Origin of the sequence: Streptomyces sp. NPDC093225, assembly GCF_044753805.1 — a bacterium.
GTDB lineage: Bacteria > Actinomycetota > Actinomycetes > Streptomycetales > Streptomycetaceae > Streptomyces.
Map to the genome: position 1 here is coordinate 1 of NZ_JBIVNX010000010.1, position 57,142 is coordinate 57,142.

Genomic DNA, 57,142 nt, shown 5'->3' on the forward strand with positions numbered 1-57,142 from the left:
GCCCCAGGGGTGGGCCTGCCGCAGGGCCTGCAGGCCATGACGGGTCAAGAGGCGAGGGGACCCACACACCACGGGACGGCCCCACGAAGCGAGAGCAAGCCCCGACACCGATCCACCCACGCAGTCCCGGCCCAGCCCCGACCGACCCAGGCCCATCCCCGCCCATCCCCGCCCACCGCGTCGCCCCGCCGCGCCTCCGCACCCCCCGCTATCGTCGCCGGTATGAGACTGTTCGCCGCCGTGCTTCCGCCCCCGGAGGCCGTCGCCGAGCTGGCCCGGGTCGTGGACCCGCTGGCCCGGACCGGCCGCGAGCTGCGCTGGACCCCGCACGAGGGATGGCACTTCACGCTGGCCTTCATGGGCGACGTGGGGGAGCACCTCCTGCCGGAGCTCCACGCCCGCCTCGCCCGCGCGGCCGAGCGGACCGAGGCGTTCCGGATCCGTCTGCACGGCGCCGGACACTTCGGTGGGCACGCCCTGTGGATCGGGGCGGCGGGCGGCATCGACACGATGCGGCTGCTGGCCGACCGGGCCGACGCCGCCGCCCGGCGGTCCGGGATCCCGATGGAGCAGCACCGCCGCTACACCCCGCACCTGACCGTCGCGCGCAGCCGGGGTCGGGCCGACATGCGTCCCTACACCGCCGAGCTTGGCGCGTTCGAGGGGGCGTACTGGCAGGTCGGGGACGTGCACCTGGTGCGCAGCCGGCTTCCGGTGAGTGGTGTCCCCGGCGAGCAGCCCCGCTACGAGACCGTCGCCTCCTGGCCGCTGACGGGGTGAGCCGCGCCTCCGGTTACGCTCGATGGGTGGACCCCAAGACCAGGAACCGTGTCATGGCCGGCGTGCTCGCGCTGATGTTCGTCGTCGTCCTCGTGGCGGCGGCGATGAAGTAGCGGGCGGCCCGGCCCCGTAAAACCGCACCGACCGCCGGGTGGCCGAACGCCGCCCGGCGGTCGCGTCGTACCCGGTGCCGGGTGCTACCAGGCGAAGGCCTCCGGGGACGGGCCCGGGCCGGGGAAGACCTCGTCCAGCCCGGCCAGCACCTCCTCGCCCAGCTCCAGCTCGACGGCCCGCAGCGCGGACTCCAGCTGCTCCACCGTGCGGGGGCCGACGATCGGACCGGTCACGCCGGGCCGGGTGAGCAGCCAGGCGAGCGCGGTCTCCCCCGGCTCCAGGCCGTGCTTGTCGAGCAGGTCCTCGTAGGCCTGGATCTGCGCGCGCACCGAGGTGACGGCGAGCGCGTCGGCGGACCGGCCGGAGGCGCGGCGGCCGCCCTGGACCTCCTTCTTGATGACCCCGCCGAGCAGCCCGCCGTGCAGCGGGGACCACGGGATCACGCCGAGCCCGTACTCCTGGGCGGCCGGGATGACCTCCATCTCGGCCCGCCGCTCGGAGAGGTTGTACAGGCACTGCTCGCTGACCAGTCCGACCATGCCGCGGCGCGCGGCGGCCTCGTTGGCCTGGGCGATCTTGTAGCCGGGGAAGTTGGACGAGCCCGCGTAGAGGATCTTGCCCTGCTGGATCAGGACGTCGACGGCCTGCCAGATCTCCTCGAAGGGGGTCCGGCGGTCGACGTGGTGGAACTGGTAGAGGTCGATGTGGTCGGTCCGGAGCCGCTTCAGGCTGGCCTCGACCGCCCGGCGGATGTTCAGCGCCGAGAGCCGGTCCTCGTTCGGCCAGGTGTCGCCCTCGCGCGACATGGAGCCGTAGACCTTGGTGGCCAGGACCACCTTGTCGCGGCGGCCGCCGCCCTGGGCGAACCAGGTGCCGATGATCTCCTCGGTGCGGCCCTTGTTCTCGCCCCACCCGTATACGTTCGCCGTGTCGTAGAAGTTGAGACCCGAGTCGAGGGCCGCGTCCATGATCGCGTGGCTGTCGGCCTCGTTGGTCTGCGGGCCGAAGTTCATGGTGCCGAGTACGAGTCGGCTGACCTTCAGGCCGGTGCGTCCGAGCTGCGTGTACTTCATGGTCCCCCAGCCAACTGGTTGGAGTCCGCTCCAAGCAAGTCCCCGTGTCCGGCGGGGCTCGTTGACCCTTGATCGCGGCTGGGTTACTTCACAGGGCAGCGCGCGGGTCCGGACTGCGGACCTGGGGGGTGCGTCGGCTCTCGGGAGGCCAGCCGGTGACCAGTAGGCGATTCCGTACGAGGTTCCTTACCGCGGCCACGACCACGGCCATACTGCTGGCCCTCGCCCCGGCGCTGGCCGCGGCCCCGCGTCCGGAGGGCTCCGTCGGGCCGTTCGTGCGCAAGGATCCGGCGAGCGGTCACGCCCGGATGGTCTACGACCCGCAGGGCTGGCTGACCGGGCCCTCCCGGATGCCGGCCGAGCGGATCGTGCTGCAGTACGTGCGCGACCACCGTGCGGAGTTCGGCCTGTCGGAGGAGCAGGCCGGGCAGCTGGTCGTGGCGGCCTCGTACCTCACGAAGCACAACGGCGCCCACCAGGTGACGATCGGTCAGGTCGTCGACGGCATGCGGGTGCACGGCGGTCTGCTGACGGCCACCGTCGACAGCCGGGGCCGGCTGGTCCTGGTCGGCGGACGGGCCGCCACCGGGGCCCCGGCCGGCTCCGTCGAGCTGACGGCGCAGGACGCCCTCGACGAGTCGGCCGGCGCCCACGGCCTGCGGGTCCGGCACGTGCTGCCCGGCGCCGACAACCGGGACAAGGGCAAGCAGCGCTTCAAGAACCGCTACGCCGAGCAGCTGCACAAGCCCAGCGACGTGACGGCCGAACTGGTCTGGTTCCCGTCCCGGGACGGCCGGACGCTGCGCGCGGCCTGGCTCACCGACATCGAGGCCTCGGGCCAGGCCTGGTACCAGACCGTGGTCGACGCGGAGAGCGGCGCGATCCTCAGCCGCGACAACCTCTACCGCAGGTCGGGCCCCCAGGGCACGGTGTTCACGACGCAGCACCCGGACGCGGCGGGCGCCGCCCGTACGGTCACCCCGTTCACCGGCCGGGACGGCTCGTGGGTGGCCGACCGGCTCACCCAGGGCAACAACGTCAACGCCTACCGGGACGAGGACAACGACAACAGCGCCGACGCCGCCAGGCCGCAGTCGCCGGCGTCCGGCGACCCGGCCTTCCAGCACTTCGACTATGCGTTCGGCGACACCTGGCGCACCAACCAGAGCCATACGCAGGCCAACCTGGACGCCGACCTGAACGCCGCGGTCACGCAGCTCTTCTACTACACCAACGTCATGCACGACTACCTGTACGGCCTCGGGTTCGACGAGGCCGCGGGGAACTTCCAGGCGAGCAACTTCGGCCGCGGCGGCGCGCAGAACGACCCGGTGCTGGCGGAGGCGCAGGACGGCTGGGACAACGGCTGCACGGACGACGCCACCCCGCCGAACAGGATCCGCTGCCTGAACAACGCCAACTTCTACACCCCGCCGGACGGCAACAGCCCCCGCATGCAGATGTACATGTGGACGGCGCCCCTCTTCGCCTGGCGCGACGGGGACTTCGACGGCGACGTGATCGCGCACGAGTACGGGCACGGCCTGTCCGCCCGCCTGGTCGGCGGCGGCACCTTCGGCAGCGGCCCCCAGACCGACTCCCTCGGCGAGGGCTGGAGCGACGTGGTCTCTTTCCTGAAGTGGGGCGACGCGGTGGTCGGCGAGTACGACAGCGGCGACGCGACGCGGGGCCTGCGCCACTCCGCGTACGACACGCACCCCTGGACGTACGCCACCTACAGCGCCGCGAACGACGTGCACGACAACGGCGAGATCTGGGCCGCCACCATGTACGACGTCCGCAAGGCGAAGGGCATCGCGTACACGCAGCAGCTCCTGGTCGACGGGCTGAAGAACACGCCGTCCTCGCCGAGCTTCCTCGATGCCCGCGACGCGGTGCTGGCGGCCGACCGGACCAACACGGGCGGCGCGAACCAGTGCCTGCTGTGGCGGGTCTTCGCGGCCCGGGGCATGGGGCAGGGCGCCACGTCCAGCTCGGACCAGATGACGGTGACGACCAGCACGACCGTCCCGGCGCAGTGCCTGCCGACCGCGCGGGCCGGCGGCCCGTACACCACGGCCGAGGGCACCGACGTCCAGCTCGACGGGTCGGCCTCCACGAGGGGCACGGCGGCCTCGGCCGGTGCCCTCGTGTCCTACGCCTGGGACCTCGACGGCGACGGCGACCACGACGACGCCACCGGCGTGCGGCCCACCTTCCGGACCGTCGGGCAGGACGGCGTGTTCCCGATCGGCCTGAAGGTCACCGACGCCGCCGGCAACACCGACACCGACACCTCCAGCGTCACCGTGACGAACGTCGCCCCGACGATGTCCCTCGATCCGGTGGCCGGCGGCCCGGAGAACACCGAGGTCACCCTCACGGGGAAGACCACCGACCCGGGCTGGCTCGACCCGCTGTCCGTCACCGTCGACTGGGGTGACGGCAACGGTCCGCAGTCGGTGTCCGGCACGGAGGAGCACGTCCGCCCCGACGGGACGCTGTCCTTCTCGGAGCCGCACGCGTACGGGGACGACGGCACCTTCCGCATCGAGGTCTGCGGCGGCGACGACGACACCACCACCTGCGCGAGCACCAGCGTGGTGATGGGCAACGTCCGCCCGACGGCGGTCATCGCCCCGGACGGCCGGACGACGTACAACGGCCAGCAGGCGTACGTCGCGCACGCCGGGGTCCCGGTGGCGGTGAAGGCCTCCTCGACCGACCCGGGCAGCGACGACCTGACGCTGACCTGGGCCTGGGGCGACGGCACCTCCGACAGCTTCCTGTCGCTGGTGAACCCGCCTGCCGCCGACCCGCCGCTGAGCCCGTCCGTCCAGCCCCGCAACGTCACGGCGACCCGCTCGCACGCGTACGGGCGGGCCTGCCTGTCCACGCTGACGTTCACCGGCCGCGACGACGACGGGGGCAGTGCCTCCGACACCGCGGCCGTGATCACCACCGGCAACACGAAGCAGGCGCACGACCAGGCGTACTGGATGAACCAGTTCGGCGGGCGGGCGGTCATCGGCCAGCTCCCCCCGGCGCAGCTGGACTGCCTGCTGAGCGTGGCCTCGTTCATGAGCTCCGTGTACGGGCCGCTCACCCGCGCCGAGGCGTACGGGATCCTGAGCAACGGCTCGCCGGACCCACGGCGGACGATGTCGACGCAACTGCTCGCCGCGTGGCTGAACTTCGCGAACGGCTCGTACGACCTGTCCACCCCCGTGGACACCGACGGGAACTGGATCAAGGACTCCACCTTCGGTGCGGCGGTGGCCGACGCCGAGGCGGTCTACCGGAACGCGGCCTCCACCGCGCTCCAGCTGGACCGGCGGACCAAGATGCTCCTCGCGTTCAACGTGCGGGACGGTGGCTGACCGCCGCCTGGCCTGCCTCGCCGCCCTCGCGCTCTTCACCGGGTGCGGGGGCGGCGTGTCGCAGGCCCCGGCCCCGCCGGCCTCGGCGAGCGTGTCCTCGGCGACGGCGACGGCGACGGCGACGGCGACGGCGGCGACGGCGGCGACCGCGGTGCCGTCGGCCCGCGGCCGGGTCCTCACGGCCGCGGACGACGGCTTCACCGGCGCGCTGGCGGTCGGGGAGACCGCACTGCTCCGCCGCGCGCGCGTGGGCCGGCGGCTGCCGGAGCCGAGCGTGCGGGGCGACGCGGTGATCGTGTTCCGGGGCGCGGACGCGACGGGCGCCGGGTACGAGCAATGGGAGGTCCGGGCGGTCCGGCCCGGTACCGCGCAGGTACGCCTACCGCGCGCCGACCGGGACCCGGCGGTGCTCACGTTCGTCGTCCGGTGAGCGCGCACGACCCCCGGAGGGCGCGGGGCCGGCAGGCGCGGACCCGTATGCGGTGCCGCTACGGCATCGCGTACGGCCCGCCGAGGTCCCAGGCCTGGTGCATGGCGTCGGCGAACTCGCCCGCGAGGCGGTGCTCGCCCGAGGCGTTCGGGTGGGTGCCGTCGTAGGTGTCCCGGTGGATGTCGTACGCCTGCGGGCGCGCACCCAGCAGGATCGGCGAGGCGGGGGTGTCCAGGTCGGCCACGGCCTTGGCCAGCAGCTCGTTGAAGCGGGTGCACTGGGCGGCGAACGGCGCGTCGGCCTCGGCCCGGACGTTCGGGATCACCGGCAGCAGGACCATCCGTATGCCCGGCCGGGCCTCGCGGGCGGCGGTGACGAAGCGGTGGACGTTCTCGGCGGTCTGGTCGGCGTCGGTGTAGAAGCCGAGGTCGATCAGGCCGAGCGAGACCAGCAGCACGTCCACCTTGTGCGCGGCCACCGCCCCGCCGATCAGCGGGTGCATGTGCAGCCAGCCCTCGCCCCAGCCCGCGAGGTGGCGGCGGGCGTGCGCGGGGAAGTCCGGGTCGGCGTACTCGTGCGAGACGGGCGCGTCGGCGAACGTGTCGTACACCTCGCTGCGCGGTCCGACGATCTTGTAGGGGCCGCCGAAGGTCGCGTTGAGGTGCTGCCACATCCGGTAGCGCCAGGTGAAGTCGCCCGCGCGTCCGATGGTCATGGAGTCGCCGACGAACATGAAACGCATCCGGTCATCATCGCGGATCACGCCCGCGCCGGTGCTGTGAGCCTGACCACCCCCGCGCGGATGGCAGGCTGGGAGGATGCGCCTCTTCTTGCGTTCCCTCCCGAGCGCCGCCGTGCTGGCGGCGGTGGCCCTGTCCGGGCCGGCGGCCGGGGCCGCCGCGGCCGCCGAGGGGCCGGGCACCGCCTCCTTCACGATCGCCGACCCGCGCATCACCGAGTCCAGCGGTCTGGCCGCCAGCCGCAAGCACCCCGGCGTGTACTGGACCCACAACGACTCCGACGACGGGCCCTACCTGTACGCCGTCGACTCCGCCACCGGCCGCACGGTCGCCCGGATCACGATGACGGGAGTCGGCCGGCCGCGCGACGTGGAGGCGGTCTCGCTCGGGCCGGACGGCCACCTGTACGTCGGGGACATCGGCGACAACATCGGTTCGTGGCGGCACGTGTGGATCTACGAGCTGCCCGAGCCGGACGAACTGGGCGACCGGACGGTCAAGGCCGTGCAGTACACGGTGCGTTACGAGGACGGGCCGCGCAACGCCGAGGCCCTGATGGTGCATCCGGTGACGGGCCGGGTCTACATCGCCAGCAAGAGCGAGGACGCCGGGCACCTCTACGAGGGTCCGCAGCGGCTCAGCGCCTCCGGGACCAACGTGTTCCGGCGGGTCGCGGACGTGCCGTGGGTGACGGACGGGGCGTTCTCCCCGGACGGGAAGCAGCTGGCGCTGCGCGGCTACTTCTTCGCCCGCGCCTATCCGTGGACGGCGGGCCGGCCGGTGGGGGACGGCGAACGGGTCGGCGCGCCGCTGCAGGCGCAGGCGGAGTCGGTGACGTACTCGCCCGACGGGTCCACCCTGATGTTCGGCTCGGAGGGGGCGGGCAGCCGCGTCGTCGCCGTGCCGGTGCCGAAGGAGGGCGCGGACGGCGCCGGACCGGGCACCTCGCCCACGGCCCCGAAGCCGGCCGGCGCCGGGGCCGCGGGCGCCCCGGCGACCGGGGACGACGGGAGCTTCACGGTCGGCGCGGTCGTGCTCGCGGTGGCCACGGCGGTGGTGCTCGGCGCGAAGCGCCTGCTGCGCAAGGGCGGCGGCAGCGGCGGCTGAGCCGGGGGCCGGCACGGGCCCGGCCGGGCCCCGCGTGCACGTGCGCGGCGGGCCGGGGGCGCGTACGACGACGGGGCCCCGGCGACCTGTCCGGTCGCCGGGGCCCCGTCGTGAGCGGTGTCAGGGCGTGGTCAGAGCTTCTCGATCACGTAGTCGATGCACGCCGTCAGGGCCTGCACGTCCGCCGGGTCGATCGCCGGGAACATCGCGACGCGCAGCTGGTTGCGGCCGAGCTTGCGGTACGGCTCGGTGTCCACGATGCCGTTGGCGCGCAGCGCCTTGGCGATCGCGGCCGCGTCGATCTCGTCCGAGAAGTCGATCGTGCCGATGACCGAGGAGCGCTTGGCCGCGTCCGCCACGAACGGGGTGGCGTACTTGGACTCCTCCGCCCAGCCGTACAGGGCGCGGGCGCTGGCCGCGGTGCGCCCGGTGGCCCAGGACAGGCCGCCCTGGCCGTTGATCCACTTCAGCTGCTGGTCGAGCAGGAAGAGGGTCGACAGGGCCGGGGTGTTGTACGTCTGGTTCTTCAGCGAGTTGTCGATCGCGGTCGGCAGCGAGAAGAACTCCGGGATGTGACGACCGGAGGCGTGGACGCGCTGGGCGCGCTCCAGCGCGGCGGGCGAGAAGGCCGCCAGCCACAGGCCGCCCTCGGAGGCGAAGGACTTCTGCGGGGCGAAGTAGTAGACGTCGGTCTCGGTGATGTCGACCGGCAGGCCGCCGGCGCCGGAGGTGGCGTCGACGAGCACCAGCGCGCCCTCGTCCGCACCCGCCACCCGCTCGAGCGGTGCGGCGACACCGGTGGAGGTCTCGTTGTGGGTGAACGCGTACACGTCCACGCCGGCCTCGGCCACCGGCTCCGGGTGGGTGCCCGGCTCGGAGGAGACGACGGTGGGCTCGTCCAGCCACGGGGCGAGCTTGGCGGCCTTGGCGAACTTCGAGGAGAACTCGCCGAAGGTGAGGTGCTGGGACTTGCGCTCGATCAGGCCGTGGGTCGCGACGTCCCAGAAGGCGGTGGAGCCGCCGTTGCCCAGGATCACCTCGTAGCCCTCGGGCAGCGAGAAGAGCGCGCGGATGCCGTCCCGTACCGAGCCGACCAGGTTCTTGACCGGGGCCTGGCGGTGGGAGGTGCCGAGCAGAGAGGTTCCGGTGGCGGCCAGCGCGTCCAGCGCTTCCGTCCGCACCTTGGAGGGGCCCGCGCCGAATCGTCCGTCGGCGGGCTTGATGTCAGCGGGAATCTGGATCTCAGCCACGGGCGGAGCGTATCGGGTCCTGCGCGCCCCGTCCGGCACACGTCCACCCGGTGAGACGATCCGATGGACTCCGGCACGAGGGGTTACCGAGCGGTACGCGACCGCGCGCGGGCCCGGATCCGGCCCCCGCGGCCCGCCCCGGCGGGTCCTCGACCGCGGGCGGGGACTGCCGCGAGGATGGGCCGGGTGACGGATCTTGCGCACGCCCTGCGCCGCGCGGTCCGGGGCGAGGTCGACTTCGGTCCCGCCGCCCGGGCCCTGACCACCATGGACGCCTCCAACTACCGCCGCGTCCCGCTCGGGGTAGTCGCCCCGCGCGACGCCGAGGACACGGCCGAGGCCCTGCGGGTGTGCCGGGAGGCCGGGGTGCCGGTCGTGCCGCGCGGCGGCGGCACCTCCATCGCGGGCCAGGCCACCGGCACCGGCGTCGTGCTCGACCTCACCCGGCACATGAACCGGCTGGTCTCCGTGGACCCCGGGGCCCGGACCGCCGTCGTCCAGCCGGGCCTGGTCCTCGACGCGCTGCGGGCCGCCGTGGCACCGTACGGGCTCACCTTCGGCCCCGACCCCTCCACCCGCAGCCGCTGCACGCTCGGCGGGATGATCGGCAACAACGCGTGCGGGGCCCACTCGGTGGCCTGGGGCACCACCGCCGACAACGTCCGCGCGCTGGAGGTCCGCACGTACGGCGGTACGGCGCACCGGATCGGCACCGGCTGGGAGGGCGCCCCGGCCGGCCTGCGCGAGCTCGTCACCGGGCACCTGTCCGTGCTGCGCACCGGGATGCCCCCGGCCTTCTCGCGCCGGATCTCCGGCTACGCCCTCGACGCGCTGCTGCCCGAGCGCGGACCGGAGCTCGCCCGGGCGTTCTGCGGCGGGGAGGGCACCCTCGGGGTGGTCACCGAGGCCGAGTTGCGGCTGGTCGAGGTGCCCGCGGCGCGGGTGCTGGCCGTGCTGGGGTACGCCGACGAGAGCGCGGCGGCGGAGGCGGCCGCGGGCCTCCTGCCGCACGGTCCGCTGACGGTGGAGGGCATGGCCCGGGACCTGGTGCGCGGGGCGCGGGCGGCGGAGCTGCTGCCACGCGGCGGGGCGTGGCTGTTCGTGGAGGTGGGCGGGGCGGACGCGGGGGCCGCGCAGGCGTCCGCGGGTCGGCTGGTGCGGGCCGCCGACGCCCTCGACGCGACCGTGATCGCCGACCCGGGCGGGCAGCGGGCGCTGTGGCGGATCCGCGAGGACGCGGCCGGCACGGCGACCCGGATGCCCGACGGCAGCGAGGCCTGGCCCGGTTGGGAGGACTGCGCGGTGCCGCCGGAGCGGCTGGGCGGGTACCTGAAGGAGTTCCGGGCCCTGCTCGCCGCGCACGGGCTGCGCGGGACGCCGTACGGGCACTTCGGCGAGGGCTGCATCCACGTCCGCATCGACTTCGACCTGGTCCGACCGGCGGGCGTGGCGCGCTTCCGGGCCTTCTCCGAGGAACTCGCCGACCTGGTGGTCGCGCACGGCGGCTCGCTGTCGGGCGAGCACGGGGACGGGCAGGCCCGCGCCGAGTTGCTGCCGCGCATGTACGGGCCCGAGGTGGTGCGGCTGTTCGGCGCGTACAAGGACGTGTGGGACCCGGCCGGGGGCATGAACCCCGGCATGCTGGTGCGGCCGCTGCCGCTGGACGCCGGGCTGCGGTTCGGCGTGCTGCCGGCCGCCCGGTCGGTGCCGGTGGCCTTCGGGTACCGGGACGACGGCGGGGACTTCGGGGCCGCGGTACGGCGCTGCGTGGGCGTGGCGAAGTGCCGGGCCGACGCGCCCGGGCCGGACGTCATGTGCCCCTCCTACCGGGTGACGGGGGAGGAGCGGCACTCCACGCGCGGCCGGGCCCGGCTGCTGCACGAGATGCTCGCCGGGGAGGTCGTGACGGGCGGCTGGCGCTCGCCCGAGGTGCGCGGGGCGCTGGACCTGTGCCTGGGCTGCAAGGGGTGTCGGAGCGACTGCCCGGTCGGGGTGGACATGGCCACGTACAAGGCCGAGTTCCTGCACCACCACTGGGCCGGCCGGGTGCGGCCGGCCGCGCACTACTCGATGGGCGGGCTGCCGGACTGGCTGCGGCTGGTCTCGCGGGCCGGGCTCGGGCCGCTGGTGAACGCGGTCGGGCGGACGCCGGGGCTGGCGGCGCTGGCCAGGCGGGTGGCCGGGGTGACGCCGGAGCGGGACCTGCCGCGGTTGGCGCGGGTGCCGTTCTCGAAGGGGTTCGGGGAGGCCGGGGACGGGGCCGGCGGGCCCGAAGTCGTGCTGTGGCCCGACACGTTCACCGAGTACCTCGCCCCCGAGGTGGGCACGGCGGCGGTCCGGGTGCTGCGCGACGCGGGGCTGGCGGTGCGGCTGCCCGACGGCCCGGTGTGCTGCGGGCTCACGTACGTCTCCACCGGCCGCCTCGACCGGGCCCGGACGGTGCTGCGCCGCACCCTGGACGTGGTCGGGCCGGTACTGGACTCCGGCGCGCCCGTGGTCGTACTGGAGCCCAGCTGCGCGGCCGCGCTCCGCACCGACCTGCCCGACCTGCTCGGCGACGACCCGCGGGCGGCCCGGCTCGCCGCGGCCGTAAGGACCTTCGCGGGCGCGCTGGAGGAGTGCGCGCCCGGGTGGCGCCCGCCCCGGCTGGACCGGGCCGTGGTCGGGCAGACGCACTGCCACCAGCACGCCGTGCTCGGCGACGCGGCCGAGCGCCGGCTCCGGGAACGGGCCGGACTGGTCGGCGAGTTGAGCGCGGGCTGTTGCGGGCTCGCCGGCAACTTCGGCTTCGAGCGCGGCGCCGGGCGCTACGCGGTCTCGGTGGCCTGCGCCGAGGAGCGGCTGCTGCCGGCCGTCCGGGAGGCGGGGCCGTCGGCGGCGGTGCTGGCGGACGGGTTCTCCTGTCGTACGCAGCTGGCCCAACTGGCCGACCGGGGCGGCCGACCCGGGCTGCACACCGCCCAGTTGCTGGCCGAGGGGCTGGACCGAGCCGCTGCGGAGAGCGGCACCGGACCCGGTTAGGGTGGCCCGGTTCAGCGGACGGGGCGAAAGGGCGCGGGATGAGCAACGGGGTCGGCGGGGACGGCGAGTTCGACGGTGCGGCGTCGAAGTCCGGGGGCGGCGGCGCCGCGGCGGACGGGGCCGGTGCGGCCGCCTCGGGTGCGGCCGCGGCGGGCGGGGGTGTCCCCTCGGCCGAGGGGATCTTCCAGCCGCTGGCGGCGGACGACCCGCGCATGGTCGCGGGGTACCGGCTGGCGGCCCGGCTGGGCGCCGGCGGCATGGGCAAGGTGTACCTCTCGCACACGCCGGGCGGCCGGCCCGTGGCGATCAAGGTGATCCGGCCCGAGTTCGCCGAGGACCCCGAGTTCCGGCGCCGGTTCGCGCAGGAGGTGCAGTCCGCGCAGCGGGTGCAGGGCCTGTTCACCGCGCCGGTGATCGACGCCGACGCCGAGGCGGCCACCCCCTGGCTGGCCACGGCGTACGTGCCCGGCCCGACGGTGGCGGCGGCGGTCGCGGAGCACGGTGCCCTGCCCGCGCACACGGTCCTCATGCTCGTGGCCGGCATCGCCGAGGCGCTCCAGGTGATCCACGGCGCCGGCATCGTGCACCGCGACCTCAAGCCCTCGAACGTGCTGCTGGCCTCCGACGGTCCGCGGGTCATCGACTTCGGCATCGCGCGCGCCGCGGACGGGACGTCCCTCACCGCGAGCGGCGTGGCGGTCGGCACGCCCTCCTTCATGGCGCCCGAGCAGGCGTCCGGGAGCCGGATCGGGCCCGCGACGGACGTCTTCGCGCTCGGCCAGGTGGCCGCGTACGCCGCCCTCGGCGCGCCCGCGTACGGGGAGGGGCCCTCGCACGGCGTGCTCTACCGGATCGTGCACGAGGAGCCGCGGCTGGAGGGCCTCCCGGAGGAGCTGCGGCCGCTGGTCGAGCGCTGCCTGGTGAAGGAGCCGGATGGGCGCGCCACGCTGGCCGAGGTGCTGGAACTGTGCCGGGCCGCCGACGGCGGCACGCAGCTGCGGCGTCCGGAGGACTGGCTGCCCGGCGGGCTCGCGGCGGGCATCACCTCGCGGGTGGCGGTGGTGCCGGGTCCGGTGCCGACGACCGTGGACCCGGGGGGTGCGGCGGGTGCCGGTGGTGCCGCGGCGGCCGCGGGCGGCTACCAGCCGACGGCGCCGGCCCACCCGGCCGGCCCCGCGACCCCGCCGCCGACCGCGCCCGCCACGCCGCCGCCGACCGCGCCGGCGACCCCGACGGGGCCCGCCACGCCGCCCCCGATGCCGGCGGCGGCGCCGGTGGCGGGCACGGGGGCGGTTCCGACGGTGGCGGCGCCGGCCGGTCCGGCGGCTCCCGCGGCCGCTCCGGTGACCCCGGCTCCGCACCCCGCGTACCAGACGCCGTACCCGCCGACCGCGGCGTACGCCCCGCCGGGCGGCGCCCACCCGACCGCGGGCGGCTACGGCTACCCGACCGCGGGCCACCCCACCGGGGGATACCCGACCGGGGGATACCCGACCGCGGGCGGGCCCTACGCGACGCCCGCCCCCGTGCCCCCGCCGGGCGTCCCCGGCCCGGGCGCGGGGGGCGGCGGGAACCGTGCGGGGGTGGTCCTCGCCGCGGTCTTCGGGTCGATCCTGCTGCTGGCCGGCGGCTGCGCCGCGCTCTCGAGCGCCTTCAACGGTGCCTCCGACTCGAAGTCCCACCGGTCCACCGGCAGCACCCGGTCCGGGTCCGGCGGCACGGCCTCCGGCGGCACGGCCTCCGCCGGATCCGGGGGCGGCACGGCCTCGGGCACGGCGCGGCCGCGCACCGACCCCAAGCCGGCGGACTACCCGGGCTTCGAATTCCCGGCCGGCTACCACCTCGAACTCGGGGACGACCCGCTCACCCCGCACGACTCGCCGTTCGCCGACGACCTCAGCCTCCAGTGCCTCAGCAGCGACGGCTGCCGCTTCCGCTCGTACACCACGAAGCTGGTGCTGCTGGACTCCGCCGAGAAGGGCTCCCTGGACACCTGCCGCACGGCCACGCGGTTCACCAACGAGATCCTGGTCGAGACGCTCTCGAAGGGCGCCCAGATCTGCCTGCACACCAAGTCCGGCAACATCGCCCTGGTCACCTACAAGGGGATGTCGGGCCAGAACGACCCCAGCCAGCACACCACCGTCGACGTGACGGTCTGGCGCGGTGCCCTGGAGCCCGAGGAGAGCTGACCTTGTAAGGGAAAACACGCAGGAATACTCCTTACCGCGGCACTATCCTGTTGGAATGACGCATTCCGCCCCTGCCGCCGAGCCCGCCGTGACCGCCACCGCCGCCGCGGGAGCCGTCTCCGGTAGGGCTCCCGCCGCCCCGCGGCGCGGCGGGGGGCGGCTCGCCCGGCGGCTCCCGGGGGCCGCCGGGGGCGGCGGACTCGGCCCGGTCGCGCTGGTGATCGCGGCCGGCGTCTCGGTCCAGTTCGGCGCGGCCCTCGCGGTCACGCTGATGCCGCGCGCGGGCGCCGCCGGCGTGGTCGCGCTGCGCCTGCTGGCCGCCGCCGTCGTGCTGCTGCTGGTCTGCCGGCCCAGGATCCGCGGCTACTCCCGCGCCGACTGGGTCACCGTGACCGCCTTCGGCGTCGCGATGGCGGGCATGAACGGGCTCTTCTACCAGGCCGTGGACCGCATCCCGCTGGGCCCCGCGGTCACGCTGGAGGTGCTCGGCCCGCTCGTGCTGTCGGTGCTCGCCTCCCGGCGGCTGTCCAGCCTGCTGTGGGCGGGCCTGGCGCTCTGCGGCGTCGCCCTGCTGGGCGGGGCCGGCGGGTCGGGGGTGGGGTCGCTGGACCCGGCCGGTGCCGCGTTCGCGCTCGGCGCGGGCGCGATGTGGGCGGCGTACATCGTCTTCAGCGCCCGGACCGGCCGGCGCTTCCCGCAGGCCGACGGGCTCGCCCTGGCCATGGCCATCGGCGCGGTGCTCAGCCTGCCGCTCGGCATCGCCGACGCGGGTGCGAAGCTGCTGGTTCCCAGCACGCTGGCGCTGGGCCTGGGCGTCGCGCTGCTGTCGTCGGTGCTCCCGTACACGCTGGAGCTCCTGGCCCTGCGGCGGCTGCCGGCCCCGACCTTCGCCGTGCTGATGAGCCTGGAACCGGCCATCGCGACCCTGGCCGGCCTGCTGGTCCTGCACCAGGGGCTCTCCCTCACCGACGCCCTCGCGATCGGGCTCGTCATCGCGGCCAGCATGGGCGCCGTCCGCTCGCAGGCCAAGCGGCTTCCCCCGGTCGACGCCCCCTGACGGCGCGGTCGTGGACGAAGGCCCGGATCCACCCGATCCGGGCCTTCGTGCGTTCCCGGCCCGGGTGTGCACCGCCGCACCCGTCCGGGTGAACTCGCCGTCACCCCGGGCGGATTGCCCGTTCCCGACCTGGCCGAAAAATCATGCAAGCATGCTTGATTGTTTTTCCGGCCCCTGCCACGCTTCGGTCTCACGCCGCTGAGTCGCGCCGTCCAGCCGCCGCCGTCGTCGGGAGTCCGCCGTGTCAGATCCGTCCTCGTCGGTACCCGCCGACCTGCTCGCCGATCTCCGTGCCGAGGGGGAGGAGCTCGACGCCCTGGTCGGGGACCTCGACCCGGCCGGGTGGGCCCGACCCACCCCGGCCCCGGGCTGGAGCCTCGCCCACCAGATCGCGCACCTCGAATGGACCGACCGGGCCGCACTGCTCGCCCTGACCGACGCGGACGCGTTCGCGAAGCAGGTCGAGACGGCCCTCGCCGCCCCGGACTCCTTCGTCGACGACGGCGCGGCCGAGGGCGCGGCCCTGCCGCCCGGCGAGCTGCTGGCCCGCTGGCGGGCCGGGCGCAGCGCCCTCGGCGAGGCGCTGGCGGCGGCCGACGCCGGGGAGCGGTTCCCCTGGTACGGGCCGCCGATGAAGGCCGCTTCCATGGCGAGCGCCCGCCTCATGGAGACCTGGGCGCACGGGCAGGACGTGGCCGACGCCCTGGGTGCGACGCGGACGCCGACCGCCCGCCTGCGGCACGTGGCGCGCATCGGCGTGCGGGCCCGGAACTACGCGTTCGCGGTACGGGGTCTGCCCGCGCCGGAGGCGGAGTTCCGCGTGGAGCTGGTGGCCCCCGACGGCGTCGAGGTGTGGGCGTACGGGCCCGCGGACGCCGCCCAGCGGGTGACCGGCCCGGCCCTCGACTTCTGCCTGCTGGTGACCCAGCGGGCGCACCGCACCGACCTGGCCCTCGTCGCCACCGGCGCCGACGCCGACCGCTGGCTGGACATCGCCCAGGCCTTCGCGGGCCCGGCGGGGCAGGGCCGGGAGCCGCGCGATGCGTGACCGGCTCCTCATCGGCAACGCGTCGGGCTTCTACGGCGACCGGTTCTCCGCCCTCCGCGAGATGCTCACCGGCGGCCCGCTGGACGTCCTCACCGGCGACTACCTGGCCGAGCTGACCATGCTCATCCTCGGCAAGGACCGCCTGAAGGACCCCGGCCTCGGCTACGCGAAGACCTACCTGCGCCAGTTGGAGGAGGGCCTCGGCCTGGCCCACGAGCGCGGGGTGCGGCTGGTCGCGAACGCGGGCGGCCTCAACCCCGCCGGCCTCGCGGACGCCATCCGCAAGCTGGCGGCCCGGCTCGGGGTGCCGGTGTCGGTGGCGCACGTCGAGGGCGACGACCTGATGCCGTACGCCCCGGTGCCGGACGCCCTGACCGCCAACGCCTACCTGGGCGGCTGGGGCATCACCGCGTGCCTGCGGGCCGGCGCGGACGTGGTCGTCACAGGGCGGGTGACGGACGCGGCGCTGGTGAGCGGGCCGGCGGCGTGGTTCTTCGACTGGGCGCCGGACGACTACGACGCGCTGGCCGGGGCGGTGGTGGCCGGCCACGTCCTGGAGTGCGGCACCCAGTCCACCGGCGGCAACTACGCCTTCTTCACCCGGCACGACGTACGCCGGCCGGGCTTCCCGCTCGCGGAGATCGCCCGCGACGGCAGCGCGGTGATCACCAAGCACCCCGGCACGGGCGGAGTGGTCGACACCGGCACGGTCACCGCCCAACTCCTCTACGAGACCCAGGGCGCCCGGTACGAGGGCCCGGACGCGGTGGCCCGCCTCGACACGGTGCGGCTGGCCGACGCGGGCCCGGACCGGGTCGCGATCTCGGGCGTGCGGGGCGAGGCACCGCCCCCGTCCCTCAAAGCGGGCCTGACGCGCATCGGCGGCTGGCGCAACGAGGTGGTCTTCGTCCTGACCGGCCTCGACATCGAGGCCAAGGCGGCCCTGGTGCGGGACCAACTCGCCGACACCCTCGCCGGCATCGCCTCCGTCCGCTGGGAGCTCTCCCGCACGGACCACGCCGACGCGCCGACGGAGGAGACCGCCAGCGCCCTGCTCCGCCTGGTCGTCCGGGACCCGGCTCCGGACCCGGTCGGCCGCCCGGTGACCTCCCGCGCCATCGAACTGGCCCTGGCGAGCTACCCCGGCTTCCACGTCACCGCCCCACCCGCCGCCCCCACCCCCTACGGCGTCTTCTCCGCCACCCCCGTCCCCGCCACGACCGTCCCCCACACCGCCGTCCTCCCGGACGGCACCCGCCTCCCGATCCCGGCCGGGCCACCGCCCGCCGCCGCGGCGCCGGCCCCGCCGGCCGCCCCCACCGAGCCGGACGTCGCGCCGGCAGCCCGGGCGGACGCCACCGGGCCCGGCGGAGCCACCCGCAGGGTGCCGCTGGGCCGGATCGCCGGAGCCCGCAGCGGCGACAAGGGCGGCGACGCGAACATCGGCGTCTGGGTCGAGACCGCCCCCGCCTGGACCTGGCTCCGCGACACCCTCACCGTGGACGCCCTCAAGCGCCTGCTCCCGGAGACGGCACCGCTCCCCGTCACCCGGCACGAACTGCCCGACCTCCGCGCCCTGAACTTCGTCGTGACGGGCCTCCTGGGCGAGGGCGTGGCCGCCCAGCACCGCTTCGACCCGCAGGCCAAGGCCCTCGGGGAGTGGCTCCGCTCCCGCCACGTCGACGTACCGGCGCACCTGCTCGACGCCGCACCCCCGGCCGCAGCCACCACCCCCGGACCGACGGCGCCGTAGCCCGCACCGGACCCTGCCGCGTCCCCGGGACCCCACCCGCACCAGCCCCGCCCGCGCCCCGCCCGCTCCGGACCCTCCCAGGAGGCCCACGCAGTGACCCGGCTCCGCAGCACACTCGACCCCCTCGCCTCCGCGTACGCCGCCAACCGCGACGCCATGCTGGACAAGCTCGCCGCGCTCGACGCCGAGCACGCGAAGGCCCTGGCCGGCGGCGGCCCGAAGTACACCGAGCGGCACCGCGAACGCGGCAAGCTCCTCGCCCGCGAGCGCATCGAGCTGCTGCTCGACCCCGACACCCCGTTCCTGGAGCTGTCACCCCTCGCGGCCTGGGGCAGCGACTACCCCGTCGGCGCCTCGATGGTCACCGGCATCGGTGTCGTCGAGGGGACCGAGTGCCTGATCACCGCCAACGACCCCACCGTCCGCGGCGGCGCCAGCAACCCCTGGACCCTCAAGAAGGCGCTGCGGGCCAACGAGATCGCCCTGCGCAACCGCCTGCCCTGCATCAGCCTCGTGGAGTCCGGCGGCGCCGACCTGCCCTCCCAGAAGGAGATCTTCATCCCGGGCGGGGCGATCTTCCGGGACCTCACCCGGCTCTCCGCAGCGGGCATCCCCACCATCGCCGTGGTCTTCGGCAACTCCACCGCCGGCGGGGCGTACGTCCCCGGCATGTCCGACCACACCGTGATGATCAAGGACCGCTCGAAGGTGTTCCTCGGCGGCCCGCCCCTGGTCAAGATGGCCACCGGTGAGGAGAGCGACGACGAGTCCCTCGGCGGCGCCGACATGCACGCCCGCACCTCCGGCCTCGCCGACCACTTCGCCCTCGACGAGGCCGACGCCATCCGCCACGCCCGCCGGATCGTGGCCCGCCTCAACCACCGCAAGGCGCACCCCGACCCCGGCCCGGCCGAGGCCCCGGCGTACGACCCCGACGAACTCCTCGGCCTCGTGCCCGCGGACCTCAAGACCCCCTTCGACCCGCGCGAGGTCATCGCCCGCATCGTCGACGGCTCGGACTTCGACGAGTTCAAGCCCCTGTACGGCACCAGCCTCGCGACCGGCTGGGCCTCGCTGCACGGCTACCCGGTCGGCATCCTCGCCAACGCCCACGGCGTGCTCTTCAGCCAGGAGTCGCAGAAGGCCGCGCAGTTCATCCAGCTCGCCAACCAGCGGGACATCCCGCTGCTCTTCCTCCACAACACCACCGGCTACATGGTCGGCAAGGAGTACGAGCAGGGCGGCATCATCAAGCACGGCGCCATGATGATCAACGCGGTCTCCAACTCCCGCGTCCCGCACCTGTCCGTCCTCATGGGCGCCAGCTACGGCGCCGGCCACTACGGCATGTGCGGCCGGGCCTACGACCCCCGCTTCCTCTTCGCCTGGCCCAGCGCCAAGTCCGCCGTCATGGGACCGCAGCAGCTGGCCGGGGTGCTCTCGATCGTGGCCCGCGCGTCCGCGGCCGCCAAGGGCGCGCCGTACGACGACGAGGCCGACGCCGGGCTGCGCGCCATGGTCGAGCAGCAGATCGAGGCCGAGTCCCTGCCCTTCTTCCTCTCCGGCCGGCTCTACGACGACGGGGTCATCGACCCCCGCGACACCCGCACCGTCCTCGGCCTGTGCCTGTCCGCCCTCCACAACGCCCCCGTCGAGGGCGCCCGCGGCGGCTTCGGCGTCTTCCGGATGTGAGCCCCATGACCACGACACCCCACTCCGAGCCCACCGGCCACCCCGAGCCCACCGGGCCCACCGCGGCCGCCTCCCCCGCCCCCCTCGCCTGCGTCCTCGTCGCCAACCGCGGCGAGATCGCCGTCCGCGTCTTCCGCACCGCCCGCGCCCTCGGCCTCGGTACGGTCGCCGTGTACGCCGACCCGGACGCCGACGCCCTGCACGTACGGGAGGCCGACGCGGCCGTACGCCTGCCCGGCGCCGCGCCCGCGGACACGTACCTGCGCGGCGACCTGGTCATCAAGGCCGCCCTCGCGGCCGGCGCCGACGCCGTGCACCCCGGCTACGGCTTCCTGTCCGAGAACGCCGAGTTCGCCCGCGCCGTCGAGGACGCCGGCCTGCGCTGGATCGGGCCGCCACCGGCCGCCATCGAGGCGATGGCCTCCAAGACCCGCGCCAAGGAGCTGATGCGCGCCGCCGGCGTGCCGCTCCTCGAGCCCGTCGACCCGGCCGCGGCCACCCCGGCCGACCTCCCGCTGCTGCTGAAGGCCGCCGCGGGCGGCGGCGGCCGCGGCATGCGCGTCGTGCGCGACCTCGCCGACCTGAAGGAGGAGACGGCGGCGGCCGCCGCCGAGGCCGCGTCGGCCTTCGGCGACGGCGAGGTGTTCGCCGAGCCGTACGTCGAACGCGGCCGCCACGTCGAGGTGCAGGTCCTCGCCGACGCGCACGGCACCGTCTGGGCCCTGGGCACCCGCGACTGCTCCCTCCAGCGCCGCCACCAGAAGGTGATCGAGGAGGCCCCGGCCCCCGCGCTCCCCGCCTCCCTGCGCACCACGCTCCACGAGGCCGCCACCGCCGCCGCACGGGCCGTCTCGTACCGGGGCGCGGGCACGGTGGAGTTCCTCGTCTCGGCCGACGGCCGGCCGTACTTCCTGGAGATGAACACCCGCCTCCAGGTCGAGCATCCCGTCACCGAGGCGGTCTACGGTCTCGACCTCGTCGCCCTCCAGATCCGGATCGCCGAGGGCCACCCGCTGCCGCTCACCCCGCCCGCCCCGCGCGGCCACGCCGTCGAGGCCCGCCTGTACGCCGAGGACCCCGCCCGCGACTGGCGGCCCCAGGCCGGCACCCTCGACACCCTCGACATCCCCGCCGCACCCGCCGACCCGGCCGGCACCACCCTCCGCGTCGACGCCGGCTACGCCGACGGCGACCGCGTCGGGGTCCACTACGACCCGATGCTCGCCAAGGTCATCGCCCACGCGCCCACCCGCACCGAGGCGGTCAGGGCCCTCGCCCACGCCCTCGGCCGGGCCCGGGTCCACGGCCTGGCCACCAACCGCGACCTGCTCGTGCGCTCCCTGCGCCACCCGGAGTTCGCAGCCGCCCGGCTCGACACCGGGTTCTACGAACGCCACCTCCCCGCCCTCACCGACGGCGCCCCGGACGCGTCGCTCGCCGCCCTGGCCGCCGCCCTCGCCCAGGCCGCGGCCGCCGGCCGGGCCGGCGGCGTGACGGCCCGGCTCGGCGGCTGGCGCAACCTGCCCGCCCAACCGCAGCTGCGCCGCTACCGGTCCGCCGCCGACGGCACGGAGCACGAGGTCCGCTACCACCACACCCGGGACGGCCTCAGCCCGCTCGACCACCCCGGCGTCCGCGTCCTCACGGCCGCCCCGGACCGCGTGGTGCTCGAAGTGGACGGCGTCCGGCGGACGTTCCACGTGAAACAAAAATCGAACACCGACCCCGCCGCAGGTCCCGACCGCATCTACGTCGACTCCCCGGCCGCCTTCGGCACCGGCACCCCGGCCCTCGGCTCCCACACCCTCGAAGCGCTGCCCCGCTTCGCCGACCCCCAGGACCGCACCGAACCCGGATCCCTGCTCGCCCCCATGCCCGGCACCGTCGTCCGGGTCGCCGAGGGCCTGGCCCCCGGCGCCGCCGTCACCGCCGGGCAGCCCCTGCTCTGGCTGGAGGCCATGAAGATGGAGCACCGCGTCCTCTCGCCCGCCTCCGGCACGCTCACCGCGCTCCACGCCGCCCCCGGCCGACAGGTCGAGGTCGGTGCCCTACTGGCCGTCGTACAGGAGGAACCGCAGCCATGAGCCACGCACCGAGCACCGCCCTCGAAACCCCGGAACACCAGGCCCTGCGCGCCGCCGTGGCCGCTCTCGGCAAGCGCTACGGCCGGGAGTACCTCACCCGGATCGCCGCCGAGGGCCGCCACCCCGACGAGTTGTGGGCGGAGGCCGCCAAGCTCGGCTACCTGGGCGTGAACCTGCCCGAGGAGTACGGCGGCGGGGGCGGCGGCATCGCCGAACTGTCCATCGTGCTGGAGGAACTGGGCGCGGCCGGCAGTCCGCTGCTGATGATGGTGGTCTCGCCCGCCATCTGCGGCACGGTCATCGCCCGCTTCGGCACCGAGGCGCAGAAGCGCGCCTGGCTGCCCGGCCTCGCGGACGGCAGCCGCACCATGGCCTTCGGCATCACCGAGCCCGACGCGGGCTCCAACTCCCACCGGATCACCACCACCGCCCGGCGGGACGGGGACGACTGGGTCCTCACCGGCCGCAAGGTCTTCATCTCCGGTGTCGACATCGCCGACGCCACGCTCGTCGTCGGCCGCACCGAGGACGCCCGCACCGGCAGCCTCAAGCCCTGCCTGTTCATCGTCCCCCGGGACGCCCCCGGCTTCGCGCGCTCACCCATCGCCATGGAACTCCAGGCGGCGGAGAAGCAGTTCGAGCTGGTCCTGGACGACGTACGGCTGCCCGCGGACGCGCTCGTGGGCGACGAGGACGCGGGCCTGCTCCAGCTGTTCGCCGGCCTGAACCCGGAGCGCATCATGACGGCCGCCTTCGCGATCGGCATGGGCCGCTACGCCCTCGCCCGGGCCGTGGACTACGCGAAGACCCGCCAGGTGTGGAAGGAGCCCATCGGCGCCCACCAGGCCGTCGCCCACCCGCTGGCCCAGGCCCACATCGAGCTCGAACTGGCCCGCCTGATGATGCAGAAGGCCGCCCACCTCTACGACGCCGGCGACGACCTGGCCGCGGGCGAGGCCGCCAACATGGCCAAGTACGCCGCCGCCGAGGCCTGCGTGAAGGCCGTGGACCAGTCGGTGCACACCCTCGGCGGCAACGGCCTCACCCGCGAGTACGGCCTGGGCGCGCTGATCACCGCGTCCCGGGTCGCCAGGATCGCCCCGGTCAGCCGCGAGATGATCCTCAACTTCGTCTCCCACCAGACCCTCGGCCTGCCCAAGTCGTACTAGCGGCACCCGTCCGGCGGCGTCCGTTCGCCGCCGGACCCCGACCCCCCCACGTCTCGAAGCCCCGTCAGGCCGCCCCGTGGTGTGTGGGGGAGGCGCTTGAGGCGGCATGGGAGGCTGGTCCGGAGGCAGGCCCGGGCCTGGGGTGGCCGCAGGCCAGGGCCGAAGGCCCCGAAGCCCCAGGGGTGGGCCTGCCGCAGGGCCTGCAGCCCATGCCGGGTCAAGCGCCGAGGGGACCCACACAGCACGGGGCGGCCGGCACCCAGGCACCCAGGCACCCAGGCACCCAGGCACCCAGGCACCCAGGCACCCAGGCACCCAGGCACCCAGGCACCCAGGCACCCACCCCAGGCACCCACCCCAACCCACCCAACCCACCCAACCCACCCACCCCCCCGAAGGAGCGGCATGGACCCGGCCCCCCTGGTCGCCACCGCGCGAGCCGACGGCATCGCCACCCTCGCCCTCGACTCGCCGCAGAACCGCAACGCGCTCTCCGCGGGCCTCGTCGCGCAGCTGCGCGCCGGCCTCGCGGCCGCGGCGGCCGACCCGGCCGTCCGGGCCGTCGTGCTGACCCACACCGGTAACACCTTCTGCGCGGGCGCCGACCTGAAGTCCCCGTGCGACCCGGCCGACTTCCTCGCGCTGCTGACCGAGCTCGCCGCGCACCCGAAGCCGGTGGTCGGACGCGTCACCGGGCACGTCCGGGCCGGCGGGCTGGGGCTGCTGGGCGCCTGCGACATCGCCGCCGCCGGGCCGGGTTCCTCGTACGCCTTCACCGAGACCCACCTCGGCGTCGTCCCGGCCGTCATCTCCGCCCCCCTGCTGCCCCGGCTCGACCCGCGCGCCGCGGCCCGCTACTTCCTGACCGCCGAGGCCTTCGACGCGGCCGAGGCCACCCGCATCGGGCTGCTCACCCTGCACGCCGAGGACGTCGACGCGGCCCTCGCGCCGGTCCTCGACGGCCTGCGCAAGGCCGGTCCCCTCGCCCTCGCGGAGACCAAGCGCCTGCTGACCGCACCGGTCCGGGAGGCCCTCGCGCGCGACGGCGCCGACCTCGCGGCCCTGTCGGCCCGCGTCTTCGCCTCGCCCGAGGCCCGCGAGGGCATCACCGCCCGCTTCGAGCGCCGCAACCCGTCGTGGGCATGATGAGCGTCGTGACGCACCCTCCCAAGCAGGACCGCAGCCGCGCCACCCGGCAGCGGCTCCTCGAAGCCGCCGTCGCCTGCCTGGCCGAACACGGCTGGGCCGGCTCCACCGTGGCCGTGGTCGCCGAGCGCGCCGGAGTCTCCCGGGGGGCGGCCCAGCACCACTTCCCGACCCGGGAGGACCTCTTCACCGCCGCGGTCGAGTACGTCGCGGAGGAGCGCTCGGCGGCCCTGCGCGGGCTCTTCGCGGCGGGCACCGGCCGGGCCGCCCGTCCCGCCGTCGTGGGTGCGCTGGTCGACCTCTACACCGGCACCCTCTTCCGGGCCGCCCTGCAGCTGTGGGTGGCCGCCTCCAACGAGGACCAGCTGCGCCCCCGCGTCACCGAGCTCGAAGCCCGCGTGGGCCGCGAGACCCACCGCATCGCCGTCGAGCTCCTCGGCGCCGACGAGTCCCGGCCCGGCACCCGCGAGACCGTCCAGGGCCTGCTCGACATGGCCCGCGGCCTCGGCCTGGCCAACCTCCTGACGGACGACGCCGCCCGCCGCGCCCGCGTCGTCGCGCAGTGGTCGCTCGTCCTCGACACGGCCCTCGGCGCCGCGCACCCGCCCGAGCCGTCCCGCTGACGCCACCCACCCGCACCTCCGCACCCCCCGCACCCCCCCACGCATCCCGCCCGAACGCGCGAACGCGCCGCACCCCACGACGGGGCACGGCGCGCTCGACGGCGGCAGCCGGGACGGATCAGGCGGTGGAGGCGATGTCCGCGTACCCCTCGATGGAACGCGGGTCGCGCGAGCCCGGGCCGATGTAGCGGGCCGAGGGGCGCACCAGACGCCCCGTCCGCTTCTGCTCCAGGATGTGCGCCGACCAGCCCGCCGTACGGGCACAGGTGAACATCGACGTGAACATGTGCGCCGGGACCTCGGCGAAGTCCAGCATGATGGCGGCCCAGAACTCGACGTTCGTGGCCAGCACCCGGTCGGGACGGCGGGCGTGCAGCTCCTCCAGCGCCGCCTTCTCCAGCGCCTCCGCCACCTCGAAGCGGGGCGCGCCCAGCTCCTTGGCGGTCCGGCGCAGCACGCGGGCGCGGGGGTCCTCGGCGCGGTACACGCGGTGCCCGAAGCCCATCAGGCGCTCGCCCTTGTCCAGGGCCTTCTTCACGTACGCCACGGCGTCGCCGGTGCGCTCGATCTCCTCGATCATGCCGAGGACGCGCGAGGGCGCGCCGCCGTGCAGCGGGCCGGACATGGCGCCCACCGCGCCCGACAGGGCGGCGGCCACGTCGGCACCGGTGGAGGCGATGACGCGGGCGGTGAAGGTCGAGGCGTTCATGCCGTGTTCGGCCGCCGAGGTCCAGTACGCGTCCACGGCCTTGACGTGCTTCGGGTCCGGCTCGCCGCGCCAGCGGATCATGAACCGCTCGACGACCGACTCGGCCTTGTCGATCTCCCGCTGCGGCACCATGGGCAGGCCCTGGCCGCGCGCGGACTGGGCGACGTACGACAGCGCCATGACGGCGGCCCGGGCGAGGTCGTCGCGGGCGGTCTGCTCGTCGATGTCGAGCAGCGGTTTCAGACCCCACACCGGGGCCAGCATCGCGAGCGCGGACTGCACGTCCACGCGGATGTCGCCGGAGTGCACCGGGATCGGGAAGGGCTCGGCCGCGGGCAGGCCGGGGTTGAAGGCACCGTCGACCAGCAGGCCCCACACGTTCCCGAAGGACACGTGGCCGACCAGGTCTTCGATGTCGACACCCCGGTAGCGAAGGGCCCCGCCTTCCTTGTCGGGCTCGGCGATCTCCGTCTCGAACGCGACGACCCCTTCGAGTCCGGGTACGAAGTCGGACATCAGGCGGCTCCTCAGATTAGTGCGGCGTACGGCTGTGACCAGGCGTCAAGAACAAGTGGAAACGGTTGGATGCGTACACCTTTGTACGCGTACGACACGCGGTGCGGCGCGGGCGCATCCCCGTCATGCCCCGTGCGGCGGAAGGTCACCCACCGCGTTCGCGGTGACAACCCGCCTCCGGGGCGGCGGTCATCCCGGCGGCCCAGCCGTACGAGTCTGTACGGTCACGGGGGCGCGTGGAAGCGTGACGTGCCGCACATCCTGCACCCGGTCCGGTGCCCGCGGGGGCGCCGCGCCCCCGCTGCGGCAGGATGGCCGTGTGCCGAACCAGGACCTTGATCCCGCCGTCATGCGCAAGCAGTACCGCTCCGAGATCGTCGCCGAGGCCGACCTCGCCGACGACCCCATGGACCAGTTCGCCCGCTGGTTCCGGCAGGCCGCCGCCGCGCACGTCTTCGAACCCAACGCCATGGTCGTCTCGACCGCCACGCCGGAGGGCCGCCCGAGCTCCCGCACGGTCCTGCTGAAGCAGTTCGACTCGCGGGGCTTCGTCTTCTACACCAACTACGGCTCCCGCAAGGGCCGCGAGCTGGGCGCCAACCCGCAGGTGGCGCTGCTCTTCCCCTGGCACCCCATCGCCCGCCAGGTGATCGTCACCGGCACGGCGGTGCGCGTGGGCCGCGACGAGACGGCCGCCTACTTCCGCTCCCGCCCGCACGGCTCCCAGCTGGGCGCCTGGGCCAGCGACCAGTCGCAGGTGATCGACTCCCGGGCCGAGCTGGACCGGCGCTACGCCGAGCTGGAGGCCCGCTACCCGGAGGGGGAGCAGGTGCCGGTGCCGACGGAGTGGGGCGGCTTCCGCGTCGCACCCGACGAGGTCGAGTTCTGGCAGGGCCACGAGAACCGCCTGCACGACCGGCTGCGGTACGTGCGCGTGGCCGAGGGGCACGGCGCCGCGGCGTGGCGGCTGGAGCGGCTCTGCCCCTGAGCGGACGTCGACGAAGCCCACGGGCCGCGACGAGCCGCGACGGGCGGCGACGGGCGGCGACGAAGCCGAAGACCGGCGACGAACGCAGACGACCCGCGGCCTCGGGTTCTCTCCTGCAGGTAAGAGAAGCCGGCCGGACGTGCCGGCGAGACCGCGGGTCGGGTGACTGCTTGGGTTTGGCCGGCGTCAGGCGCCGGCAACCACACTGGGTGCGTTGCGACGACGGGCGCTAGCCCGCAGTCACCTCACGCGTCCGGTTGTCGTACATTTCCGGAACCACCTCCCTTCTCGTGTGCCCCACACGCTAGGAGCCTCCCCGGCGGGCCGCAACCGATTAATAGGCCCGGCCTCTTTCCCGGAACCCCGTGTGTGCTGCGTCACGTTGCAGTTGAATGATCTGACGTGCCGCACATGCGAACACCTGCAGGGGGTGCCAGGTGAGTGCTTCCGGACGCAGTGAGACCGCCGACGACCTGCTCGCCGCGCTACTGGACGGCATGGATGCCGCACTGTGCGCGTTCGACGCGGACGGCGTGGTCACCCACTGGAACCGCGAGGCCGAGCGGATACTCGGCTGGTCCGCCGCCGAGGCGGTCGGCCGGCGCGGGTTCGCGGGCTGGGCCGCCCGCCCCGCGGACGCCGAGGACGTCCAGCGCCGCCTCATGGCCGCGCAGGACGCGGCCGGCCGGCTCGTCCACGAGTTCGCCCTGCTGACCAAGGACGGCGGGCGGGTGCTCGTCCGGACCCAGTCGGCCCGGGTCCCCGGCGCCGACGGCAGGCCCGCCGGCGTGTACTGCGCCTTCAGCGAGGTCCACACCCAGATCGACCTGGAGCGTTCGATCGCCCTCAGCGAGGCGCTGCTCGACGACGCCTCGTGGGGCGTGGTGCTGGTCGACGTGGACCTGCGGCCGGCCGTGGTCAACGCGCACGCGGCCCACGCCTTCGGGGCCGGCCGGACCGTGCTGCTCGGCCGCCCGCTGGGCGAGCTGATCACCCAGGGGGTCGAGGAGCTGGAGGGCGCCCTCCAGCACGTGCTCGCCGAGGGCGCGCCGCCCGCGCCGGTCGAGCTGTGGGTCTCCGTCCGCACGCCCGAGGGGGTGCGGCGGCGGTGCTGGCGCTCCGGGTTCCTGCGGCTGGCCTCGCCGCTGGGGGAGGAGCCCGTACCGCTCGGGGTGGCCTGGCTGTTCCAGGACATCACCGAGGCCCGGCAGGCCGAGCTGGACACCGCCCAGCTGCGCTTCCGCACCAACCAGCTGCACCGGGCCGCCCGCGCCGCGGCCGAGTGCGAGGACCCGGCCGAGGCGGTGGCGGTCCGGCTGGACTTCGCCCTCGCCGGGTACGCCGACCACGCCCTGGTCGACGTCGCCGTGGGGGACCGGCTGATCCGCTCGGTGGTCTCGCCGCCCGCGCTCTCCCCGACCGGCGGGCTCCCGGCCCGGTACCCGACCGGGCACCCGGCGCTCCAGGCGCTGGAGCGGGTCGGTTCGGTACGCCTGAGCGCCCCCGCCGAACTGCCGGCGGGCTGGCCGGACGGGGTGGCGCACGGCCTGTGCACCGTGCTGCGCAGCCGGGGCCGCACCCTGGGCGTGCTCACCTTCCTGCGCACCCAGTCGCGCCCGGCCTTCGAGCGCCCCGACGCCGTCTACGCCGAGGAGGTCGCGGCCCGCGTCGCCGCCGACCTCTCCCTGGCGGGTGTCGCGGCGGAGTAGCGCGGGGCTCGCGGGCCCCTCGGCGCGTACCCCCTGTGCCCGACGCGCGCACCTCCTGTCGGAGGCGCACACCCCCTTGTTAGAGCGGTGCCGATGGGTGTTTCGGCACCGCTCTAACAAGCCGGAGCGTGACCGCAAGGTGATCCGGCCGCTACGGCGGGCCGGCCTCGCCGCGCGGGCCATCCGGGCTTCGGCGTGATGGCCCTCGACTTACTAGTGCCGGAAGAAGATCCGGTCGCCGTACTCGCGCAGCACGCGCGCGTTCCACTCGTGCCCGCCGTCCACGTTGCCCGAGCGCAGCAGCGGCGGCTCGATGCCGCGGGCCGCCAGCTCCCCGGCGGCGGTGGCCATCACCGCCTGCATGACGGCGCTGGTGACCACGGTCGAGGCGGGGGCGAACGGCGCGTCGATGCCGTCCAGGCCCAGCTCTGCGTCCCCGACCGCGATCTTGCTGTCGAGGACCACGTCGCAGTGGTCCTTCAGGAAGGTCCCGGACGCGTGCAGCGACGTCGTCTCGGTCGCGTACGCCACCGAGGTCACGCCGACGACCTTCATGCCCAGCTCCCGGGCCTTGAGGGCCATCTCCACCGGGAGCGCGTTGCGCCCCGAGAGGGAGATGATCACCAGCACGTCGCCCGTGGTGGCCGGGCTGCTGTCCAGGACCGCCCCGGCCAGGCCGCCGACTCGCTCCAGGGCGCTGCCGAGGGTGGCCGGCATGACGTCGACGCCGGCGGTGCCGGGCACGGCGAGGAAGTTCATCAGGGCCAGGCCGCCGGCCCGGTAGACCACGTCCTGCGCGGGGAGCGAGGAGTGTCCGGCGCCGAAGGCGAACAGCCGGTTGCCGGCCGCCACGGCGTCCGCGACGAGGGCGCCGGCCGCGGCGATGCTCCCGGCCTCCTCGTCGCGGACCCGCTGGAGGAGGCCGATCGCGGCGTCGAAGAACTGACCGGCCAGCTTGCTCTCGCTCATGCGCGGAGGGACCTTCCAGAAGTCGGGGAGAAGCCAGGGAGAAGTCGGGTGGTCGTCCGTGTCCGCCGCTCACCGTGCGGTCTGGACCATAGGGCTGTCAATACGCACGCGCCGGGTCGTCGCACGCCCCCGCGGCCGCGTGCCGGCCGCCCCGCCGACCTCGTACGGGTGGCCCGCGTACCAGCCGGGAACCGCTCCGACGACCGAAACATGGACGTTCCAGCGCGCGGGGCGCCGGGCGTGCGTCAATCGTGCGGGAACCCGCCCACGCCCGAGGTCCGCCTTGGTCCGCCTCGGCTCGGGACGGTTGTCGGCGTGATGCGTCAGAATTGGTGACAGGGCCAGCGCACGATGATGAGGGGCACGATGTCCGGACTGATCGATACTACGGAGATGTACCTCCGCACCATTCTCGAGCTGGAAGAGGAAGGTGTGGTCCCCATGCGCGCCCGTATCGCCGAACGGCTGGACCAGAGCGGTCCCACGGTGAGCCAGACGGTCGCCCGCATGGAGCGCGACGGGCTCGTGGCCGTCGCCAGCGACCGCCACCTGGAGCTGACCGAGGAGGGCCGTCGGCTGGCGACCCGCGTCATGCGCAAGCACCGGCTCGCCGAGTGCCTGCTCGTGGACGTGATCGGTCTGGAGTGGGAGCAGGTCCACGCCGAGGCCTGCCGCTGGGAGCACGTGATGAGCGAGGCCGTCGAGCGGCGCGTGCTCGAGCTCCTGCGCCACCCGACCGAGTCGCCGTACGGCAACCCGATCCCGGGTCTGGAGGAGCTCGGCGAGAAGGCCGAGGCCGACCCGTTCATCGACGAGGGCATGGTCAGCCTCTCCGAGCTCGACCCGGGCCACGACGGCAAGACCGTGGTGATCCGGCGCATCGGCGAGCCGATCCAGACCGACGCGCAGCTCATGTACACCCTGCGGCGCGCGGGCGTGCAGCCCGGCGCGGTCGTCAGCGTGACGGAGTCGCCCGGCGGCGTCCTGGTCGGCAGCGGCGGCGAGGCGGCGGAGCTCGACGCGGACATCGCGAGCCACGTCTTCGTGGCCAAGCGCTGACGGTCAGGGTCACCCCCGGGCGCTTCGTTCCGCCCCTTCGGCCTCGCCCGTCACATCCCTCCCGTCGAATTCCGGCTAATCCGTCGGAAGGGGAGCGACCGCGCGATGTGCGTGTCAGGCTTGCCCCAGGCAACTGCGGGAGGGGGCGATGTCATGTGCCCGGCCCGGCACGCTCCGGCGCGGATGACGCGCGCCCCGGCGCCCGCGCCGGCGGGCCCGGTCCGGTCGGCCCCGCGCGGGTCGGACCCGGCGCCGGCTCCGTGCGGGTCGTCCCGACATGGGTCGGTCCCGGTGCCTCGCGGCACCGGGACCGGTCCTCCCCTTTGCTGACCCGGAGCCCCGAGCTCTCAGGGTCAATCCCCTCGGACCGTCTTCCCCGAGCGGCCCGCCTCCCGATGAAGATCCTCCCCTCGGCAGCGGCCGCCAATCCTTGAGCAAGGTCACTCGAAAGTGGGGTCTTGCCGGGGAGACGGCCGTTGTTCGAATGCAGGTTCGATAGTCTGGCCGGGATCGAAGGGGGTGCATCGAGTGGTACGACGCTTCGATGTGACGGGAGCCGACGGCGTGCGGCTCGCGGCCTGGGAGTTCACGGACCCGCCCAAGGGCACCGACCCGGACTCGGACATGGCCCTGGCCGGGGGCGCGGACGCGGGCGCCGAACCGGCCGAACGCCCGGTCCTGTTACTCCACGGGCTGATGGGCCGCGCGTCGCACTGGGCCGGCACCGCCCGCTGGCTGGCCGAGCGGCGCCGCGCCGTGGCCCTGGACCAGCGCGGGCACGGGCAGAGCGACGCCCCGGCGGACGGCCCGTACACCCGCGACGCCTTCGTGCGCGACGCCGAGGCCGTCATCGAACGGCTCGGGATCGGGCCGGTGGTCCTCATCGGGCACTCGATGGGCGCCCTCACCGCCTGGCAACTGGCCGCCCGCCGCCCGGACCTCGTCCAGGCCCTGGTCATCTGCGACATGCGCGCCACCGCCCTCGGGGCGGCCTCCCAGCGGGAGTGGGAGGACTGGTTCCGCAGCTGGCCGCTGCCGTTCGCGACGCTCGGGGACGTGCGCCGCTGGTTCGGTGAGGACGACCCCTGGGTCGAGCGGCCCAGCCCCGCGCGCGGCGAGTTCTTCGCCGAGGTGATGGCGGAGGCGGCCGACGGCTGGCGGCCGGTCTTCTCGCGGCGACAGATGCTCATGGCGCGCGAGACGTGGGTGTACGACGCCCACTGGGAGGAGCTGGGCCAGGTCCGCTGCCCCACCCTCGTCGTCCGCGGCCTCGACGGCGAACTCGGCCGCGCCGAGGCCCAGGAGATGGTCCGCGTCCTCCCGCTGGGTGCGTACGCGGAGATCCCCGACGCCGGCCACCTGGTCCACTGGGACCAGCCGACCGCCTGGCGCGCGGCCGTCGAACCCTTCCTCGCCTCCCTCCCGACCCCGGTCCGGGAGTAGGCCGCCACCTCCGGCCGCCCGCCGCGCACCGGCCCCGCCCGTGGCCCGGGTGTCCGCCCGTCCACGCGAGACCGCCGCAAACGCCCCGCCCCCACGAGAACGCGTCTCGCGGGGGCGGGGCGGGGCGGGGGGAAGCGGCGCGCGGCCGCTCGTACCGGAGGGAAACGTCAGCCCTTGCTGACGGCCGTGATGATCTCCGGGAGACGGGCGGCGGTCCGCGGTGCCGCGAAGCGCAGGCCGGCCCAGCACACCAGCGCGCCGTACGCCGTACCGGCCGGCAGCAGCAGCCACAGCAGGCCGCCGGCCCCCGCGACGTGCAGCCAGACCGTCGCCACGATCAGCGGCACGCACATCACCAGCGAGAGGATCACGCCCCCGAAGACGCTGAGCCACGCCAGCCCGCCCTGCCCGGGCGCCGCGTTCTTGAAGGCCCCGTCCTGCGGGATCGAGTACGGGAACTTCGCCGAGCAGATCGCACCCGTGGCGAGCATCGCCCCGAGCAGGGCCCAGGCCAGGCCGAGCACCTCGGGCAGCCTGCCCCAGTCGTGGACCAGGGCGGCCGTCACGACCGTCACCAGCGCCGTGTACGGCGCGGTCACCAGCAGCAGCGCCCAGGCCCGGGCGCGCAGCTCCTCGTACGCCTGCCGCGGCGTCGCGATGGTCTGCGCGACCATCCAGAAGGCGGAGGTGTCCTGTCCGAACTGGTTGTACATCTGCACGCCCAGCATCCAGGTGCCGAAGCAGGCCAGGTAGATCGACCCGGTGCCCTGCAGGGCGTTGAACACCGGCACGATCAGCCCGATCGCCAGCGCCGTCACCCACGCGGCCTTCGTCTTCGGGTCGCGCATGACGTAGCGCAGCGTGCGCTGCATGACCGCGCCCGACCGGCCGCTCGGCAGTACGCGCCACAGCCCGTGCTCGCCGCCGTCCGCGCCCCGCGCGGCGCCGCCCGAGTCGGCGGCCGCGACCGTCGAACCGTCCGGCGTCACCATGAGCTTGGTCAGCGACCGCTGCCAGGCCCACAGCAGCAGCGCCACCGCCGCCGCGCTCGCCAGCAGCTGCACGGCCGCGGCCCCGTAAGAGCCCTTGCTCGCGGAGTCGACCGCCCCGACCGCCGACCCGGGCGGCAGCCACCGCAGCACGTCGGCCACCGGGAGCAGCGTGTCGAGACCGCCCTGCTTGAACAGCCGCTGGCTGCCGAAGTTGACCACCTGGGCGCCCAGCGCGATCAGCAGACCGCTCAGCAGGGCCAGGTCACGGCCCTTGCGGCTGGTCAGCAGCCGGACGTTGGCGGTGGCCACGGCCCGCGCCAGCGCCACGCACCCGAGCAGCAGCAGCGGGACCGCGAGCACGCCGACGGCGACGCCGGCCGCGCCGTGCGCCACCGCCACCACCGAACCGACCGCGATGCACAGGGTGAAGAACGGCCCGATGCCCACCAGCGACGCCACCAGCAGCGCCCCGACCAGCGGCCGCGGCCGCAGCGGCAGCATCACCAGCCGGGTCGGGTCGAGGGTCTCGTCGCCGCTCGAGAAGAACAGCGGCATCACGGCCCAGCCCAGCGCCGTGACCGCGCCGAGCAGCACGACCACCGTCGGCGCGGCGTCCGGGTGCCCGCGCAGCAGGACCAGCAGCAGCGTCATGAACACCGCGATGACGGCCGTGAGGACGAGCGAGGTGACGTACGCGGCCTTGCGCTTGGAGCTCTGGCGCAGCCCGTTGCGCAGCAGCGCGAGCTTCAGCCGGACGAAGACCGGGACGAGGGAGTCCGCGGAGCCGCCGGCCCCGCCCGTGCCGGGCCCCGTGCCCGCGTCCGCGGTGGCGGATCCGACGGTGCTCACCGGCCCGCCGCCCCTCCGCCGAGCCAGTCGAGGGACTCGCCCGCGTCCTTGCCCTGGGCGCCGACCAGCTCGAGGAAGGCGTTCTGCAGCGAGGAGGCCCCGCCGCGGACGTCCGCCAGCGGGCCGGCCGCGCGGATCCGCCCGGCGGCCATCACGGCGACCCAGTCGCACAGCGACTCCACCAGCTCCATCACGTGGCTGGAGAAGACGACCGTGGCGCCGGAGGCGGTGTAGCGCTCGAGCACCCCGCGGATGGTCTGCGCCGACACCGGGTCGACGCCCTCGAACGGCTCGTCCAGGAACAGGACTTCGGGGTTGTGCAGCAGGGCGGCCGCCAGCCCGATCTTCTTCCGCATGCCGGTCGAGTAGTCGATGACGAGCTTGTGCTGCGAGCCCGACAGGTCCAGCACGTCCAGCAGCTGGGTGGCCCGCTTGTCCACCTCGGCGCCCGGCAGTCCGCGCAACCGGCCCATGTAGCCGAGCAGTTCGCGGCCGGAGAGGCGCTCGAACAGGCGCAGGCCCTCGGGCAGCACGCCGATCCGGGACTTGACCTGGACCGGGTCGGCCCAGACGTCGTACCCGGAGATCTCCACCCGGCCCTGGTCCGGCCGCAGCAGGCCCGTGACCATGGACAGCGTGGTGGTTTTGCCCGCCCCGTTCGGGCCGACCAGGCCGATGAACTTGCCCGCGGGCAGCTCCAGGTCGATACCGGCCACGGCGATCTGCTCGCCGAACCGCTTCCAGAGTCCCGTTATCCGTACGGCCGCGGGCGGCGCCGGTCGCGCCCCGCCCGCCTCGGCCGTAAACACCTGGTCAGGCACCGTGCGCCTACCTCTCGTGCGTGTCACCCCGTGTGGTCGGTTCACCATACGAGGCACCGCGCGCGGCGCAGTAGTGACAAATGTCGTCGGCCGCGTCGGCCGCGTCGGGTACCGGGGTCAGTCGCGCCGGTCCCGGGCCGACGCCGCCTCCCGCCCGCACGCGTACGCCAGCGGGTTGATGAGCTCCTCCGCGTCCGGCAGCCACCGGTTCGCCGGCGTGGGCCGCCGCGCCCACTGGACCGCGCCGCGCCCGCCGAACCGGGTCGGCGGGGCCGCCGCGTACTCCCCCTCGCCCCGGGCGACGAGGTCGATCGACGCCGGCGACCAGCCGAGCTTGCGCACCAGGTCCGGCACCTTGGCGGTGGCCCCCGGCAGCACGAAGAACAGCATCCGGCGGTTCGGGGTCAGCGTGACCGGTCCCAGGGTGAGTTCCATCCGCTCCATGCGGGCCAGGGCGAGGAAGCCGGCCGCCTCCGGCACGTCGATCGCGTCGAAGGTCCGCCCGGTCGGCAGCAGGATCCCGGCCTTGGGCTGCTTCTGCCACATCCGCCGCACCTGCATCGCGGAGCCGGTGGCCGAGGCCGCCCAGCCCTGCATCACCGGGTGCGCCCCGGGGGCGGGGCACTCCGTGTTCCCGCAGGAGCACAGCTCACGGCCGTCCTCGGCCTCCAGCCAGGTGCCCGGGAACACGTCCCAGTGCCGTTCCTCCGCGTACCGCACGGCGTGATCCACCAGCTGCTCGCCGCGCTGCTTGGGGATGGGCGCGGCTTCCGTGACTCCCTTGGTCTCTTCCACGCCCTTCACAACTCCCGGTAGGACCTGGGGTTACGGGGGTAAACCCAAGGGCGGGCGGAGCATCGATCCTGCACGCGGGGCGCATGGATGCATGGGCGGGGGCGCGTAGGGGACGGGGACGCGGGGGCGGGGTAGCGAGTGTCGTGAAAGCGCGACAATCCCAGGCGAGTGAGAGCAAGAGCACCACGTTCCGGGCAAGTTCCGCATTCTCCGCCAATCAGCCGGGAAGTGATCGTACGCACGATCACCCGCGGCCACAGGGGGTTTCTTCCATGGCAGCCAGGCCTCTCGTCGCCCGTCAGCCGAATGAACGGCTCCAGGCGCTCATCCAGGAAGCCGGGTGCTCCAATGCCGGACTGGCCCGCCGCGTCAACATGACCGGCGCCGAACACGGACTGGATCTCCGGTACGACAAGACGTCCGTCGCCCGCTGGCTGCGCGGCCAGCAGCCCCGTGGCCGAGCCCCGGGGATCATCGCCGAGGCCCTCGGGCGCAAACTCGGCCGCACCGTCACCATCGACGAGATCGGCATGGCCAACGGCAAGAACCTCGCCTCCGGCGTGGGCCTGCAGTTCTCGCCCACCGTCCTCGGCGCCATCGAGCAGGTCTGCGAGCTGTGGCGCAGCGACGTGGGCCGCCGCGACTTCCTCGCCGGCTCCACGGTGGCCGCCTCCGCCCTGGTCGAGCCCAGCCGCGACTGGCTGATCACCCAGGCCGACGCCCAGGTGGCCCGGACCGCGGGCGCCCGGGTCGGCACCTCCGACGTCGAGGCCGTACGGGCCACCACGGACGCCCTCGTCGAGCTCGACCACCGCTTCGGCAGCGGGCACGTGCGGCCGGTGGTGGTGCACTACCTCAACAGCGTGGTGTCCGGGCTGCTCGGCGGTTCGTACCGGGAGCCCGTGGGGCGCTCCCTGTTCGCGGCCGTGGCCCGGCTCACCGAGCTGGCCGGCTACATGGCGGTGGACACCGGCCAGCCCGGCCTCGCCCAGCGGTACTACATCCAGGCCCTGCGGCTGGCCCAGGCGGCCGGCGACCGGGCCTACGGCGGCTACGTGCTGGCCGCGTCCATGAGCCACCTGGCGGCCGAGCTCGGCAACCCGCGCGAGATCGCCCAGCTGGCCCGGGCCGCGCAGGAGGGCACCCGCGGGCAGGTCACCCCGCGGGTGCAGGCCATGTTCTTCGCGGCCGAGGCGCGCGGGCACGCGCTGCTCGGGGACTCCCGGGCCACCCAGGTGCTGGCCACCCGTGCGATCTCGGCGCTGGACCGGGCCGAACCCGAGTCGGGGGACGATCCGGTGTGGATCCGGCATTTCGACCATGCCTACCTCGCCGACGAGCTGGCCCACTGCCACCGTGACCTGGGCCAGCCCGAGGCCGCCGGCCGGCGGGCGGAGGAAGTCCTGCGGACCCTGCCCGAGTCCAAGGCCCGCAGACGGGCCATCGGGCTGTTGCTGCTGGCCACGGCGCAGGTCCAGGCCCGGGAGGTGGAGCAGGCCTGCGCCACCGGCGGGCAGGCCGTGGAGCTGCTCGCCACCCTGCGCAGCAACCGCGGCGCGGAGTACCTGGAGGACTTCCGGCGCAGGCTGGAGCCGTACCGGGAGGAGGCGGCCGTCCGGGAGTTCACCGCCCGGCTGGAACTCCAGGCGGCCTGAGGGCCTTCCCGGTCCGCCGTGACGGGATCTCAGTTCACCGCAGGTCCTGCCGCGTGTCGCCTTGAGTTCGATCATGGGCGCGTGGCAGGCCGCGGAGCCGACCCGGTAGCGTAAACCGACGATTCCGTAGGTCGAGAGGGAGTCCCGGTGACGCAGAGCGGACAGGGGGGCGAGCCGCAGCAGCAGTCCGCGCGGCCCGCCTACGAGGGCATCGTGCTGCCCGCCGACGGGTCCGGACCGTGGCTCCCGGGCGCCCCCGAGGAGCGCGAGAGCGCGCCGGTCGGCGGTACCCCGTGGGGCGGCCAGTGGGGCCCCCAGGGCGGTCCCCAGCCGGGCGCGGCGCCGGACGGCTTCGCCCCGCAGGCCGACGGCTTCGCCGGGCAGGGGGACGGGTTCGGCGGGCAGGTCCCGCCGATGCCGCCGCTCCCGCAGCAGCCGCACCAGCCCGCGGCGTACGGCTACCCGCAGCCCTATCCCGAGCAGACGGGGTACGAGCAGACCGGTTACGAGCAGACGGGGTACGAGCAGACCGGCTACGAGGGCTACGACGCGTACGGCGCCCAGCAGGCGTCCGGCTACGGCGCGCCGGGCCAGCCGCAGCCGCCCGTCCCCGACCCGTCGTACGGGGGCCAGTCCTACGGCGCCCCGTTCGCGGACCCCTTCGCCGACCCGCACGCCCAGCGCATGGGCTCCGACGCGGACGCCACCGCCCTCATCCCGCCCGTCGACCAGGGCATGCCGGGCCCGGGCGCGGTTCCGGGTGGTGCGGACGCGGCGGCGACGCAGTACATCCCGCCGGTTCCGGGTGGTGCGGACGCGGCGGCGACGCAGTACATCCCGCCGGTTCCGGGTGGTGCGGACGCGGCGGCGACGCAGTACATCCCGCCCGTGCCGGGCGGTTCCGACGCGGCGGCGACGCAGTACATCCCGCCGGTCCCGGGCGGTTCCGACGCGGCGGCCACGCAGTACATCCCGCCCGTGCCGGCCACCCCCGACCTCGCCGAGGCGGCCACCCAGTACATGGCGCCCGTGCCCGGCGGCCCGGTCGGCGCCCCGGGTGCCCCCGGTGCCCCGGGCGGTCCGCCCGCCGAGTTCGACGGGCTGTTCCGCACCTCGGGCGGCCCCGGCGGGGCCACCGGCGGCTACGGCTACCCGAGCGACGCCCCCGGTTCCACCCAGCAGCTCCCCAAGATCGACGAGCCCGTCGCCCCGGGCCCGCCCGCGCCCCGTCCGCACCCGCAGCAGGGCCGGCCGCCGCAGCCCGGGTACCACCAGGCGCCCCCGCCGCAGGAGCCGTACTACGGCGACGAGCCCGAGGGCCGCCGCGCCCCGGTCGGACTGATCGCGGCCGGCGTCCTCGGCCTCGCCGTGGTGGGCCTCGGCGTCGGCGCGATGATGGGCAACGGCGGCAACTCCAAGGCCAACGACCCGACCAGCACCATGTCGGACACCGCGAAGCCGTCCGCCAGCGCGGACACCGGCGAGCAGCCGGTCGACCCGGCCCGGGCGCAGGCGGTCCAGCTGGACAAGCTGCTGGGGGACAGCGGCGGCAGCCGCGACCAGGTGATCGCCGCCGTCGACAACATCAAGAAGTGCGACGACCTGGACCAGGCCGGCTCCGACCTGCGCGACGCGGCCCGTCAGCGCGAGGAGCTGATCACCCGCCTGGAGGAGCTCAAGGTCGACCAGCTCCCGGACCACGACAAGCTGGCGTCCGCGCTGACCAAGGCGTGGAAGTACTCGGCCTCCGCCGACAAGAACTACGCGGAGTGGGCCGACCAGGTCGACGGCAGCAAGAAGTACTGCAAGGGCGGCCACGCCCGGACCACCAGCAACGCCCGTGACGGGAACAAGGCCAGCGGCCAGGCGAGCGCGTACAAGGAGCAGGCCGCCGTGCTGTGGAACCGCATCGCGGCCAAGTACGACCTGACCAAGCGCGACCGCACGAAGCTCTGAGGGGAGGCGGCCCCGGGGCCGTCGCCCCCGGGGCCGTCGCCCGGCCGTCCGGCGACGGTGGTCCCGGGGCCGTCGCCCGGCCGTCCGGCGACGGTGGTCCCGGGGCCGTCGCTCAGCCGGCCGCGGGGGCCTTCTCCAGCGTCGCCGTCATGTCCATCGCGCCCTCGCCCTGGGCCACCAGCCGGCCGCCGGTGACCCGCTGGAAGGTCACGCGGCCGTTGACGATCCGCGGGAAGCCGCCGACCGCGCGCATGTCCTGGTAGCGCCAGCGCAGTTCGGGGGTGAGGCCGCCGGTGCGCACCCCGTTGGACCGGTCCAGGGCCAGCGCGACCCGGCGGCCGGTGACCTCCTCGTCGCCGATGCTCCGGACGACCTCGGAGAAGACGGTGTAGGCGATCCAGGTCGTCTGCACGCCGATGTCGGCCGGGTCGATCCGGTTGTCGCCGAAGGCGTGCTCGTTGATCACCTTCTGCATGGGCGCCCACTTGCCGTCGGTGGCCACCGGGTACCAGCCGGTGACGTACGCGCCCTCGAAGGGGCCCTCCTTGCCGCCGGTGCGGTCGATCAGGCCCTGGCTGACGCTGCCGAGCACGGACGCGACCTTCACCTTCAGGTCCTGGTTCTCCACGCGCCGGAAGGAGTCGAAGAACGTCTCGGTGCGCTCGCCGAGCACCGCCGTCACGCACCCCTTCGAGGCCTTGGCCCGGGCCGCGGACCGGCCGAGCCGGGCCGGCAGCTCCGGGTCGGCGCCGGCCTCGTCGAGCGCCTGGAGGGCCGGGCGGCTGTAGTCGGTGGCGTCCTCGGCGGCCCGTACGTCCCCGGCCTCCTCGGCGCTGCCGGAGCGCAGCCCTGCGTTGAGCAGGATGGGCATGGTGTCGCCGGCCAGGGTGTCGGGGCGGACCAGCGCGACCTTCTCGCACTGGTTGGCCAGCTGCCGGCCGGCGCCCGCGAGGAGCACGGGCTGGCCGCCGTTGACCGGGTACGACAGGGTGCTCTGGAACTCCTCGTCGGAGACGCCGTAGCCGCCGACGAACGGGATGCCGGCGGCTTCGAGCGGGGCCATGAAGGCGCGGCCGTGCTGGCTGTAGGAGCCGACGACCGCGACCGCGCCGGCCTTGACCGCCTGCCGGGCGCAGTCGGCGGCGCCCTCAGGGGTGTTGTGCTCGTTGCAGGTGATGACGTTGAGCTTGCGGCCGTTGATGCCGCCGTTGGCGTTCACCCAGCGCCCGTAGGCGCGGGCCAGCGCGGGCATGCCGGGCATGTTGGTGGCCTTGGTCTGGTCGGGCGCCCAGGTCATGACGGTGAGGGGCTCCCCGGATCCCCCCGAACTTCCGGGGAGCGCCCCGCATCCGGTGACGAGGGACGCACAGACCGCCGTGCACAGTGCGGTGCGCGCCGCGAAGGTGGACAAGCGGAAAGGGTTCGTGCGTCTCCTACCAGTCATGGGCATGCACAATTCCGCCTCATGGGTAACGACGGAGTGATGTCCAGTCAACGCACGGTGACATGGAGATGAACTACGGGGGCGTCAAGATCGCCCGATTGGGGCACGTACGATCGACAACCGTGACATCCGTCCCAGGTTCGAATAACCCTTCCCGTCGCGGCCGCCGCTCCTCCACCATGGGCGGCATGCCGCTCAACGACATGCCCTGGTGGCGCTGGCGCAGCAACGTGCGCTCGGCGCTCCACATGCTTTCCGACCCCTCCTTCCAGGAGGAGTGCTGGCTGGCCGGCCGGGAGGGCTACGGAGACGTCACCGACGCCGTGTACCGGCTGGTGGAGGACACCTGGCTCGACAGCTGGTCGGCCGAGAAGTACGTCGGCACGATCTTCCGGGACTCACAGGAGGCCGCCCTGGTCGACGTCGCGGTCCTGCGCGTGCTGCGCATACTCCACCAGGTCGGCCCGGACGCCCCGGTCTCCGCGTACCTGGAGCACCACGGCTGGCCCGAGGCCGTCCGCGCCGCCCGCGAGGCGCACGTACGGCTGGCGACGGCCGACGGCGAGGACCCGGACGCGCCGCCGCGCTCCCTCGAGCTGCTGCGCATCATGACGCGGGCCGCGTGACGGTTCCGACGGCCCGTCTGAGCCCCTGTTTCCCCATGTGAGCCCCCGCTTTCCCGCCCCTCGGACCGGGCTGGGTGCGGGGGCCCCGCGTGTGGGAGTCTTGGGCGTCATGAGCGACCCGAAGAGCGCCTCCGCGGCTGCGAGGCCCGAGCAGTACGTCCTGACCGTGTCCTGCCCCGACAAGCAGGGCATCGTGCACGCCGTGTCGAGTTACCTCTTCATGACCGGATGCAACATCGAGGACAGCCAGCAGTTCGGCGACCACGAGACCGGCCTCTTCTTCATGCGGGTGCACTTCTCGGCCGAGCCGCCGGTGACCCTGGAGAAGCTCCGCGCCAGCTTCGCGGCGATCGGCGACACCTTCCAGATGGACTGGCAGATCCACCGCGCCGACGAGCGCATGCGGATCGTCCTGATGGTGTCCAAATTCGGGCACTGCCTGAACGACCTGCTCTTCCGGGCCCGGATCGGCGCCCTGCCGGTGGAGATCGCCGCCGTCGTCTCCAACCACACCGACTTCGCCGAACTCGTCGGCTCCTACGACATCCCCTTCCACCACATCCCGGTGACCAAGGACACCAAGGAGGCGGCGGAGGCGCAGCTGCTGGAGCTGGTCCGCGCCGAGGGCGTCGAACTCGTCGTCCTCGCCCGCTACATGCAGGTGCTCTCGGACGCGCTCTGCAAGGAGCTCAGCGGCCGGATCATCAACATCCACCACTCGTTCCTGCCGAGCTTCAAGGGCGCCAAGCCGTACCACCAGGCGCACGTACGCGGTGTGAAGCTGATCGGCGCCACCGCCCACTACGTGACGGCCGACCTCGACGAGGGCCCGATCATCGAGCAGGAGGTCGAGCGCGTCGGCCACGAGGTCACGCCCGACGGCCTGGTGGCGATCGGCCGCGACGTCGAGTGCCAGGCCCTGGCCCGCGCCGTGAAGTGGCACAGCGAGCACCGGGTGCTGCTCAACGGCAGCCGCACGGTGGTCTTCGCCTGAGGCGAAGAGCCGGAAGGGCCCGTCCGCACCTGCGCGGACGGGCCCTTCCGGCTTCGGCCGGCCGCTCGGGCCGCCGTCCGGCTACCGCTTGCGCTCGTCCGTGCCCGCGACCTTCCCGGTCGCGATGGCGAACCGGTTCCAGGTGTTGATGGAGCACACGGCGCCGATCACCTTGGCGGTCCTCTCCTCGCCGAGGACCTCGACCGCGTGCGCGTAGACCGCGTCCGGGACGCCCGCGTCGGCGATCAGCGTGACGGCCTCGGCCAGGGCGAGCGCGGCCCGCTCCTCCTCGGTGAAGAAGTGCTCCGCCTCGCGCCACAGGCCCACCATGTGCAGCCGCTCCTGGCTCTCGCCCGCCTTCGCGGCGTCCGAGGTGTGCATGTGGAGGCAGTACGCGCAGCCGTTGAGCTGCGAGGCGCGGATCTGGACGAGCTCGACCAGGGAGGGCTCCAGGCCCTCCCGGATCGCGGCGTCGAAGGCGATCTGCGCCCGGTAGACCTTCGTCGCGGTCCTGGCCAGGTCGAGCCGGGTCTGGGCGGGGAACTCGGGGGAGGGGGTGGTGGTCGTCGTGGCCGCCGTCTGCGTCTGCAGCGTGTTCGTCGTCATGAAGATCAATCTACGGGCCCGGGCGACCGCTAGTAGGGTGCATTTCCATGCCGAAAAACAAGGTCAATCCTGCTGTCGGTGGCGGCGTCGGCGTCGGCGTCGGTGGCGGTGGCGGATGGCTGGACTCGGCCGAGCGGACCGGCGCCGACCTGCACCTCGAGCTGCCCGTCGGCGGCAGCCGCCGGGCAGCCCTCGCGGAGGCCCTGCGGGCCGCCGTCCGCGACGGCCGGCTGCCCTCGGGGGCCCGGCTGCCCCCGTACCGTTCGCTGGCCGCGGACCTCGGGCTGGCCCGCAACACCGTCGCCGACGCGTACGCCGAGCTCGTCGCCGAGGGCTGGCTCACCGCCCGGCAGGGCTCCGGCACCCGGGTCGCGGAGCGGGCCGCACCGCCCGCCCCGGTCCGGCGGCCCCGCCCGGCCGGCGCCGCCCCGGCCGGGCCCGTGCACGACCTGGTGCCGGGTCAGCCCGACGCCGGTTCGTTCCCGCGCGCCGGCTGGCTGTCGGCCGCCCGCCGCGCTCTGAACGAGGCCCCCAACGAGGCCTTCGGCCCCGGTGACCCCCGCGGCCGGATCGAGCTGCGCCGGGCGCTGGCCGACTACCTGGGCCGGGCCCGGGGCGTGCGGACCGACCCCGACCGGATCGTGGTCTCGGCGGGCTTCGGGCACGCGCTGCGGCTGCTGTACGGGGGCGGCGTGCTGACGGGACCGCTCGCCGTGGAGGCGTACGGGCTGTCCTTCCACCGGGAGCTGCTGGACCGGGCGGGAGTGCCGCACGTACCGCTGCCGATCGACGAGCGGGGCGCGGACACCACGGCGCTGGCCCGGCTGCCGCGGGTGCGGCAGGTGCTGCTGACGGCCGCCCACCAGTTCCCGACCGGCGGGCCGCTGCACCGCGAGCGGCGGTCGGCGGCGGTGGCCTGGGCGCGGGCCGGGGGCGGGCTGATCCTGGAGGACGACTACGACGGGGAGTTCCGGTACGACCGGCAGCCGATCGGGTCCCTGCAGGGCCTGGACCCCGAGCGGGTGGTGCACATGGGCTCGGTCAGCAAGTCGCTGTCGCCCGCGCTGCGGCTGGGGTGGATCGTGCTGCCGGAGGACCTGGTGGACGCGGTGCTGGACGCGAAGGGGGAGCGCGAGGCCTGGGTGAGCGTGCCGGACCAGCTGACGCTGGCGGAGTTCATCGCCTCGGGCGGGTACGACCGGCACGTGCGGCGGATGCGGCAGCGGTACCGGGGGCGGCGGGACCGGCTGACGGCCGTGCTGGCCGCGCGGGCCCCGCACGTCTCGGTGTCGGGCGTGGCGGCCGGGCTGCACGCGGTGCTGACGTTGCCGGCGGGGACGGAGGCGGTCGCGGTGGCCGCCGCCCGGGCGCACGGGGTCGCCGTGGAGCCGCTGTCCTCCTTCCGGCACCCGGCGGCGACGCAGGTCGCGCGCGACGGGTTGGTGATCGGGTACGCCACGCCGCCGGACCACGCCTACCCGGCCGCGCTCGACGCGCTGTGCGAGGCCTTGGCTTCGGTGGCCGGCTGAGGGGGGTGGGGGGGCGGTCTTGTGGGGCCTTGGGCCTGTGGGGCCTCGGGTCTTCACGGCTTGGGTGTGTGGGGCCTCGGGATTTCACGGCTTGGGTCTGTGGGGCCGGGGGCGGGCTGCCGGCCGCCCCGTGGTGTGTGGGTCCCCTCGGCGCTTGACTGCCCATGGCCTGCAGGCCCTGCGGCAGGCCCACCCCGGAGGCTTCGGGGCATCGCCCTGGCCTTCGGCCACCTCCGGCCCGGGCCTGCCTCCGGACCAGCCTGCCATGGGCAGTCAAGCGCCTCCCCCACACACCACGGGGCGGCCTGCGGGGGCTGCGATCCTCCGCCGGCGCTCGCGCGTGGGGGCCGGGGCGGAGCCCCCCGGGTTACAGGCGGCTGAGGGAGGCCGTGGCGAAGAGGACGTCGCGGATGGCCTCGCGGTCGCCGTACTGGCCGAAGGCGGCCTCCTCGGGGGCGATGTGGCCCGCCGCGAGCTGGCAGAGCTCGTTGGCGTCGAGGGCCACGCGGGCGACCGTGTGGTCCTCGGAGGTGGCCGCGGCCGGGGAGTCCAGGGCGATCTCCCACGCGCCGCCGCCCAGGCCCTCGATCTCCAGGTGCAGGGTCCGTCCCGGGGCGCCCGCGGCGGTGAGTCGGCGGGCGGGCGCCGCGAGGCCGGCCCGGCGTCGTTCGGCGAGGACGGCGGGCAGCAGTCGGGCCGCGAGGTCGATCATCTTGTGCAGGTGGGCTCCGGAGGGCGGCTCGTACGGGTAGTCCACCGCCTCGGCGATGTCCCCGGCGTGCACCCAGCACTCGAAGGCCCGCTCCAGGAACGCGTCGGCCAGCGGGAGGGCGAAGTCGCCGTAGCGGACCTCGAGTTCCGCGACGCCCCGGCCCGCGAAGGAGACCGTGCGGACCAGGGTGTGGCCCTGCTCGCGCCAGGGCGCGCGCACCCGCCTGGTGGCCGGGTGGACGTTCGAGGACCAGTACTGCTCGGTCCGCTCGGTGGGGTCGTGCGGGGCGTCCGGGCCCAGCGGGTCGTCGAGCCCGAGCGCGGTGGCGACCAGTCCGTCGACGGTGAGCAGGTGCCCGATCACGCCGGCGACGGTGGTCTTGCGGGACTGCAGGCGCTCGTCCTCGAACCACTTGAGCCGGACCGGCGCGTGCCATTCGGACTCGCCGAAGTCGCGCAGCAGGGCGTCGAGCCGGGCGGTCTCCGCGTCGTACGGGGCGGCCCAGGTCGGCACCGGGATGCGGGCCGGGCGCCGGCCGAGGCAGCCCTCCAGGACGCGCGAGCGCAGCAGCGGGTCGAGGTCGAGGCTCTCCTCGGGGTGCAGCAGCGCCACCGCGTCGCGCAGCCGCAGGGCTTCCTCGGCGCAGGGTGCGCACTCGGTGAGGTGCGACTCGACGGCCTGGGTCTCCTCGGCGGAGCAGGCGGCCAGGGCCCAGGCGCCCAGCAGGGACTTGAGCACGCCGTGGGTGGGCGGTGGCGGGGGTGTGGGCAGCACGTCGAGGTTGTCGGCGGCCCAGCGCGGACCCGGTATGCGCGGGGCGCCGCCGCCCTCGTCCCGGCGCGGGTGCACGGGGCCGCGGGTCCCGTCGCCCGGCCCGCCGGCGCCGGAGCCCGTACCGGCGTCCGTGCCGGACGTACCGCCGTGGCCCGCGCCGTCGCGGGCGTCGCCCACGCCCCCGGGCGTGCCCTCCGGCATGCCCCCGGGCTCCTCGTCCTCGCCGCGCCGGCGGCTCTGCGCGCTCACCGGCCGCGTCCGAATCCGGAGGGCGGGGCGGACCCGTCGCGCGGCTGGGCGTTGGCGGTCGACAGCAGTTGCAGGCCGAGCCGCAGCCGGCGGCGCGCCTCGTCCTCGGTCACGCCGAGGTCGGCGGCGGCCTGCCGGTAGTCGCGGCGCTGGAAGTAGGCCAGTTCCAGGGCCTTGCGCAGCGGTGCGGGCATGGACGTCACGATGTAGTCGGCCCGGGCGGCCGCCGAGGCGGTGCGCAGCTTCTGCTCCAGTTCCTCGCGCGAGCCGCCGCCGCCCTCGGCGAGGGAGGCGGTCTCGGCCTGCCGCAGCCGGGCGACGGCCTGACCCTGCGTGATGCGGGCGATCCAGGAGCGCATCGAGCCCTGCTTGGGGTCGTAGGCGTCGGGGTTCTCCCAGATGTAGCCGAAGACCTCGCGGGTGATCCGGTCGGCGGCCTTCTCGTCACCGAGCACCCGGTGTGCCAGGCTGTGCACCAGGGACGCGAACCGGTCGTACAGCTCCCCGAGCGCGGCCGCTTCGCCGCGCGCCAGCCGCTGCTGCATCCTGCGGTCCCAGCGCGGTGGTGCGTCCTTCGCCATGGCGGCCCCCAGCCCTGATGTCGACCTGTCGAATGTAACGGCCACGCGCCGCTCTGCGCCTGTTTTGGCCGAACCTCCCCCGTATGGGCGCTGTTCGTGCTAGCGACGGGCCCGCGCGCCCCGGCGCGCTCCCCGTGCGCGGGCCCGGTGCGGCCACTTGGGTGCTGCCTTCGCTTAACGCGTACGCCACCCAGGCCGTACGCTCCGTCCTGACTGAAACGCACCCACCGCACATGTGAAGGCGGAACTCCGCTATGGACAGCGCAGAATACGAGCGCAAGATCGCCGCCCGATTCGCCACGTTCGACCAGGACGGCAACGGCTACATCGACCGTGAGGACTTCAGTACGGCGGCCAAGGCCGTGCTGGCCGAATTCGGTACCACCGCGCGCTCCGAGCAGGGGCAGGCCGTGTTCGCGGGCGCGGAGGCCTTCTGGCAGGGCATGGCCGGGATCGCGGACGTGGACGGCGACCAGCGGGTGACCCGGGAGGAGTTCGTGACCGGAGCCGCGAAGCGGCTGCGGGACAGCCCCGACCGCTTCGCCGAGATCGCCCGGCCGTTCCTGCACGCGGTGCTGGTGGTGGCCGCCCCGGAGGGCGGCGGCGCGAGCCCGGAGGCGGCGGCCCGGGTGCTGCGGGTGCTGGGCACGGCCCCGGAGCTGGCCGAGCGGGTGGCGACGGCGCTGGACGGCGACGGCGACGGGCGGATCTCGGAGACGGAGATCCTGACCGCGTTCGCGGGCTACTGCGGCGTCGAACTGCCGGACGCGTAGGGCGCGTACGGGCCGATACGGAGCAGGGGCGGGGCGGGGCGGGGCTTCGACGGGCTCGCTTCGTGGGGTGGGTCGTGGGGTGTGTGGATCCCCTCGGCGCTTGACCCGGCATGGCCTGCGGCCCCCTCGGCCCGCGCCTGCCTCCGGACCAGCCTGCCACCCCCGTCAAGCGCCTCCCCCACACACCACACGACCCACCAGGCACCGTCGAGGATGCGGTGGCCCGCGTGCGGTGGAGGGACGGGCCGCACCGGGTCCGCGGGCTCGGCCGAGGCCGGCCGGGGCGTTCTGAGCCCTAGGAAAAACGCTCCCTGAGCTTGTACTTCAGGACCTTGCGCAGGGCGTCGTTGCGGGGGAGGGACTCGACCAGTTCGAGTTGCTCGGGCAGCTTGTGCGTGGCCAGGCCGGCGGCGCGCAGGTGGGCCGTGACCGTCGCCAGCGTGAGCGGGTCGGCCCCCGCGGGCTGCTCCACCACCGCGCACACCCGCTCGCCCCGCTCGGGGTCGGGGAGGCCGATGACGGCCGCGTCGCCGACGCCCGGGAGGCCGTGGAGGAGGTCCTCGACCTCCTTGGCGGAGATGTTCTCGCCCTTGCGGATGATCACGTCCTTGCTGCGGCCGGTGAGGACGAGGTGGCCGTCGGCGGTGAGGCGGCCCAGGTCGCCCGTGACGAGGAAGCCGTCGGCGTCGAAGGGGTCCTCGCCGGCGCCCAGGTAGCCCTGGCAGACGGCCTCGCCGCGCAGGCGCACCTCGCCCTCCGTGCCCGTCGGGAGCGGCTTGCCCTCCGGGTCGGTGATGCGGACCTCCATGCCGGACGGGGGGCGGCCCTCGGTGGTGGCGAGGTTCTCGGGGGTGTCGTCGGGGGCGCCCATGGTGATCATCGGGACCTCGGTCATGCCGTAGCCGTGGGTGAGCTGGCAGCCCAGTTCGCGGACCACCGCGTGGTAGAGCTCCGGGGGCTTGGGGGCGCCGCCGCCGGCCAGGAGGCGCAGCGAGGGGATGAGCTTCTGCTGCGGGTGCTTGCGCTGTTCGGCGAGGAACATCGAGTAGAAGGCGGTGGAGCCGCCGGCGACCGTGACGCCGTGCCGCCGGTAGCCGTCGAGGGCGTCGGGCATCGCGAACTTCTCGAAGAGCACGGCCGGGAACCCGTACAGGAGCAGCATCACGAGGTAGTCGGGGCCGCCTATGTGCGCGTAGGGGAAGGCGATCGAGCCCACGTCGTCCCGGCCCAGGCGCAGGGCGTGGGCGAGGCAGGAGCCGCCGGCGATCAGGGAGCGGTCGGTGTGCAGGACGCCCTTGGGGTCGGAGGTGGTGCCGGAGGTCCAGTAGATCCAGCGGACGTCGGTGCCGGACGCGGGCGGCGGGGGCAGCACGGCCGGGTCGCCGTCGGGCAGGTCGTCGTACGCCTCGAACACCCCCGGCGCGCCGAGCCGGCGGGCCATCGCGGTGTGGTCGTACCCGCGCCACTCGCCCGGTACGGCGAAGTGGGCGGCGCCCGACTCGCGCAGCGCGAAGCCCACCTCGCGGTCGCGGTAGAAGGGGATGACGGGGGACTGGACGGCGCCGAGGCGGGCCAGTGCCACCGAGAGGACGACCGTCTCGATGCGGGTCGGCAGCTGCCAGGCGACGACCGTCCCGGGCCGCACACCCGCGTCGTGGAGGCCGGCGGCGGTGCGCTCGGCGCGGTCGCGCAGCTGCCCGAAGGTCAGCCGGCGGTCGTCGGCCGGGTCGGCGGCGGCCTCGACGAGCACCGGGGCGTCGGGGCCGAGCGCGGCCCGGCGGGTGACCAGCTCCCACAGGGTGGGGGCCTGGGCGAGGGCGTGCGCGGTCGCGATGTCCGTCATGGCGGGCCCCTCCACGAGGCTTGGCTGACGTTGTGTCAGATCGACTGCGAAGCGTAGGGCGCCGCCGCTTGTCGGTCCAGGGGTCCCGGGTCTAGCTTGTTTCTGACGATCCATCAGATACCGGCGAGGGGGACCCATGGAACTGCCCCGGATCATCAGCGTCGACGACCACGTGATCGAGCCCGCCCACCTCTTCGAGACCTGGCTGCCGGCCCGGTACCGGGACCGCGGCCCCCGGGCCGTGACGGCGGGCATCGGCGAGCTGGCGTACGTCGGCGGCAAGTACCAGATCACCATGGATCCGGACGGCCCTCCGACCGACTGGTGGATCTACGAGGACCTCAAGTTCCCGTACAAGCGCAACATCGCCGCCGTCGGCTTCGACCGCGACGAGATGACCCTGGAGGGCATCACCCGCGCGGAGATGCGGCGCGGCTGCTGGGACCCCGCCGAGCGGCTGAAGGACATGGACCTCAACCACGTCGAGGCCTCCCTGTGCTTCCCGACCTTCCCGCGCTTCTGCGGCCAGACCTTCGCCGAGGCGCACGACAAGGAGGTCGCCCTCGCCTGCGTGCGCGCGTACAACGACTGGATGGTCGAGGAGTGGTGCGGCGACAGCGGCGGCCGGCTGATCCCGCTGTGCATCATCCCGCTGTGGGACATCGACCTGGCCGTCGCCGAGATCCGGCGCAACGCGGCCCGCGGCGTCAAGGCGGTGACCTTCTCCGAGATCCCCACCCACCTCGGGCTGCCGTCGATCCACTCCGGCTACTGGGACCCGTTCTTCGCCGTCTGCCAGGAGACCGGCACGGTCGTCAACATGCACATCGGCTCGTCCTCGCAGATGCCGGCGGCCTCGCCCGACGCCCCGCCGGCCGTGCAGGCCTCGCTGAGCTTCAACAACGCGATGGCCTCGATGATGGACTTCCTCTTCAGCGGTGTGCTGGTCAGGTTCCCGCGGCTCAAGCTCGCCTACAGCGAGGGCCAGATGGGCTGGATCCCGTACGCCCTCGAGCGCGCGGACGACGTGTGGGAGGAGCACCGCGCCTGGGGCGGGGTGCGCGACCTGATCCCGGAGCCGCCGTCCACGTACTACTACCGGCAGATCTTCTGCTGCTTCTTCCGCGACAAGCACGGGGTCGCCTCGCTGGACGTCGTCGGGCGGGACAACGCCACCTTCGAGACCGACTACCCGCACGTGGACTCGACCTTCCCGCACACCAAGGAGGTCGCCCTCGACCACGTCAAGGGCCTCGACGAGGAGACCGTCTACAAGCTGATGCGCGGCAACGCCATCCGCATGCTCGAGCTCGACCTGGACCGCGACCGCCGCACGGTGGGCTAGTGGACCTCACCTACACCGAAGAGGAGCGGGAGTTCCGGGCCCGGCTGCGCGAGTGGCTCGCCAAGACCCTGCCCGAGCTGCCGCCCCGGCCGTCCCCGGACGACTGGCCCGGTCGGCGCGCGTACGACCTCGGCTGGCAGCGGCGGCTGTACGAGGCCGGGTACGCCGGACTGCACTGGCCCGCGGACGCCGGCGGGCGCGGTGCCACCCCCACCCAGCACCTGATCTTCCTGGAGGAGACCGAGCGCGCCGGCGCCCCGTACGTCGGCGCGAACTTCGTCGGCCTCCTGCACGCCGGGCCCACCATCGCCGCCGAGGGCACCGCGGAGCAGCGGGCCCGCTGGCTGCCCCCAGTGCTGCGCGGCGAGGAGGTGTGGTGCCAGGGCTTCAGCGAGCCCGGGGCCGGCTCCGACCTGGCCGCGCTGCGCACGCGCGCCGTGCGGGACGGGGACGACTACGTCGTGACCGGCTCCAAGATCTGGACCTCGCACGCCGAGGTGGCCGACTGGTGCGAACTGCTGGTGCGCACCGACCCGGACGCCCCCAAGCACCGGGGCATCAGCTGGCTGGCGATGCCCATGGATGCGCCCGGCGTCACGGTGCGGCCGCTGCGGACGCTGGCCGGGTCCGCCGAGTTCGCCGAGATGTTCCTCGACGAGGTGCGGGTGCCGGTCTCGCACCGGGTCGGGGCCGAGAACGACGGCTGGCGGGTCACCATGGTCACCCTCTCCTTCGAGCGGGGCACCGCCTTCGTCGGCGAGGTGGTGGCCTGTCGCCGGACGCTGGACGAACTGGCCCGGCGGGCCCGGGAGAACGGCAGCTGGGACGATCCGGTGCTGCGCCGTCGACTGGGGCGGCTGGCGGCGGAGTTCGCCGCGCTGTGGCGGCTCACGCAGTGGAACGTCAGCGAGGCCGAGGCCTCGGGCGGGGTGCCGGGCACCGGGGGCTCGGTGTTCAAGCTGCGCTACTCGCACGCCCGCCAGGAGCTGTACGACGCGGCCGCCGACGTGCTCGGGGCGGACGGGCTGGTGCTGGACCAGGAGTGGGTCCTGGACCGGCTGTCGTCCCTGTCGTACACGATCGCCGCCGGCACCTCGCAGATCCAGCGCAACATCGTCGCCGAGCGCATCCTCGGCCTCCCGAAGGGCCGGTGAGCCTGGTGCACTTCCAGCTGTCGGAGGACCAGCTCGCGCTGCGCGCGGGGATGCGGGAGCTGCTCGCGGCCCGCTTCGACCGGGACGCGCTGCGGGCGGCCCTCGACCGGGGTGCCGGGGTCCGGCAGGGGCCGTGGCGGGAGCTCGGGGAGGCCGGGTTCTTCGCGCTGCGGGTGCCGGAGGCCGCGGGCGGGCTCGGGCTGGGGCTGCCGGAGGCGGTGTTGGTCTTCGAGGAGGCGGGACGCGCGCTGCTGCCGGGGCCGCTCGTGGCCACCGAACTGGCCGCGGCGGGCGGGCTGGTGCCGGGGGCCGCCACGGGGGAGGCGGTGGTGACGGCCGCGGACGTCGCGGGGCCGGGTGGCGGGGGCGGTGGCGGAGGCGGGGCCCTGGTCCCGTACCTCGCGGAGTCGGACGCGGTGCTGGTGGCGGGGGATGTGGACCACGGCGTCGGGGGCCTCGGGGGCGACGGGGGCGTCGGGGTGGTGCGGGTGGCCGGGGCCGTGCGCGGGGAGCCGGTGGCCGCGGTGGACCCGCTGACCCCGCTGCACCGGGTGCGGGGCGCGGCGGTGCCCGGGCGGTGGCGGGCGCAGGGCGCGCTGCTCACGGCCGCCCTCCAGCTCGGCAGCGCCGCGCGCAGCTGCGAGTCGGCGGTGCGGTACGCGGGCGAGCGGGAGCAGTTCGGGCAGCCCGTCGGCGGCTTCCAGGCGGTCAAGCACCTGTGCGCGGACATGCTGGTACGGGCCGAGCTGGCGCGTGCGGCGGTGTACGCGGCGGCGGTGACGGGCACGGTGGCTGAGGCGGCCGGGGCGAAGCTGCTGGCGGACGAGGCCGCCGTGCGCAACGCGCGGGACTGCCTCCAAGTGCACGGGGGGATGGGCTTCACCTGGGAGGCCGATGTGCACCTGCACCTGAAGCGGGCCTGGTTGCGGGCCCGGCAGTGGTGGACGGCGGGGGAGGCGGAGGAGCTGCTGGCGGCGGAGCTCGCGGCCGGTTCGCCGGCGTCGGCGTAACGGTGGGGACGGGGCGGGACGCATGTCCGATTACGGAGAGTTGATATCGGTTTGTGTCCTTCGCCCTCCTCGTTACGGCCCGGAGTCGCGGGGTCGCTCCGGTACGCTCCGACGAATGCGACAGGTTGAGCGGCGCGCGCGTCGCACAGTATGCACTACGCCTACTCCTTCGCGCTGGAATATGCCCGAAGCGCTTGTTGTGGTGACTGTATGTCAACCATGCTGCTCCGCAGGGGGGTCACGGTCGGTGATCCCGTTCGGTCGCGAGGCGAAGTGTCCGCCGGTTCGGATGGTGTGAGCGGTGCAGGTGCTTCAGGTTCAGCTGGAAGTCGGTGCGGATCCCGCCGAAGTGGGCCGCGCGCGCAGGTGGGCACGGTCCCGGCTGGCCGGGTGCGGCATAGGGGTCGACGAGCCGCTCGCCGAGACGTTGATCCTGCTGATCTCCGAACTCGTCACCAACGCCGTGGTGCACACCGGCTGCCCGGCCGTGCTGCGGATGCTCTTCGGCGGCCCGGGCGTCCGCCTGGAGGTCGCCGACAGCAGTGCCCAGCCGCCCGCCCCCCGGCACGCCGAGGGCGATGACACCAACGGGCGCGGGCTGGAGCTGGTCGACGGCCTCGCGGACCGCTGGGGCTGGGCCCCCGAGGGCGCCGGCAAGCGCATCTGGTGCGAGGTCGACCGGAGCCAGAAGACCTCGGAGGCGGTGGACGTCCCTCTTACGAGGTGTTGACGGGCCGTCAAGTCTTGATCACCCTTGTTACGTGCGATTCGTCGCGAGGGGACGCCGAGGGACATGCCCTTGGCGAGTGCGGGTCGTGGGGTGGCGGCCCGCCGTGCCGCGCTCGGGGCGAGCACGACCGCTCGCCGCCACCCGCAGTTCCCCGCGCCCGCGCGGGCGCGGTTCGGACCGGTCGGGTGTGGGTCGGACGGGTCGGGCGGGGGATCAGCCCGGGAGTTCGGTGCGCTCCCACCATTCGTAGACGGGGAGCTCGCCCTCGGGCGTGGCATGCGTGCGGTCGGTGCGGCGGAAGTGCTCGTAGCCGCCGAGGTGGGCGAGCTTGAGGTCGGCGCCGGGTTCGGGGGCGGGGACGGTGCGGTCCGGGAGGTCGGCGGGGCCGCCCTCGAGGACGACCTTCGATGAGTCGCTCATGGAGCGGAGCCTAGGGATCCGGGGTCCGGATCCTGCGGCGGTGCGGCCGTGTCGCCGCCGGTTTGGGTGATGCGGGCGCGGCCGCGGGCGGTGGCCCGCTGGGTGACCGGGCCCGCGGGGCGCCTTCCGTTCGGGTGGGCGTCGTCCGGATGGGGGCCGCGTCGGCGGGCGGCCTGGTCGATCACCGCCCGGCCGCTCGCGCGGGCTTCCTGGACGACGCCCCGGGGCGACGCGGCGGGGGTCCCGGAGGCGCGGGAGGTCCACCAGGTCAGGGCGTACAGCACGGCGGCGGCCACGACGGCCCCCGCGGCGGTGGCCACGGCCCAGCGGTCCCCGTCGTCGGTCGGCAGGGCGCCCCAGGAGGCGGCCCGTACGAGCCACACCACGAGCGTGAACGCGACCACGGACGCCGAACCCGCCAGCGTCCAGCGCACCGGACCCGACATCGCTCACCTGCCTGGTTGGAGGGCTGGCCGGAGATCCAACATCGCACACGTGCACGGATGTTGTGGGGGATTGGCTGCATCCGGTGAGGTGGCGGGGGCAGACTGGCCGCATGAGCGAGCGCATGCCCGAGACGGGTCCGGAAGACGCCGGTGCGGCGCACGACGGGGTCCGTCTCGTCGCGCGGGCGCGCGGGCGGGCGCAGGTCCACCAGGTCGTCGGCGGCTCGCAGCACGTCGAGCACCACCACGTCGAGCACCACCACCACTACGGGGGCGGGGGCGCGGCTCCGCTCGGGCTGCCCGAGCTGCGGCTGTGGATCGACCGGCTGGCCACGGACTACCGCGCGCTCGTCAGGGCCGGGGAGGTGCCCGGCGGCCGGCGCGAGATCGCGGGACGGCAGCGGGAGCTGGACGCCCTCACCGATCAGCTGGCCGGTGCCGCGGGCCGGCGCGACGGCGCGGACCAGTTGCGCCGGCTGCTCGCGGCCGGGGCCGCCCGGTACCTGGCGGAGGCCGGGACCGGGCCGTCCGCCGACCCCCTGCCCGAGGCGCTGGTGGTCGACCTCGCGGTGTTCGCGCTGTGGCCCGTGGTGCAGGCGCCCCGACTGCCCCCCGAGTGGCAGAGCGAGCTCGGCGCGCTGACCTCGCCCCGGCTCGCCGCGCTGGTGGACCGGGTCCGGGAGACCCGCGCGGCGCCGGACGCCCTCGTCCGGGCGCTGGCGGGCGGGCAGGTCGCGCCCGGGGTGCTGGCCCTGCTGGACGACCTGGCGGATCCGCGGGGTGCCGGCGCCTGCCTGACGGCCCTGGCCCTGGCGGCCGGGATGCCGCCCCCGCCGCAGCGGGCCGGTGCCGGGGCGGTGCTGGGGTGGCTGCTCGGGGCGGGCGCGCTGACCGCCCTGGCCGCGGAGCACGGCCCCGGTCTGGCCGAGCGGGCCTGGCGGTGGATCGAGGACGAGGTGCGCGGCGGGGGCGCCGGTTGGCGAGGGGGTGGCGGGGGCGGTGACGGTCTGGAGTTCCCCTTCCGTTCTCCGTCCCACGGGCACGGCGGCTCCGATGCCGCCTCCGCCTTCGACTCCGGACCCGGCTCCGGCGCCGACCCGGGCGCCGACTCCGGCAACGGCTGACCGGTGTGTCCGGCCGAGGTCGGTTGATCTCGGTTGATCTCGGTCGACCTCGGCCGGTCTCGACGGGCACGGCGGTCGGTGCCTGTGACCGCAGGTGCGGTTTCGGTTCCGTGTGGGCGCGCGTCGGCCCTGAGTGGGGGAGTCCCGGTGTTCGAGTTCCTCAGGCAGTTGGTGTCCGCCGGCGTGCTGGTCACCGCCGGCTGGCTCGCCGGCGTGGTGCTGCTCTTCCTGATCGCGCAGGGGCACGTCGTGGTGATCGGCATGCTGGCCCGTACGTACCTGTACCTGGCCATGCTCCCGGAGGGGGCGGTGTTCCACAGCCGGAACGGCCGTCTGGCCGCGATCGCGTACGACCCGGAGACGGACGAGGACAGGACCCACGAGCTGATCAGGGTCGGCCGCCTCTCCTTCCTGAGCTGGAGGTCGGGCAGGGCCCGCCCCGCGGCGTTCGTCCGGCGCAGGTTCGCGCTGGAGACGGCCTGGCGGGCGGGGATCCTGCTGTTCGTCACGGTCCCGGTGTTCGGGGTCGTGGCCTGGCTGACGTACGCCGTGGACCCGCTGTGGGCCTACGTGCTGGTGTTCCTGGCGGCGCACCAGGTGCTGACGGGGTTCGTTCCGGGAGGGGGGTTCTACGTCAAACCCTGGCTGGTGCACCTGTCCATCGCGTACGTGTTCCTGGACGGGGCCGACCTGTGGCACCCGTCCCTGGCCGTCGCCGCGCCCGTGTACTGCGGGTTCGTGCTTCTGGGGATGGCGTGGATGGGGCGCGACCTCCGGGCCCGGCCGGGCGGGGCGGCCGGGCGGCGGGCCGCGGAGGCGGCCTAGATGTGTCCGGGAATCGGATCGCCAGCAACGGGGTTGGTGGGGGACGAGCCGATATTGGAGGGTCATGCGAGCGATTCAGGTGTACGAAGTGGGCGGTCCCGAGGTGCTGCAGGAGGCCGAGGTGGACCAGCCGCGGCCGGGTCCGGGCGAGGCGGTCGTGGAGGTCGCCGCATCCGGGGTCAACTTCCTCGACGTCTACCACCGCGAAGGCCGGTACAGCCTCCCGCTGCCCTTCACCCCGGGCGCCGAGGGCGCCGGCACGGTCGTCGAAGTGGGACCCGGCGTCGCTGACGTCGCAGTCGGGGACCGGGTCGGTTGGGTGGAGATTCCCGGCACGTATGCCGAGCGGGCCGTCGTGGACGCCTCCCGGCTGGTGCCGCTGCCCGACGACATCGGCTTCGAGACAGCCGCCGCCGTGCTCCTCCAGGGCATGACCGCGCACTATCTCGTCAAGGACGCCTACCCGGTTCAGGGGGGCGACACGGTGCTCGTGCATGCGGCTGCTGGTGGCATGGGGCTGCTTCTGACCCAGCTCATCACCCATCTCGGCGGCCGGGTGATCGGCACGACGTCGACCACGGCGAAGGCCGAGCTGGCGAAGCGTGCCGGGGCCGCCGAGGTGATCCTTTCCTCCGCAGTCGACGATCTCGCAGCCGAGGTGAGGCGGCTCAACGGCGGTCAGGGACTGCCGGTTGTCTTCGACGGCGTCGGCGCGCACACCTTCGACGCGAGCCTCGCCAGCCTGCGAACCCGCGGCCATCTCGTGCTCTTCGGCGCGGCAAGTGGTGCCGTGCCGCCGTTCGATCCGATTCGGCTCGCCCACGGCGGTTCGCTGAC

At 74.6% G+C, this 57,142-nt stretch carries 46 protein-coding genes (1 of these 46 cut by a window edge); 31 read left to right on the top strand and 15 right to left on the bottom strand.

Going from position 1 to position 57,142, the window contains the following annotated elements:
• Positions 1-222 precede the first annotated feature (222 nt).
• Positions 223-780 carry an RNA 2',3'-cyclic phosphodiesterase gene (thpR, locus tag ACIQCH_RS11750; RefSeq protein WP_402580489.1) on the top strand — a complete coding sequence of 186 codons (558 nt, stop codon included), beginning with the start codon at positions 223-225 and terminating at the stop codon, positions 778-780.
• Between the two features lie 197 nt (positions 781-977).
• Here thpR and ACIQCH_RS11755 read toward each other — a convergent pair whose 3' ends face one another.
• A complete protein-coding gene (locus ACIQCH_RS11755) occupies positions 978-1,967 on the bottom strand; it encodes an aldo/keto reductase (RefSeq protein ID WP_402580490.1) in 990 nt (329 codons plus the stop codon).
• A 155-nt stretch (positions 1,968-2,122) separates the two neighbouring features.
• On the opposite strand from ACIQCH_RS11755, the gene ACIQCH_RS11760 reads away from it, so the two are divergent.
• Together ACIQCH_RS11760 and ACIQCH_RS11765 are read left to right on the top strand one after the other, a co-directional pair.
• Positions 2,123-5,347 (top strand): M36 family metallopeptidase, encoded by a 3,225-nt coding sequence (locus ACIQCH_RS11760; protein WP_402580491.1) that lies wholly within the window; start codon positions 2,123-2,125, stop codon positions 5,345-5,347.
• A complete protein-coding gene (locus ACIQCH_RS11765) occupies positions 5,340-5,777 on the top strand; it encodes a hypothetical protein (RefSeq protein ID WP_402580492.1) in 438 nt (145 codons plus the stop codon). Before ACIQCH_RS11760 ends, ACIQCH_RS11765 begins: the two co-directional genes overlap by 8 nt.
• Before the next feature lie 58 nt (positions 5,778-5,835).
• Here the strand turns inward: ACIQCH_RS11765 and ACIQCH_RS11770 are convergent, their stop codons facing one another.
• Positions 5,836-6,519 (bottom strand): GDSL-type esterase/lipase family protein, encoded by a 684-nt coding sequence (locus ACIQCH_RS11770; RefSeq protein ID WP_402580493.1) that lies wholly within the window; start codon positions 6,517-6,519, stop codon positions 5,836-5,838.
• 76 nt (positions 6,520-6,595) lie between these two features.
• On the opposite strand from ACIQCH_RS11770, the gene ACIQCH_RS11775 reads away from it, so the two are divergent.
• Complete coding sequence (locus tag ACIQCH_RS11775) at positions 6,596-7,624, top strand: WD40 repeat domain-containing protein (RefSeq protein ID WP_402580494.1); 1,029 nt, start codon at positions 6,596-6,598, stop codon at positions 7,622-7,624.
• Positions 7,625-7,755: 131 nt separating this feature from the next.
• Here ACIQCH_RS11775 and serC read toward each other — a convergent pair whose 3' ends face one another.
• Positions 7,756-8,874: a phosphoserine transaminase gene (serC, locus tag ACIQCH_RS11780; RefSeq protein WP_402580495.1), complete on the bottom strand. Its 1,119-nt coding sequence runs from the start codon at positions 8,872-8,874 to the stop codon at positions 7,756-7,758.
• A 177-nt stretch (positions 8,875-9,051) separates the two neighbouring features.
• Between serC and ACIQCH_RS11785 the strand changes: the two genes are divergently transcribed.
• The 10 genes from ACIQCH_RS11785 (at position 9,052) to ACIQCH_RS11830 (ending at position 24,659) form a co-directional block, all read left to right on the top strand.
• Positions 9,052-11,895 (top strand): FAD-binding and (Fe-S)-binding domain-containing protein, encoded by a 2,844-nt coding sequence (locus tag ACIQCH_RS11785; protein WP_402580496.1) that lies wholly within the window; start codon positions 9,052-9,054, stop codon positions 11,893-11,895.
• Between the two features lie 212 nt (positions 11,896-12,107).
• Positions 12,108-14,087 carry a serine/threonine-protein kinase gene (locus ACIQCH_RS11790; RefSeq protein WP_402580633.1) on the top strand — a complete coding sequence of 660 codons (1,980 nt, stop codon included), beginning with the start codon at positions 12,108-12,110 and terminating at the stop codon, positions 14,085-14,087.
• A 55-nt stretch (positions 14,088-14,142) separates the two neighbouring features.
• Positions 14,143-15,144, top strand: a complete 1,002-nt coding sequence (locus ACIQCH_RS11795; RefSeq protein WP_402580497.1) for an EamA family transporter — start codon at positions 14,143-14,145, stop codon at positions 15,142-15,144.
• 241 nt (positions 15,145-15,385) lie between these two features.
• On the top strand, positions 15,386-16,192 hold the full coding sequence (locus tag ACIQCH_RS11800; RefSeq protein ID WP_402580498.1) for a TIGR03084 family metal-binding protein: 807 nt from the start codon (positions 15,386-15,388) through the stop codon (positions 16,190-16,192).
• Positions 16,185-17,945 carry an acyclic terpene utilization AtuA family protein gene (locus tag ACIQCH_RS11805; protein WP_402580499.1) on the top strand — a complete coding sequence of 587 codons (1,761 nt, stop codon included), beginning with the start codon at positions 16,185-16,187 and terminating at the stop codon, positions 17,943-17,945. Before ACIQCH_RS11800 ends, ACIQCH_RS11805 begins: the two co-directional genes overlap by 8 nt.
• A gap of 93 nt (positions 17,946-18,038) precedes the next feature.
• Complete coding sequence (locus ACIQCH_RS11810) at positions 18,039-19,637, top strand: acyl-CoA carboxylase subunit beta (RefSeq protein ID WP_402580500.1); 1,599 nt, start codon at positions 18,039-18,041, stop codon at positions 19,635-19,637.
• A gap of 5 nt (positions 19,638-19,642) precedes the next feature.
• Positions 19,643-21,721, top strand: a complete 2,079-nt coding sequence (locus ACIQCH_RS11815) for a biotin carboxylase N-terminal domain-containing protein (protein WP_402580501.1) — start codon at positions 19,643-19,645, stop codon at positions 21,719-21,721.
• Positions 21,718-22,890 (top strand): acyl-CoA dehydrogenase family protein, encoded by a 1,173-nt coding sequence (locus tag ACIQCH_RS11820; RefSeq protein WP_402580502.1) that lies wholly within the window; start codon positions 21,718-21,720, stop codon positions 22,888-22,890. The genes ACIQCH_RS11815 and ACIQCH_RS11820 overlap by 4 nt, the downstream gene beginning before the upstream one ends.
• 405 nt (positions 22,891-23,295) lie before the next feature.
• A complete protein-coding gene (locus tag ACIQCH_RS11825; protein ID WP_402580503.1) occupies positions 23,296-24,036 on the top strand; it encodes an enoyl-CoA hydratase family protein in 741 nt (246 codons plus the stop codon).
• Positions 24,036-24,659 (top strand): TetR/AcrR family transcriptional regulator, encoded by a 624-nt coding sequence (locus ACIQCH_RS11830; RefSeq protein ID WP_402580634.1) that lies wholly within the window; start codon positions 24,036-24,038, stop codon positions 24,657-24,659. The genes ACIQCH_RS11825 and ACIQCH_RS11830 overlap by 1 nt, the downstream gene beginning before the upstream one ends.
• A 118-nt stretch (positions 24,660-24,777) precedes the next feature.
• Here ACIQCH_RS11830 and ACIQCH_RS11835 read toward each other — a convergent pair whose 3' ends face one another.
• A complete protein-coding gene (locus ACIQCH_RS11835) occupies positions 24,778-25,884 on the bottom strand; it encodes a citrate synthase 2 (protein ID WP_402580504.1) in 1,107 nt (368 codons plus the stop codon).
• A gap of 349 nt (positions 25,885-26,233) precedes the next feature.
• Between ACIQCH_RS11835 and pdxH the strand changes: the two genes are divergently transcribed.
• Positions 26,234-26,872 (top strand): pyridoxamine 5'-phosphate oxidase, encoded by a 639-nt coding sequence (gene pdxH, locus ACIQCH_RS11840; protein WP_402580635.1) that lies wholly within the window; start codon positions 26,234-26,236, stop codon positions 26,870-26,872.
• Positions 26,873-27,309: 437 nt separating this feature from the next.
• Positions 27,310-28,581: a PAS domain-containing protein gene (locus tag ACIQCH_RS11845; RefSeq protein ID WP_402580505.1), complete on the top strand. Its 1,272-nt coding sequence runs from the start codon at positions 27,310-27,312 to the stop codon at positions 28,579-28,581.
• A gap of 213 nt (positions 28,582-28,794) precedes the next feature.
• Here ACIQCH_RS11845 and ACIQCH_RS11850 read toward each other — a convergent pair whose 3' ends face one another.
• A complete protein-coding gene (locus tag ACIQCH_RS11850) occupies positions 28,795-29,550 on the bottom strand; it encodes an SIS domain-containing protein (RefSeq protein WP_402580506.1) in 756 nt (251 codons plus the stop codon).
• 366 nt (positions 29,551-29,916) lie between these two features.
• Between ACIQCH_RS11850 and ACIQCH_RS11855 the strand changes: the two genes are divergently transcribed.
• Together ACIQCH_RS11855 and ACIQCH_RS11860 are read left to right on the top strand one after the other, a co-directional pair.
• The gene (locus tag ACIQCH_RS11855; RefSeq protein WP_402580507.1) at positions 29,917-30,609 is read left to right on the top strand and encodes a metal-dependent transcriptional regulator; all 693 of its coding nucleotides are present in this window, start codon (positions 29,917-29,919) and stop codon (positions 30,607-30,609) included.
• Positions 30,610-31,137: 528 nt separating this feature from the next.
• The gene (locus tag ACIQCH_RS11860; RefSeq protein ID WP_402580508.1) at positions 31,138-32,052 is read left to right on the top strand and encodes an alpha/beta fold hydrolase; all 915 of its coding nucleotides are present in this window, start codon (positions 31,138-31,140) and stop codon (positions 32,050-32,052) included.
• A 167-nt stretch (positions 32,053-32,219) separates the two neighbouring features.
• Here the strand turns inward: ACIQCH_RS11860 and ACIQCH_RS11865 are convergent, their stop codons facing one another.
• The 3 genes from ACIQCH_RS11865 to ACIQCH_RS11875 all read right to left on the bottom strand — a co-directional run bounded on the left by ACIQCH_RS11865 (position 32,220) and on the right by ACIQCH_RS11875 (position 35,509).
• Positions 32,220-33,893 (bottom strand): transporter, encoded by a 1,674-nt coding sequence (locus ACIQCH_RS11865; RefSeq protein ID WP_402580509.1) that lies wholly within the window; start codon positions 33,891-33,893, stop codon positions 32,220-32,222.
• Positions 33,890-34,714 (bottom strand): ABC transporter ATP-binding protein, encoded by an 825-nt coding sequence (locus ACIQCH_RS11870; RefSeq protein WP_402580510.1) that lies wholly within the window; start codon positions 34,712-34,714, stop codon positions 33,890-33,892. The genes ACIQCH_RS11865 and ACIQCH_RS11870 overlap by 4 nt, the downstream gene beginning before the upstream one ends.
• Before the next feature lie 117 nt (positions 34,715-34,831).
• Complete coding sequence (locus ACIQCH_RS11875; protein ID WP_402580511.1) at positions 34,832-35,509, bottom strand: bifunctional DNA primase/polymerase; 678 nt, start codon at positions 35,507-35,509, stop codon at positions 34,832-34,834.
• Between the two features lie 272 nt (positions 35,510-35,781).
• On the opposite strand from ACIQCH_RS11875, the gene ACIQCH_RS11880 reads away from it, so the two are divergent.
• Positions 35,782-37,164, top strand: coding sequence for a transcriptional regulator (locus ACIQCH_RS11880; protein WP_402580512.1), 1,383 nt, complete (start codon positions 35,782-35,784; stop codon positions 37,162-37,164).
• Between the two features lie 147 nt (positions 37,165-37,311).
• Complete coding sequence (locus tag ACIQCH_RS11885) at positions 37,312-39,120, top strand: hypothetical protein (protein ID WP_402580513.1); 1,809 nt, start codon at positions 37,312-37,314, stop codon at positions 39,118-39,120.
• Between the two features lie 112 nt (positions 39,121-39,232).
• Here the strand turns inward: ACIQCH_RS11885 and ACIQCH_RS11890 are convergent, their stop codons facing one another.
• Positions 39,233-40,564, bottom strand: a complete 1,332-nt coding sequence (locus ACIQCH_RS11890) for an ABC transporter substrate-binding protein (RefSeq protein ID WP_402580514.1) — start codon at positions 40,562-40,564, stop codon at positions 39,233-39,235.
• A 179-nt stretch (positions 40,565-40,743) separates the two neighbouring features.
• Between ACIQCH_RS11890 and ACIQCH_RS11895 the strand changes: the two genes are divergently transcribed.
• A complete protein-coding gene (locus tag ACIQCH_RS11895; protein WP_402580636.1) occupies positions 40,744-41,190 on the top strand; it encodes a hypothetical protein in 447 nt (148 codons plus the stop codon).
• Positions 41,191-41,299: 109 nt separating this feature from the next.
• A complete protein-coding gene (purU, locus tag ACIQCH_RS11900) occupies positions 41,300-42,184 on the top strand; it encodes a formyltetrahydrofolate deformylase (RefSeq protein ID WP_402580515.1) in 885 nt (294 codons plus the stop codon).
• Between the two features lie 81 nt (positions 42,185-42,265).
• Here purU and ACIQCH_RS11905 read toward each other — a convergent pair whose 3' ends face one another.
• Complete coding sequence (locus tag ACIQCH_RS11905) at positions 42,266-42,790, bottom strand: carboxymuconolactone decarboxylase family protein (RefSeq protein WP_402580516.1); 525 nt, start codon at positions 42,788-42,790, stop codon at positions 42,266-42,268.
• Between the two features lie 47 nt (positions 42,791-42,837).
• Between ACIQCH_RS11905 and ACIQCH_RS11910 the strand changes: the two genes are divergently transcribed.
• On the top strand, positions 42,838-44,319 hold the full coding sequence (locus ACIQCH_RS11910; RefSeq protein ID WP_402580517.1) for a PLP-dependent aminotransferase family protein: 1,482 nt from the start codon (positions 42,838-42,840) through the stop codon (positions 44,317-44,319).
• 367 nt (positions 44,320-44,686) lie between these two features.
• Here ACIQCH_RS11910 and ACIQCH_RS11915 read toward each other — a convergent pair whose 3' ends face one another.
• Together ACIQCH_RS11915 and ACIQCH_RS11920 are read right to left on the bottom strand one after the other, a co-directional pair.
• Complete coding sequence (locus ACIQCH_RS11915; protein WP_402580637.1) at positions 44,687-46,006, bottom strand: zf-HC2 domain-containing protein; 1,320 nt, start codon at positions 46,004-46,006, stop codon at positions 44,687-44,689.
• Positions 46,007-46,050: 44 nt separating this feature from the next.
• The gene (locus ACIQCH_RS11920) at positions 46,051-46,635 is read right to left on the bottom strand and encodes a sigma-70 family RNA polymerase sigma factor (protein WP_030207987.1); all 585 of its coding nucleotides are present in this window, start codon (positions 46,633-46,635) and stop codon (positions 46,051-46,053) included.
• A gap of 254 nt (positions 46,636-46,889) precedes the next feature.
• On the opposite strand from ACIQCH_RS11920, the gene ACIQCH_RS11925 reads away from it, so the two are divergent.
• A complete protein-coding gene (locus tag ACIQCH_RS11925) occupies positions 46,890-47,408 on the top strand; it encodes an EF-hand domain-containing protein (protein ID WP_402580518.1) in 519 nt (172 codons plus the stop codon).
• A 295-nt stretch (positions 47,409-47,703) separates the two neighbouring features.
• Here the strand turns inward: ACIQCH_RS11925 and ACIQCH_RS11930 are convergent, their stop codons facing one another.
• Positions 47,704-49,251 carry a class I adenylate-forming enzyme family protein gene (locus tag ACIQCH_RS11930; RefSeq protein WP_402580519.1) on the bottom strand — a complete coding sequence of 516 codons (1,548 nt, stop codon included), beginning with the start codon at positions 49,249-49,251 and terminating at the stop codon, positions 47,704-47,706.
• Between the two features lie 136 nt (positions 49,252-49,387).
• Between ACIQCH_RS11930 and ACIQCH_RS11935 the strand changes: the two genes are divergently transcribed.
• From ACIQCH_RS11935 to ACIQCH_RS11950, 4 genes are all read left to right on the top strand, one after another.
• A complete protein-coding gene (locus ACIQCH_RS11935; protein WP_402580520.1) occupies positions 49,388-50,596 on the top strand; it encodes an amidohydrolase family protein in 1,209 nt (402 codons plus the stop codon).
• On the top strand, positions 50,596-51,750 hold the full coding sequence (locus ACIQCH_RS11940; protein WP_402580521.1) for an acyl-CoA dehydrogenase: 1,155 nt from the start codon (positions 50,596-50,598) through the stop codon (positions 51,748-51,750). The genes ACIQCH_RS11935 and ACIQCH_RS11940 overlap by 1 nt, the downstream gene beginning before the upstream one ends.
• 5 nt (positions 51,751-51,755) lie before the next feature.
• A complete protein-coding gene (locus tag ACIQCH_RS11945) occupies positions 51,756-52,760 on the top strand; it encodes an acyl-CoA dehydrogenase family protein (protein ID WP_402580638.1) in 1,005 nt (334 codons plus the stop codon).
• Between the two features lie 301 nt (positions 52,761-53,061).
• Complete coding sequence (locus ACIQCH_RS11950) at positions 53,062-53,490, top strand: ATP-binding protein (RefSeq protein ID WP_402580522.1); 429 nt, start codon at positions 53,062-53,064, stop codon at positions 53,488-53,490.
• A 213-nt stretch (positions 53,491-53,703) separates the two neighbouring features.
• Here ACIQCH_RS11950 and ACIQCH_RS11955 read toward each other — a convergent pair whose 3' ends face one another.
• Together ACIQCH_RS11955 and ACIQCH_RS11960 are read right to left on the bottom strand one after the other, a co-directional pair.
• Entirely contained in the window at positions 53,704-53,910 is a 207-nt protein-coding gene (locus ACIQCH_RS11955; RefSeq protein WP_402580523.1) for a DUF5988 family protein, read from the bottom strand.
• Positions 53,907-54,356 (bottom strand): hypothetical protein, encoded by a 450-nt coding sequence (locus ACIQCH_RS11960; RefSeq protein WP_402580524.1) that lies wholly within the window; start codon positions 54,354-54,356, stop codon positions 53,907-53,909. The genes ACIQCH_RS11955 and ACIQCH_RS11960 overlap by 4 nt, the downstream gene beginning before the upstream one ends.
• A gap of 110 nt (positions 54,357-54,466) precedes the next feature.
• Between ACIQCH_RS11960 and ACIQCH_RS11965 the strand changes: the two genes are divergently transcribed.
• From ACIQCH_RS11965 to ACIQCH_RS11975, 3 genes are all read left to right on the top strand, one after another.
• Positions 54,467-55,480 (top strand): hypothetical protein, encoded by a 1,014-nt coding sequence (locus ACIQCH_RS11965; protein WP_402580525.1) that lies wholly within the window; start codon positions 54,467-54,469, stop codon positions 55,478-55,480.
• Between the two features lie 147 nt (positions 55,481-55,627).
• Complete coding sequence (locus ACIQCH_RS11970) at positions 55,628-56,305, top strand: hypothetical protein (RefSeq protein ID WP_402580526.1); 678 nt, start codon at positions 55,628-55,630, stop codon at positions 56,303-56,305.
• A 64-nt stretch (positions 56,306-56,369) separates the two neighbouring features.
• Positions 56,370-57,142: the 5' portion of a quinone oxidoreductase family protein gene (locus ACIQCH_RS11975; RefSeq protein ID WP_402580527.1), read on the top strand. Its footprint extends 238 nt past the window's final position; the window shows 773 of its 1,011 coding nt (coding positions 1-773); its start codon is at positions 56,370-56,372; its stop codon lies off the right edge, out of view.

Coding starts and splice junctions, on each gene's coding strand:
- ACIQCH_RS11835 (WP_402580504.1), bottom strand. CDS start 25,884: ATGTCCGACTTCGTACCCGGACTCGAAGGGGTCGTCGCGTTCGAGACG.
- ACIQCH_RS11880 (WP_402580512.1), top strand. CDS start 35,782: ATGGCAGCCAGGCCTCTCGTCGCCCGTCAGCCGAATGAACGGCTCCAG.
- ACIQCH_RS11905 (WP_402580516.1), bottom strand. CDS start 42,790: ATGACGACGAACACGCTGCAGACGCAGACGGCGGCCACGACGACCACC.
- ACIQCH_RS11790 (WP_402580633.1), top strand. CDS start 12,108: ATGGTCGCGGGGTACCGGCTGGCGGCCCGGCTGGGCGCCGGCGGCATG.
- ACIQCH_RS11805 (WP_402580499.1), top strand. CDS start 16,185: ATGCGTGACCGGCTCCTCATCGGCAACGCGTCGGGCTTCTACGGCGAC.
- ACIQCH_RS11915 (WP_402580637.1), bottom strand. CDS start 46,006: ATGCCGGAGGGCACGCCCGGGGGCGTGGGCGACGCCCGCGACGGCGCG.
- ACIQCH_RS11955 (WP_402580523.1), bottom strand. CDS start 53,910: ATGAGCGACTCATCGAAGGTCGTCCTCGAGGGCGGCCCCGCCGACCTC.
- ACIQCH_RS11895 (WP_402580636.1), top strand. CDS start 40,744: ATGGGCGGCATGCCGCTCAACGACATGCCCTGGTGGCGCTGGCGCAGC.
- ACIQCH_RS11770 (WP_402580493.1), bottom strand. CDS start 6,519: ATGCGTTTCATGTTCGTCGGCGACTCCATGACCATCGGACGCGCGGGC.
- ACIQCH_RS11960 (WP_402580524.1), bottom strand. CDS start 54,356: ATGTCGGGTCCGGTGCGCTGGACGCTGGCGGGTTCGGCGTCCGTGGTC.
- ACIQCH_RS11965 (WP_402580525.1), top strand. CDS start 54,467: ATGAGCGAGCGCATGCCCGAGACGGGTCCGGAAGACGCCGGTGCGGCG.
- ACIQCH_RS11855 (WP_402580507.1), top strand. CDS start 29,917: ATGTCCGGACTGATCGATACTACGGAGATGTACCTCCGCACCATTCTC.
- ACIQCH_RS11825 (WP_402580503.1), top strand. CDS start 23,296: ATGGACCCGGCCCCCCTGGTCGCCACCGCGCGAGCCGACGGCATCGCC.
- ACIQCH_RS11820 (WP_402580502.1), top strand. CDS start 21,718: ATGAGCCACGCACCGAGCACCGCCCTCGAAACCCCGGAACACCAGGCC.
- ACIQCH_RS11795 (WP_402580497.1), top strand. CDS start 14,143: ATGACGCATTCCGCCCCTGCCGCCGAGCCCGCCGTGACCGCCACCGCC.
- ACIQCH_RS11785 (WP_402580496.1), top strand. CDS start 9,052: ATGGGCCGGGTGACGGATCTTGCGCACGCCCTGCGCCGCGCGGTCCGG.
- ACIQCH_RS11920 (WP_030207987.1), bottom strand. CDS start 46,635: ATGGCGAAGGACGCACCACCGCGCTGGGACCGCAGGATGCAGCAGCGG.
- ACIQCH_RS11935 (WP_402580520.1), top strand. CDS start 49,388: ATGGAACTGCCCCGGATCATCAGCGTCGACGACCACGTGATCGAGCCC.
- ACIQCH_RS11755 (WP_402580490.1), bottom strand. CDS start 1,967: ATGAAGTACACGCAGCTCGGACGCACCGGCCTGAAGGTCAGCCGACTC.
- ACIQCH_RS11775 (WP_402580494.1), top strand. CDS start 6,596: ATGCGCCTCTTCTTGCGTTCCCTCCCGAGCGCCGCCGTGCTGGCGGCG.
- ACIQCH_RS11930 (WP_402580519.1), bottom strand. CDS start 49,251: ATGACGGACATCGCGACCGCGCACGCCCTCGCCCAGGCCCCCACCCTG.
- ACIQCH_RS11830 (WP_402580634.1), top strand. CDS start 24,036: ATGAGCGTCGTGACGCACCCTCCCAAGCAGGACCGCAGCCGCGCCACC.
- ACIQCH_RS11815 (WP_402580501.1), top strand. CDS start 19,643: ATGACCACGACACCCCACTCCGAGCCCACCGGCCACCCCGAGCCCACC.
- ACIQCH_RS11910 (WP_402580517.1), top strand. CDS start 42,838: ATGCCGAAAAACAAGGTCAATCCTGCTGTCGGTGGCGGCGTCGGCGTC.
- ACIQCH_RS11890 (WP_402580514.1), bottom strand. CDS start 40,564: ATGACTGGTAGGAGACGCACGAACCCTTTCCGCTTGTCCACCTTCGCG.
- pdxH (WP_402580635.1), top strand. CDS start 26,234: ATGCGCAAGCAGTACCGCTCCGAGATCGTCGCCGAGGCCGACCTCGCC.
- ACIQCH_RS11925 (WP_402580518.1), top strand. CDS start 46,890: ATGGACAGCGCAGAATACGAGCGCAAGATCGCCGCCCGATTCGCCACG.
- purU (WP_402580515.1), top strand. CDS start 41,300: ATGAGCGACCCGAAGAGCGCCTCCGCGGCTGCGAGGCCCGAGCAGTAC.
- thpR (WP_402580489.1), top strand. CDS start 223: ATGAGACTGTTCGCCGCCGTGCTTCCGCCCCCGGAGGCCGTCGCCGAG.
- ACIQCH_RS11850 (WP_402580506.1), bottom strand. CDS start 29,550: ATGAGCGAGAGCAAGCTGGCCGGTCAGTTCTTCGACGCCGCGATCGGC.